This window comes from Micromonospora sp. NPDC049201, from assembly GCF_055586805.1.
The window spans coordinates 394,595-449,799 of sequence record NZ_JBVJHM010000003.1 but is presented as its reverse complement, the minus strand read 5'-3'; the positions used below and the strand labels follow the sequence as shown (position 1 = coordinate 449,799).

General features: G+C 74.2%; 52 protein-coding genes and 1 pseudogene (2 of these 53 running past the window's edge). 23 read left to right on the top strand and 30 right to left on the bottom strand.

The annotated features are described in order from the left end of the window. Positions 1-605: the 5' portion of an ABC transporter permease gene (locus ACZ6O5_RS09220; RefSeq protein ID WP_465975700.1), read on the bottom strand. Its footprint begins 250 nt before the window's first position; the window shows 605 of its 855 coding nt (coding positions 1-605); it begins with the start codon at positions 603-605; its stop codon lies off the left edge, out of view. Beyond that, the gene (locus ACZ6O5_RS09215) at positions 602-1,615 is read right to left on the bottom strand and encodes an ATP-binding cassette domain-containing protein (protein ID WP_465975698.1); all 1,014 of its coding nucleotides are present in this window, start codon (positions 1,613-1,615) and stop codon (positions 602-604) included. Before ACZ6O5_RS09215 ends, ACZ6O5_RS09220 begins: the two co-directional genes overlap by 4 nt. A gap of 314 nt (positions 1,616-1,929) precedes the next feature. On the opposite strand from ACZ6O5_RS09215, the gene ACZ6O5_RS09210 reads away from it, so the two are divergent. Then, positions 1,930-2,430: a GNAT family N-acetyltransferase gene (locus ACZ6O5_RS09210; RefSeq protein ID WP_465975696.1), complete on the top strand. Its 501-nt coding sequence runs from the start codon at positions 1,930-1,932 to the stop codon at positions 2,428-2,430. A 13-nt stretch (positions 2,431-2,443) separates the two neighbouring features. Here ACZ6O5_RS09210 and ACZ6O5_RS09205 read toward each other — a convergent pair whose 3' ends face one another. From ACZ6O5_RS09205 to ACZ6O5_RS09190, 4 genes are all read right to left on the bottom strand, one after another. Next, complete coding sequence (locus ACZ6O5_RS09205) at positions 2,444-3,427, bottom strand: aldo/keto reductase (RefSeq protein WP_465975694.1); 984 nt, start codon at positions 3,425-3,427, stop codon at positions 2,444-2,446. A gap of 148 nt (positions 3,428-3,575) precedes the next feature. Beyond that, positions 3,576-4,430 carry an aldo/keto reductase gene (locus ACZ6O5_RS09200; protein WP_465975913.1) on the bottom strand — a complete coding sequence of 285 codons (855 nt, stop codon included), beginning with the start codon at positions 4,428-4,430 and terminating at the stop codon, positions 3,576-3,578. 132 nt (positions 4,431-4,562) lie between these two features. Then, positions 4,563-5,732, bottom strand: coding sequence for an endonuclease (locus tag ACZ6O5_RS09195; RefSeq protein ID WP_465975692.1), 1,170 nt, complete (start codon positions 5,730-5,732; stop codon positions 4,563-4,565). Between the two features lie 40 nt (positions 5,733-5,772). Continuing rightward, a complete protein-coding gene (locus ACZ6O5_RS09190; RefSeq protein WP_465975690.1) occupies positions 5,773-6,750 on the bottom strand; it encodes a LysR family transcriptional regulator in 978 nt (325 codons plus the stop codon). A gap of 38 nt (positions 6,751-6,788) precedes the next feature. Here ACZ6O5_RS09190 and ACZ6O5_RS09185 point away from each other — a divergent pair, with 38 nt between their 5' ends. Continuing rightward, positions 6,789-7,667 carry a serine hydrolase gene (locus tag ACZ6O5_RS09185; RefSeq protein WP_465975688.1) on the top strand — a complete coding sequence of 293 codons (879 nt, stop codon included), beginning with the start codon at positions 6,789-6,791 and terminating at the stop codon, positions 7,665-7,667. A gap of 155 nt (positions 7,668-7,822) precedes the next feature. Continuing rightward, positions 7,823-8,803, top strand: a complete 981-nt coding sequence (locus ACZ6O5_RS09180) for an MBL fold metallo-hydrolase (protein ID WP_465975686.1) — start codon at positions 7,823-7,825, stop codon at positions 8,801-8,803. Between the two features lie 10 nt (positions 8,804-8,813). Here the strand turns inward: ACZ6O5_RS09180 and ACZ6O5_RS09175 are convergent, their stop codons facing one another. The 8 genes and pseudogenes from ACZ6O5_RS09175 to ACZ6O5_RS09140 all read right to left on the bottom strand — a co-directional run bounded on the left by ACZ6O5_RS09175 (position 8,814) and on the right by ACZ6O5_RS09140 (position 17,332). Beyond that, complete coding sequence (locus ACZ6O5_RS09175; RefSeq protein WP_465975684.1) at positions 8,814-9,353, bottom strand: DUF1697 domain-containing protein; 540 nt, start codon at positions 9,351-9,353, stop codon at positions 8,814-8,816. Between the two features lie 15 nt (positions 9,354-9,368). Then, the gene (locus tag ACZ6O5_RS09170) at positions 9,369-10,124 is read right to left on the bottom strand and encodes an FkbM family methyltransferase (protein WP_465975682.1); all 756 of its coding nucleotides are present in this window, start codon (positions 10,122-10,124) and stop codon (positions 9,369-9,371) included. Positions 10,125-10,137: 13 nt separating this feature from the next. After that, positions 10,138-12,602 (bottom strand): annotated as a pseudogene (locus ACZ6O5_RS09165) (CDP-alcohol phosphatidyltransferase family protein). A gap of 184 nt (positions 12,603-12,786) precedes the next feature. After that, complete coding sequence (locus ACZ6O5_RS09160) at positions 12,787-14,211, bottom strand: amino acid permease (RefSeq protein WP_465975680.1); 1,425 nt, start codon at positions 14,209-14,211, stop codon at positions 12,787-12,789. 116 nt (positions 14,212-14,327) lie between these two features. Continuing rightward, a complete protein-coding gene (locus tag ACZ6O5_RS09155) occupies positions 14,328-14,837 on the bottom strand; it encodes a hypothetical protein (RefSeq protein WP_465975678.1) in 510 nt (169 codons plus the stop codon). 85 nt (positions 14,838-14,922) lie between these two features. Next, positions 14,923-15,642, bottom strand: a complete 720-nt coding sequence (locus ACZ6O5_RS09150; RefSeq protein WP_465975676.1) for a YqeB family protein — start codon at positions 15,640-15,642, stop codon at positions 14,923-14,925. 2 nt (positions 15,643-15,644) lie between these two features. Continuing rightward, entirely contained in the window at positions 15,645-16,436 is a 792-nt protein-coding gene (locus ACZ6O5_RS09145) for an ABC transporter permease (protein ID WP_465975674.1), read from the bottom strand. After that, the gene (locus tag ACZ6O5_RS09140; RefSeq protein WP_465975672.1) at positions 16,433-17,332 is read right to left on the bottom strand and encodes an ABC transporter ATP-binding protein; all 900 of its coding nucleotides are present in this window, start codon (positions 17,330-17,332) and stop codon (positions 16,433-16,435) included. The genes ACZ6O5_RS09145 and ACZ6O5_RS09140 overlap by 4 nt, the downstream gene beginning before the upstream one ends. 133 nt (positions 17,333-17,465) lie before the next feature. Here ACZ6O5_RS09140 and ACZ6O5_RS09135 point away from each other — a divergent pair, with 133 nt between their 5' ends. The 3 genes from ACZ6O5_RS09135 (at position 17,466) to ACZ6O5_RS09125 (ending at position 20,084) form a co-directional block, all read left to right on the top strand. After that, positions 17,466-18,701, top strand: a complete 1,236-nt coding sequence (locus ACZ6O5_RS09135; protein ID WP_465975670.1) for a sensor histidine kinase — start codon at positions 17,466-17,468, stop codon at positions 18,699-18,701. A gap of 35 nt (positions 18,702-18,736) precedes the next feature. After that, complete coding sequence (locus ACZ6O5_RS09130) at positions 18,737-19,429, top strand: response regulator (RefSeq protein ID WP_465975911.1); 693 nt, start codon at positions 18,737-18,739, stop codon at positions 19,427-19,429. A gap of 121 nt (positions 19,430-19,550) precedes the next feature. Next, the gene (locus ACZ6O5_RS09125) at positions 19,551-20,084 is read left to right on the top strand and encodes a hypothetical protein (RefSeq protein ID WP_465975668.1); all 534 of its coding nucleotides are present in this window, start codon (positions 19,551-19,553) and stop codon (positions 20,082-20,084) included. Between the two features lie 155 nt (positions 20,085-20,239). On the opposite strand, the gene ACZ6O5_RS09120 is transcribed toward ACZ6O5_RS09125, so the two are convergent. Continuing rightward, entirely contained in the window at positions 20,240-21,016 is a 777-nt protein-coding gene (locus tag ACZ6O5_RS09120) for a D-Ala-D-Ala carboxypeptidase family metallohydrolase (protein WP_465975666.1), read from the bottom strand. Between the two features lie 214 nt (positions 21,017-21,230). On the opposite strand from ACZ6O5_RS09120, the gene ACZ6O5_RS09115 reads away from it, so the two are divergent. Together ACZ6O5_RS09115 and ACZ6O5_RS09110 are read left to right on the top strand one after the other, a co-directional pair. Then, on the top strand, positions 21,231-21,872 hold the full coding sequence (locus ACZ6O5_RS09115; RefSeq protein WP_281936164.1) for a DUF6642 family protein: 642 nt from the start codon (positions 21,231-21,233) through the stop codon (positions 21,870-21,872). Positions 21,873-21,903: 31 nt separating this feature from the next. Next, a complete protein-coding gene (locus ACZ6O5_RS09110; RefSeq protein WP_465975664.1) occupies positions 21,904-22,368 on the top strand; it encodes a PPOX class F420-dependent oxidoreductase in 465 nt (154 codons plus the stop codon). On the opposite strand, the gene ACZ6O5_RS09105 is transcribed toward ACZ6O5_RS09110, so the two are convergent. Beyond that, on the bottom strand, positions 22,369-23,010 hold the full coding sequence (locus ACZ6O5_RS09105) for an NAD(P)-dependent oxidoreductase (RefSeq protein ID WP_281936161.1): 642 nt from the start codon (positions 23,008-23,010) through the stop codon (positions 22,369-22,371). 54 nt (positions 23,011-23,064) lie between these two features. Beyond that, positions 23,065-24,297, bottom strand: a complete 1,233-nt coding sequence (locus ACZ6O5_RS09100; protein WP_465975662.1) for a serine hydrolase domain-containing protein — start codon at positions 24,295-24,297, stop codon at positions 23,065-23,067. A 66-nt stretch (positions 24,298-24,363) separates the two neighbouring features. Here ACZ6O5_RS09100 and ACZ6O5_RS09095 point away from each other — a divergent pair, with 66 nt between their 5' ends. The 4 genes from ACZ6O5_RS09095 (at position 24,364) to ACZ6O5_RS09080 (ending at position 28,508) form a co-directional block, all read left to right on the top strand. Continuing rightward, positions 24,364-24,957 carry a pentapeptide repeat-containing protein gene (locus ACZ6O5_RS09095; RefSeq protein ID WP_465975660.1) on the top strand — a complete coding sequence of 198 codons (594 nt, stop codon included), beginning with the start codon at positions 24,364-24,366 and terminating at the stop codon, positions 24,955-24,957. A 993-nt stretch (positions 24,958-25,950) separates the two neighbouring features. Next, positions 25,951-27,021, top strand: a complete 1,071-nt coding sequence (locus ACZ6O5_RS09090) for a hypothetical protein (RefSeq protein ID WP_465975658.1) — start codon at positions 25,951-25,953, stop codon at positions 27,019-27,021. Between the two features lie 166 nt (positions 27,022-27,187). Further along, positions 27,188-28,066, top strand: coding sequence for a hypothetical protein (locus ACZ6O5_RS09085; protein ID WP_465975656.1), 879 nt, complete (start codon positions 27,188-27,190; stop codon positions 28,064-28,066). A gap of 130 nt (positions 28,067-28,196) precedes the next feature. Beyond that, positions 28,197-28,508 (top strand): hypothetical protein, encoded by a 312-nt coding sequence (locus ACZ6O5_RS09080; protein WP_107162369.1) that lies wholly within the window; start codon positions 28,197-28,199, stop codon positions 28,506-28,508. A 22-nt stretch (positions 28,509-28,530) separates the two neighbouring features. Here the strand turns inward: ACZ6O5_RS09080 and dacB are convergent, their stop codons facing one another. Then, on the bottom strand, positions 28,531-30,114 hold the full coding sequence (gene dacB, locus ACZ6O5_RS09075) for a D-alanyl-D-alanine carboxypeptidase/D-alanyl-D-alanine endopeptidase (protein WP_465975654.1): 1,584 nt from the start codon (positions 30,112-30,114) through the stop codon (positions 28,531-28,533). Between the two features lie 64 nt (positions 30,115-30,178). Next, positions 30,179-30,895 carry an MIP/aquaporin family protein gene (locus ACZ6O5_RS09070; RefSeq protein ID WP_465975652.1) on the bottom strand — a complete coding sequence of 239 codons (717 nt, stop codon included), beginning with the start codon at positions 30,893-30,895 and terminating at the stop codon, positions 30,179-30,181. A gap of 234 nt (positions 30,896-31,129) precedes the next feature. Here ACZ6O5_RS09070 and ACZ6O5_RS09065 point away from each other — a divergent pair, with 234 nt between their 5' ends. Further along, on the top strand, positions 31,130-31,411 hold the full coding sequence (locus tag ACZ6O5_RS09065; protein WP_465975650.1) for an adhesin: 282 nt from the start codon (positions 31,130-31,132) through the stop codon (positions 31,409-31,411). 1 nt (position 31,412) lies between these two features. On the opposite strand, the gene ACZ6O5_RS09060 is transcribed toward ACZ6O5_RS09065, so the two are convergent. After that, a complete protein-coding gene (locus ACZ6O5_RS09060; RefSeq protein WP_465975648.1) occupies positions 31,413-32,516 on the bottom strand; it encodes a beta family protein in 1,104 nt (367 codons plus the stop codon). Positions 32,517-32,700: 184 nt separating this feature from the next. Here ACZ6O5_RS09060 and ACZ6O5_RS09055 point away from each other — a divergent pair, with 184 nt between their 5' ends. Continuing rightward, positions 32,701-33,999, top strand: coding sequence for a cellulose binding domain-containing protein (locus tag ACZ6O5_RS09055; protein WP_465975646.1), 1,299 nt, complete (start codon positions 32,701-32,703; stop codon positions 33,997-33,999). Between the two features lie 52 nt (positions 34,000-34,051). Here the strand turns inward: ACZ6O5_RS09055 and ACZ6O5_RS09050 are convergent, their stop codons facing one another. Next, on the bottom strand, positions 34,052-34,786 hold the full coding sequence (locus ACZ6O5_RS09050; protein WP_465975644.1) for a PepSY domain-containing protein: 735 nt from the start codon (positions 34,784-34,786) through the stop codon (positions 34,052-34,054). A 153-nt stretch (positions 34,787-34,939) separates the two neighbouring features. Here ACZ6O5_RS09050 and ACZ6O5_RS09045 point away from each other — a divergent pair, with 153 nt between their 5' ends. Then, positions 34,940-35,710, top strand: coding sequence for a maleylpyruvate isomerase N-terminal domain-containing protein (locus tag ACZ6O5_RS09045; protein ID WP_465975642.1), 771 nt, complete (start codon positions 34,940-34,942; stop codon positions 35,708-35,710). 12 nt (positions 35,711-35,722) lie between these two features. Here ACZ6O5_RS09045 and ACZ6O5_RS09040 read toward each other — a convergent pair whose 3' ends face one another. Together ACZ6O5_RS09040 and ACZ6O5_RS09035 are read right to left on the bottom strand one after the other, a co-directional pair. Further along, positions 35,723-37,003, bottom strand: coding sequence for a sensor histidine kinase (locus tag ACZ6O5_RS09040; protein ID WP_465975640.1), 1,281 nt, complete (start codon positions 37,001-37,003; stop codon positions 35,723-35,725). Next, positions 37,000-37,692 carry a response regulator transcription factor gene (locus ACZ6O5_RS09035; RefSeq protein WP_405092669.1) on the bottom strand — a complete coding sequence of 231 codons (693 nt, stop codon included), beginning with the start codon at positions 37,690-37,692 and terminating at the stop codon, positions 37,000-37,002. The genes ACZ6O5_RS09040 and ACZ6O5_RS09035 overlap by 4 nt, the downstream gene beginning before the upstream one ends. 103 nt (positions 37,693-37,795) lie before the next feature. On the opposite strand from ACZ6O5_RS09035, the gene ACZ6O5_RS09030 reads away from it, so the two are divergent. The 3 genes from ACZ6O5_RS09030 (at position 37,796) to ACZ6O5_RS09020 (ending at position 39,478) form a co-directional block, all read left to right on the top strand. Next, entirely contained in the window at positions 37,796-38,263 is a 468-nt protein-coding gene (locus ACZ6O5_RS09030) for a septum formation initiator (RefSeq protein ID WP_465975638.1), read from the top strand. 166 nt (positions 38,264-38,429) lie between these two features. After that, positions 38,430-38,834: a hypothetical protein gene (locus ACZ6O5_RS09025; protein WP_431930821.1), complete on the top strand. Its 405-nt coding sequence runs from the start codon at positions 38,430-38,432 to the stop codon at positions 38,832-38,834. Positions 38,835-39,085: 251 nt separating this feature from the next. Continuing rightward, positions 39,086-39,478: a cupin domain-containing protein gene (locus ACZ6O5_RS09020; RefSeq protein ID WP_281936127.1), complete on the top strand. Its 393-nt coding sequence runs from the start codon at positions 39,086-39,088 to the stop codon at positions 39,476-39,478. A gap of 34 nt (positions 39,479-39,512) precedes the next feature. Here the strand turns inward: ACZ6O5_RS09020 and ACZ6O5_RS09015 are convergent, their stop codons facing one another. Together ACZ6O5_RS09015 and ACZ6O5_RS09010 are read right to left on the bottom strand one after the other, a co-directional pair. After that, the gene (locus tag ACZ6O5_RS09015) at positions 39,513-40,694 is read right to left on the bottom strand and encodes a threonine synthase (protein ID WP_465975636.1); all 1,182 of its coding nucleotides are present in this window, start codon (positions 40,692-40,694) and stop codon (positions 39,513-39,515) included. An 8-nt stretch (positions 40,695-40,702) separates the two neighbouring features. After that, entirely contained in the window at positions 40,703-41,737 is a 1,035-nt protein-coding gene (locus tag ACZ6O5_RS09010) for a DNA polymerase ligase N-terminal domain-containing protein (RefSeq protein ID WP_465975634.1), read from the bottom strand. Between the two features lie 70 nt (positions 41,738-41,807). Here ACZ6O5_RS09010 and ACZ6O5_RS09005 point away from each other — a divergent pair, with 70 nt between their 5' ends. Then, the gene (locus ACZ6O5_RS09005) at positions 41,808-42,590 is read left to right on the top strand and encodes an aldo/keto reductase (RefSeq protein WP_465975632.1); all 783 of its coding nucleotides are present in this window, start codon (positions 41,808-41,810) and stop codon (positions 42,588-42,590) included. A gap of 59 nt (positions 42,591-42,649) precedes the next feature. On the opposite strand, the gene ACZ6O5_RS09000 is transcribed toward ACZ6O5_RS09005, so the two are convergent. After that, positions 42,650-43,774, bottom strand: coding sequence for a glycoside hydrolase family 12 protein (locus tag ACZ6O5_RS09000; RefSeq protein WP_465975630.1), 1,125 nt, complete (start codon positions 43,772-43,774; stop codon positions 42,650-42,652). Positions 43,775-43,995: 221 nt separating this feature from the next. Here ACZ6O5_RS09000 and ACZ6O5_RS08995 point away from each other — a divergent pair, with 221 nt between their 5' ends. After that, positions 43,996-45,102, top strand: a complete 1,107-nt coding sequence (locus tag ACZ6O5_RS08995; protein ID WP_405092677.1) for an FAD-dependent monooxygenase — start codon at positions 43,996-43,998, stop codon at positions 45,100-45,102. Between the two features lie 129 nt (positions 45,103-45,231). Beyond that, on the top strand, positions 45,232-46,989 hold the full coding sequence (ctaD, locus tag ACZ6O5_RS08990; protein WP_465975628.1) for an aa3-type cytochrome oxidase subunit I: 1,758 nt from the start codon (positions 45,232-45,234) through the stop codon (positions 46,987-46,989). A gap of 334 nt (positions 46,990-47,323) precedes the next feature. Here the strand turns inward: ctaD and ACZ6O5_RS08985 are convergent, their stop codons facing one another. The 4 genes from ACZ6O5_RS08985 to ACZ6O5_RS08970 all read right to left on the bottom strand — a co-directional run bounded on the left by ACZ6O5_RS08985 (position 47,324) and on the right by ACZ6O5_RS08970 (position 53,176). Next, a complete protein-coding gene (locus ACZ6O5_RS08985; protein WP_465975626.1) occupies positions 47,324-48,541 on the bottom strand; it encodes an MFS transporter in 1,218 nt (405 codons plus the stop codon). A 62-nt stretch (positions 48,542-48,603) separates the two neighbouring features. Next, a complete protein-coding gene (locus tag ACZ6O5_RS08980; RefSeq protein ID WP_465975624.1) occupies positions 48,604-49,185 on the bottom strand; it encodes an isochorismatase family protein in 582 nt (193 codons plus the stop codon). A gap of 15 nt (positions 49,186-49,200) precedes the next feature. Beyond that, a complete protein-coding gene (locus tag ACZ6O5_RS08975; RefSeq protein WP_396776320.1) occupies positions 49,201-50,487 on the bottom strand; it encodes a nicotinate phosphoribosyltransferase in 1,287 nt (428 codons plus the stop codon). Positions 50,488-50,503: 16 nt separating this feature from the next. Further along, positions 50,504-53,176: a LuxR C-terminal-related transcriptional regulator gene (locus ACZ6O5_RS08970; protein ID WP_465975622.1), complete on the bottom strand. Its 2,673-nt coding sequence runs from the start codon at positions 53,174-53,176 to the stop codon at positions 50,504-50,506. 193 nt (positions 53,177-53,369) lie between these two features. Here ACZ6O5_RS08970 and ACZ6O5_RS08965 point away from each other — a divergent pair, with 193 nt between their 5' ends. After that, entirely contained in the window at positions 53,370-54,932 is a 1,563-nt protein-coding gene (locus ACZ6O5_RS08965; RefSeq protein WP_465975620.1) for a P-loop NTPase family protein, read from the top strand. A gap of 103 nt (positions 54,933-55,035) precedes the next feature. Next, positions 55,036-55,205: the 5' portion of an ATP-dependent Clp protease adapter ClpS gene (clpS, locus tag ACZ6O5_RS08960; RefSeq protein WP_107162392.1), read on the top strand. 121 nt of this gene lie beyond the right edge of the window; only the first 170 of its 291 coding nucleotides appear in the window; its start codon is at positions 55,036-55,038; its stop codon lies beyond the right edge, outside the window.

Below are 55,205 nucleotides of genomic sequence, written 5' to 3'. Positions count from 1 at the left end.
ACCGACTTCTCGCTGCGCAGCACCAGGCCGAAGAACGTCCACACCCAGGAGAACGCGAACGAGAAGACCACCAGCAGGCCGATGCCGGCCAGCACGCCGAGCAGCCCGCCGTCGGGACGGAAACCGAGCACCAGCCCGACGGCCAGGATGACCACCGCGGCCAGGATGTACCGCAGCACGTCGCCGAAGATCATGCCGACCAGCGCCGCCGGCCGCCACACCGGCAGCGTCCGGATCCGGTCGAAGACGCCCTTCTCGATGTCGTTGTTCAACCCGACCCCGGTGTACATGGTGATCATCACGACGCTGGTGACCATGATGCCGGGCAGGAAGAACTGGAGGTACGCCCGTGGGCTGTCGGCGAGCGCGCCGCCGAACAGGTACGTGAACATCAGCACCATGATGATCGGGAACGCGGTCACGTCGAACAACTGCTCCGGCACGTGCTTGATCTTCAGCACGGCCCGCCAGCCGAACGTCAGCGACGCCGACAGCGGCCCCGGTGGCGCCGGCCGCTGCCCGGGGGCGAGCACGGTGGCCAACGCCTCGGTGGAGGGCACGTAGACGGACGGGGCCCGCCCGGTGGTGGTCGCGGTGTCGCTCATCGGGCCGCCTCCAGCTCGTCGTGCCGGTCGTCCGCCGCGCCGGCCGGGTGGTCGGTCAGGGCCAGGAACACCTCGTCCAGGCTGGGCTGGCCGAGGGAGAAGTCGTCCACCACGATGCCGGCCCGGGCCAGCTCGCCGAGCGCCCGGGCGGCCTGCTCACCGGCCTCCAGGTCGGTGCCGTCCTCGCCGACCCGGGCGGTCAACGCCACCGGGTCGGCGGCGAGCTGCACCGGCACGTTCAACGTCGTCCGCAGCACCCGCTCGGCCCGGGGCCGCTGCCCGGCGTCGCGCAGTCGCACGTGGACGGTGCCCGACCCGACCGACGACTTCAGCTCGCCCGGGGTGCCCTCCGCGATCACCCGGCCGTGGTCGACCACCGCGATCCGGCCGGCGAGCTGGTCCGCCTCGTCCAGGTACTGCGTGGTCAGCAGGACCGTGGTGCCGTGCGCCACCACCGCCCGGACGATCTCCCACACCTGGTTGCGGCTGCGCGGGTCCAGCCCGGTGGTCGGCTCGTCCAGGAACAGCAGGTCCGGCGTGTTCAGGATGCTCGCCGCGATGTCGATGCGTCGCCGCATCCCGCCGGAGTACTTCTTCACCTGCCGGCCGGCGGCCTCGGTCAGCCCGAACGCGGCGAGCAGCGCCTCGGCCCGCTCCCGCGCCGCCGGGCGGCCCAGCCCGAGCAGCCGGCCCAGCAGGACCAGGTTCTCCGCGCCGGTGAGGTCCTCGTCGAGCGAGGCGTACTGGCCGGTCAGGCTCATCCGGGCGCGGACCGCGTCGGCCTCGGTGACCACGTCGTGGCCGAAGACCCGGGCGGTGCCGCCGTCCGGACGCAGCAGCGTCGCCAGCACGCGTACGGCGGTGGTCTTGCCGGCGCCGTTGGGCCCGAGCATCCCGTAGACGGCGCCGGCGGGGACCCGCAGGTCCAGACCGTCGAGCGCCCGGGTCGAGCCGAACGACCGGGTCAGGCCGTCGGCCTCGACGGCCAGCCCGGTGTTCCGGTTACTCATGATCACTACCTCTCTCCAAGGATGGTTCCCCGCAGGCGTACGGGCGGACCGTCCGACCCTCGCGCACGCCGGACGCCACCCCGCACGTCCTGCCCGACCCCGCGTGCCGGCCGACTCCCACTCGTCGTACGCGAAGTCGATCGCCTGTTCAACGAGGCCGGCGAGCAGCGGTTGTACTTCGGCGTGACCACGACGAACGTGTCCGCCACCGGCCGCCCTCCCCACACTGCCGGCCTCGACCGGTAGGCGCCAGACGGCCCGCCAGATCGGATCTGGCGGGCCGTCTCGTCGGGGGTGTCTGGTCGAATCGGTGGATGACCGAGGTACGCATCCTCCGCTGGAGCACCGAAGACCTGGCGTTGCTGCGGGCGCTGAACAGCCCCGAGGTGCGGGCGCACACCGGCGGCCCGGAGACCGACGAGCAGGTGCGCGCCCGTCACGAGCGCTACGTGCGCGGGCCGGGCCCGCGCAGCGGGACCATGTTCGCGGTGGTCACGCCGGACGGGACGAAGGTGGGCAGCGTCGGCTTCTGGCCGCGTGACTGGCGCGACGAGCCGGTGTACGAGATGGGTTGGGCGGTGCTCCCGGCCCACCAGGGGCGAGGGCTGGCGACGGCGGCGGTGCGTGCGGTGGTGGCGGCCGCCTCGGCGGTGGGCGACCGGCGCTTCGCGCACGCGTACCCGTCGGTGGACAACCCGGCGTCGAACGCGGTGTGCCGCCGGGCCGGGTTCACGCTGCTCGGCCCGACGGAGTTCGAATACCCGCCGGGGCACCTGATGCGCTCGAACGACTGGCGCATCGACCTGACGCGCTGACCCGGCCGGCCGGTCAGTACGCCGCGTCCAGGCGCGTCCGCTGCTCGGCGGTCAGCTCCAGGTCCACCGCGGCCAGGGCCTCCTCCAACTGGGCCACCGAGGAGAAACCAACAAGCGGGATCGCCGGCACGTCGCCGCCCATCAGCCAGGCCAGCACCACCTGGTTGACGGTGGCACCGGTCTCGGCGGCCACCGCGCGCAGCGCCGCCAGCCGGGCCGGCGTGCCGGGCAGCGCGTACGCCTCGTCGAGCCGCTCCGGCTTCGCGTACGCGCCCTTGAGCAGCGGGGAGTACGCGACCAGGGTGAGCCGCGGCTCGGCCCGCAGGTAGCTGACCAGGTCGGGGCCGGCCCAGCCGATCTGGCCGTCCGGGTCCAGTTCGCTCGGCAGGTCCACCCGGGGCGGCAGGTAGCTGCGGTGGTACTGGAGCACGTCGTAGCCGGGCAGCCCGGCCGCCGCCGCGAGGGCCCGGGCCCGCTCGACCCGCCAGGCGCGGTGGTTGCTCACGCCCAGCAGCCCGACCGTGCCCTCGGCGACCAGCTCCGCGAAGCCCTCCACCGTCTCGCGCAGCGGCACGGTCCGGTCCTCGATGTGGGCGTAGAGCAGGTCGATCCGGTCGACCCCGAGCCGTTCCCGGCTGCGTTCGGCGGACTCGCGGATCACCTTGGCGGACAGTCCCTCCCGGTTGTCCCGGTAGCTGGTGCCGGGCGCGAGCGGGCGGGCGCCGAGCTTGGTGGCGAACACGATCTCGGCGCCGATCCCGCGGCTGCGCCGCCAGCGGCCGAGGAGCGTCTCGCTCTCGCCGCCCTGGCCGCCGTTCTGCCAGAAGGCGTAGTTGTTCGAGGTGTCGACGAACGTTCCGCCGGCCTCGACGTACCGGTCGAGGATGGCGTAGGAGGTGGCCTCGTCGGTGGCGGTGCCGAACAGCATCGCGCCGAGGCTGAGCACGCTGACCTCGCGGTGGGTGGCCGGATCGGTGCCGATGGTGCGGTGACGCATGTCTGGGTCCTCCCCGTCGGAGCGTTTCCGCCACCCTGCCCCTTCGAGTGCGCGCGAAGTCAAACCCCGGCTGACGAGCCCGTCGGGGAGCCGGTCGGCCCGCCGCGCGGGCGGAGGAGGGGCCGCGTCGGCCCCTCCTCCGGCCGGTTCAGTCCGGTACGTAGTCGAACGTGTCCGGGTTGGGGCCCTGCCGACCGGCCTCGCCCTGGTCCAGGCTGCCGAGCCGGTCCATGGTGGCGTCGTCGAGCGTGAAGTCGAAGATGGCGAAGTTCTCCTCGATCCGCTTCGGCGTGGTCGACTTCGGGAAGACGATGTCGCCGCGCTGCACGTGCCAGCGCAGCACCACCTGGGCCGGGGTCCGCCCGACCTGCTCGGCGACGTCGACCACGGTCGGGTCGTCGAGCACCTTGCCCTGCGCGATCGGCGACCACGCCTCGGTGCCGATCTGGTGCGCCCGGTCGTACGACCGCACCTCCTCGTTGCCGAAGTACGGGTGCGCCTCGACCTGGTTCACCGCCGGCACCACGTCCGCCTCGGCGGCCAGCCGCTCCAGGTGCGCCACCTGGAAGTTGGACACGCCGATCGACCGCACCCGGCCGTCACGTTGGAACTCCTCCAGCACCTTCCAGGTGGAGACGAAGTCGCCGTCGTAGAGCGTGGGCAGCGGCCAGTGGATCAGGAACAGGTCGAGGTAGTCGAACTCCATCGCCCGCAGCGACCGCTCGAACGCCTTGCGGGCGTCGTCCGGGCGGTGGAAGCCGTTGTTCAGCTTGCTGGTGACGAAGACGTCGCCCCGGTCCAGGCCGGAGGCGCGCACCGCCTGCCCGACCTCGGCCTCGTTGCCGTACATCTGGGCGGTGTCGATGTGCCGGTAGCCGATCTCCAACGCCGTGCCGACCGCCCGGGCGGTCTCCCCGGGGTCGATCTGGTACACGCCGAAGCCGAGCTGCGGGATGGAGTTGCCGTCGTTGAGCGAGATGTCCGGAACGCTGTGGGCGGCCATGTCGTGTCTCATCTCCGATCGTCCGGGATGCCCGGAAGCGCTTCCACGCGGCTCCCGGGCCGTGCCACCCGGGGTTCCTACCCGCTCGGCGGGCGTCCTCACGGCCGGCGGTGGGTGATCTGGGACAAGCCGTCAGCCCCAGATGGACCGCGCCCACTCGGGGTGGTCGACGAACGGATTGCGGTTGCCCTGCCAACGCTCGTAGATGCGTTGGTTGCGGCGCTGCTCGAACGCGTCCGGCGGGTCCTGCTCGTTCCAGGCGAGCAACTTCGACAGCCGGCCGAGCCGGGGCGTGGTCCCGTTGGCCACCGAGTCGTTCGGCTCCAGGTCCGGCCAGCCGTCGTCGCCCTCGTACCGGATCGCCATGTAGAGGATCATCCGGGCGACGTCGCCCTTCACCGCGTTGCGCGGCTCGAACGAGTCGGCGTCGGTGTAGCAGCCGGGCGCCTCGGCCACCGCGCTGCCGCCGGCGTCGAAGTCCTTGTTGCCGCGCAGCGAGTTGACCGACACGTCCTCCGGTCGCAGGTGGTGCACGTCGGTGCCGGGGCCGGTGGCGGTGCCGAAGTCGCCGTGCGACTTGGCCCAGACGTGCTCGCGGTTCCAGTCGTCGACGCCGCCGCCGTTGCTGGCCTTGCTCTGCGAGCGCCCGCTGTAGAGCAGGATGACGTTGGCCGGGTTCGCCGGGTCCTGGTCGGTGTCCTTGAGCGCGTCCCACACCTGGTCGTACGTCAGCTTGGTCTGGGTCCTGATGATGGTGTGCAGGGCGGTGCGCAGCGCCGGCCCGGTCCTGCCGGTCGCGGCGGCGTAGTAGTCGGTGGGCGAGGCGGTGCCGGTCGGGCTCGGGGTCGGGCTCGGGGTGGTCCCGCCGCCGAGGCTCATCGCGGTCGGGTTCTTCAGGCCGCCGTGGCTGAAGTACGCGGTCAGGGTGCCGGTCGCGGTCACCTGCCGGCCCCGCAGGGAGGGGTTGGCGAGCAGCCCGAAGGTGCTCCGCCAGGCGGCGGTGACCTGCACGTACAGCATCCGGCTGGTGCCGGTCTCGGTGGCCTGGTCGGCGATCGCGATCGCGGTGTCCGCGGTGAAGCCGGACGTGATCACCGTATTCGTCGCGGTCGGTTGGCCGATGACGTAGCCGGTGACGGTGGCCGCGCGGCCGTCCTGGGCGGCCAGCGCCTGCGCCACGGTCAGCGTGGTGGCCGCCGAGGCCGCGCCGGTCACCGCGAGTGGGGTCGCGACGGTGACGGTCAGCACGACCGCCGCGATCAGCCGCCCGGATCGCGAGCGGGTGACGCTCTTCATATTCATGCCCAGCGATGCTATTCGGTGGCGGGTGAACTCCGGGAGATCACGGCGACAACTTTCCGTCCCGACCGGCCTCGAACAGCACCGGCCACGGGCGGGCCGACGGGACGACGGACGCCGACCCGGCCGGCGTCTCCGCCGCGGCCAGCACTTCGGCGGCGAGCCGGCCGAACATCGGCGCTGCCGGGTGCGCCGTCCGGTCCGGCCAGACGGCGGAGATCCGCCGGGCCAGCGGCGCGCCGACGAGCGGTCGCCAGGCGATGCGCGGTTCACGCCGCGCCAGGGCCGCCGGCTCGACGGCCACCGCCCCACCGGCCAGGAGCAACCCGAACAGGAACTCGGGGTTGCGCGCCGGGCGGACCCGGGGCGGGACGAAACCGTGCTGCCGGCACACCGTCAGCAGGTGCTCGTGCCAGCCGGGGGCGGTGGCCGGTGGCGCGGTGACCAGATCCAGGCCGGACAGGTCGGCCAGCGCGACCTCACGGACCCGGGCCAGCGGCGAGGTCCGGGGCAGCAACGCCCCGACCGGCACGTCCACCGGCTTCCCGAACCGCAGTCCGGCCTCCTCGACCGGATGGTGCAGCAGGCCGACGTCCAGCCGTCCCTCCGCCAGCATCCGCCGCTGCTCGGCGCTGGTCAGCTCGTGCAGGTCGAGGTCGAGCCCGGCTGCGCGGGCGGCCAGCCCGTCGAGCAACGCGCGCACCGTCACCGCCGGCGTCTCCGGGGGTACGCCGACGCGCAGCACACCGAGCGTGCCCCGGCGTACCTGGTCGGCGAGGTGGCGCAGTCGGCGTTCGCCGGCGAGCAGGTCGTCCGCCTCGCCGAGCAGCAACTGGCCGGCGGTGGTGAGGCGGACCTGCCGTTGCGACCGGTCGAAGAGCGCGGTGCCCAGCTCCCGCTCCAGTCGCCGGATCGACTGGCTCAGCGGCGGCTGCGCCATGCCCAACGTGTCGGCGGCCCGGCCGAAGTGCAGCTCCCGGGCGACCACCACGAAGTGCCGCAGGTGTCGCAGCAGGTCCACCCGCGCACCCTAGCGTCCGCGCTGGTTACCGTGTCGGCGTGGATGCGGCGCAACGGGTCGGGGAGATCTTCGGACGGGCCGGGCTGAGCGGGTGCCTGCACGTCGCCGACGTGGACGACCCGGCGCGCGAGGTGGCGCTGCGCGCCGACGAGCAGATCGTCATCGCGTCCGTCTTCAAGATCCTGCTGGTGCTGGAGTTCGCCCGGCAGGTCGCCGCCGGCCAGCTCGACCCGACCGAGCGGGTGCTGGTCGGCGCCGCCGACCGGCTCGGCGGCTGGGGGGTGGCCGGCTGCGCCGACGACGTGGAGATGTCCCTGCGTGACCTCGCGTACCTCGCCATGTCGGTGAGCGACAACGCGGCGGCCGAACTGCTGCTGCGCCGGGTCGGTCCGGACGTGCCGTCGATGCTGGCCGCGGAGCTGGACCTGCCGCGTACCCGGATCGTCGGCGGCCCCCGACAACTGGTCGAGACGATGCTCGCCGACGTCGGCGCGCGTACCGAGGCGGACTTCGCGCGGATCTTCCCGACCCTGTCGCCGGAGCGGATCCGGGCCATGCGGGTCTTCGACCCGGAACACACCTCCTCCAGCACGGTCCGGGAGCTGACCCGGCTGCTGCGCCTGGTCTGGCGGGACGAGGCCGGCCCGGCGGAGGCCTGCGCGACGGTCCGGGAGTTGATGGGGCGGCAGCTCTTCTGGACCCGGCTCACGGCGGGCTTCCCACCCGGCGTCCGGGTCGCCGGCAAGACCGGCACGCTGCCCGGCCTGCACCTGGAGGCCGGTGTCGCGGAGTATCCCGACGGCGCCCGGTACGCCATCGCGGTCCTGGTGCGCACCGATCAGCTCGGGACCCGCCGGATCGACGTGGACCTGGCGATGGGGGAGGCCGCCCGGGCCGCGGTCGAGTCGCTGCGCTGATTTCCGGGCCGCTGGCCCTCGGGCGTACCGGCTCCGACCTGCGGTCATATCGAAACGGATATCGATCCTTCAGCCGTTCGATCTTGGACGACGTCGCCGGTGCGGTGGTGGGGTGGAGCTACCGATCCACCGATCCCGAACGGGGAGGACCACCCATGCCCGAGAACCGACCGGCCGGCTACGCCCGCCGCCGCCTCCTGCGTGACACCGCCGTCGGCGCCGCCGCCGTCTCGACCGCCGGGCTCGTCGCCGGCACTCCGGCCCAGGCCGCTCCGAGCGCCCCGCCCGCCCGCCGGCACCGGGCCGGCGCGGTGAGCTTCCGCTGGTGGGGCACGGCCGGCTGGCGGATCGACATCGGCGACCGGACCGTGCTTGTCGACCCGTACCTCAGCCGGTTCGACACCGGCCTCTTCCGGGGGGCGTTCCACCCGGACACCGCGCTGACCGTGGCCGCCGACGTGGTGGACCGGCTCGCCGACCGCGCCGAGAACATCCTGGTCACGCACACCCACTGGGACCACTTCAACGACGTGCCGCACATCGCCGCCCGGACCGGCGCCCGGGTCCTTGGCACCCTCACCGCTTACCACCTCGGCGTGGCGTACGGGCTGCCCACCGGGCAGCTCGCCCCGGTCAAGGGCGGCGAGGTGCTCGACTTCGACGGGTACACGGTGGAAGTGGTCGGCTCGCTGCACAGCCGCAACGCGGCCTTCTCGATGGCCTTCCCCGGGGTGCGGGTCAGCCCGCCGCCGCAGCCGACGAAGGTCTCCGACCTGCCCGAAGGGGACACCCTTGCCTACCAGATCCGGGTCGACGGCGGGCCGTCGGTGTTCTTCATGGGCGCCAGCGACCTGGACGAGCGCCGATACGCCGGCCTGGCTCCGGACGTGGCGATGATCGCCTCCGCCGCCACCGCGTCCGTGGCCGACTACGTGCCCCGGCTGATGGCGGCGCTGGACCACCCGAGGACCGTGGTGCCGGTGCACTGGGACAACTTCGAGACCCCGCTGGTCAACCCGCCGACGGTCGCCCCGACCGACCGGGACCGGCTCGACGCGCTGATCGCCGAGGTGCGCCGGGTCTCGCCGCGCAGCCGCGTGGTGGTGCCCGAGTACCACACCGCGTACCGGTTCTGACCGGTCGCGCTCAACCGGCGGTCAGGTCGCGCAGCGCCAGCACCGACTTCCAGTTACGCGCCGTCGCCACCACGCCCAACGTCTTCTCCAGGTACGCGGTGGTGAACTTCGTCCGCCCGTAGTTGCCGGCCGGGTAGTGCAGGTGCAGCTCCCGGCCGACCACCGTGTACGCCATCTCCTCGCCGGCCGGCACGGCCAGCTCGCGGACCCGGGCCGGGTCCGGCGCGGCGGACAGGAACACCACGAGCACCCGGGTCGGGTCGTCCTGACGCCCGGCGTACGGGCTCGCGCCGACCAGCGCGGCCAACTCGTCGCCGTCGCGGACCAGCACCGGCACCCGCAGGCCCAACTCGTCGGCGAGCCGCCCGGCGATGCCCTCGGCGAGCACCTCGTCGCGGGCGGGAGGCGCGGTGAACACCACGTTGCCGCTCTGGAGATAGGTCTTGACGTCGGTGTGCCCGAGGTCGGCGACGACGCGGCGCAGGTCCGCCATCGCGAGCCGGGTGGCGCCGACGTTGACGCCCCGCAGCAGGGCGGCGTAGCGGGTCATGACCCGCAGCCTAGGTCAGGCGGACGCCAACCGGGCGTAGACGTCGCCGGAGCGACCCGCCGGCCGGTACGTCTCCAGCAGCCGGACCAGGCCGGCCGCGTCGAGCCACTCGTCGGCGGCGAAGCGCATCGTCTCCACCGGGGAGTAGTTGTAGCGGTAGCCGCCCGCCGACGCGCCCAGCCGCTCCACCTGGTCGAGCACCGCGAGCGCGGCGTCGTGCGCCGGTGGGAGGTACTCGAAGGAGAGCGCGCGCACCGGCCGGCTCAGCCCGGCCAGCACGTCACCCTCGAAGCCCTCCACGTCGACCTTGCAGAACGCCGGTACGCCGTGCTTGGCGACCAGGTCGTCGAGCGTCACCACCGGCACCTCGACCGAGCGGTCCCACCGCACCCCGGCGAAGCTCGGGTCCGCCGTCACCGAGTCGATCCAGGACGACGACATGGTGGACACCGTCGGCGTCGCGGACGACAGCTCCAACCGCGCCCGGCCGGCGCGGGCACCGACCGCGGTGGGTTCGATGGCCACGCCGTCGTCGCGCCCGAATGCCAGGCGCAGCACCCGCAGGCAGTCCGGCTGCGGCTCGACCGCGACCACCCGCGCGCCCAGCCGACGCCAGGTGCGGACCCGGCCACCGACGTGGGCGCCGATGTCGAAGCCGAGGTCGCCGGGGCCGAGGAACTGGCTGTAGAGCCGGCGGGCCCGGCGGTGCTTGGCCGGCTGGCCGTGGTAGATGGCCAGGGACCGGGTGATCCCCCAGGTCCGTGCGAGCATCGTCACGCCGTTCCTAACTGTGAGTCCTGGACTGCGGGCCGAACGCCCGCAGGAACCGGTCGCGGAACTCCTCCATCGGCCAGACGGGGGCGTTCGGGTCCGGGTTGAGGCCGGCCCGCCAGCCCCACCCGGCGACCCGGTCGAGCACGGCCGGGTCCTTCGCCACGATGGTGATCGGCACGTCCCTGCCGGCCCCCTCGCCGGTGACCGCCCGGGCCGGCTGGTGGTCGCCGAGGAAGACCAGCACGAGGTTCTCGTCGCCGTAGCGTTCCACGTAGGAGACCAGGGTGCGCAGCGTGTAGACGATCGAGTTCCGGTAGGCCTTCCGGGTGCCCTCGTCCGCCCGGTCGGCGCGGTTGGTGCCGGCGAAGACCGATCCGTCGCCCAGGTCGTCCCAGTCGAACAGGGGCGGCACCGGCGACCACGGGAGATGGCTGGAGAGCAGCGGGATCTCGGCCATCACCGGGTCGTGCCCGGGGGCCCGCTCGGCGCGCTGGAAGGCCTCCAGGGTGAACTGGTCCGGCGGCGAGGAGAAACTGAACGTCGGCCCCCGGTAGCCGAGGTCACCGGCGCCGTAGACCTTGTCCGGGGCGAAGAAGTCGGCCTCCGGCCAGGCCCGGGTGAGGGCCGGCATGACGAGCGACGTCCGCCATCCGGCGCGCTTGAACGCGCCGTTGAGCGTCAGGCGGTCGCTGCGTACCAGGTTCGTGTAGCGGAGCTGGTTGTCAGCCCGGATGCCGGACATCAGCGTGGCGTGCGCCAGCCAACTCCCGCCGCCGGTGGTGGACGAGGTGAGGAACGCGGTGCGGCTGCCGTAGCCGGCCGCGGTCAGCCGGCGCGTCCCCTCGTCCAGGACGGCATCCACCTCCGGGGCCAGCTCCGGGTCCTCCACCGCCACCCGGCCGTAGCTCTCCACGAACGTGACCAGGACGTCCTTGCCGCGCAACCCGGTCAGCAACTGGTCGCCGGGGGTGTCCTGGAACGGGTCGCCGGCGAGCTGGGAGCGCAGCCGCTCCTGGTCGTGCAGCCCGGCGTTGACCTGCCGGGTGCGGTCGTACACGCCGGCCGCGACCGTGCCGGCGGCGATCGGCAGCCCGGGCACGAGCTGCGCGCCGAGCACCGCGCAGGCGACCCAGGCCGCGCCGAACGCGGTGGCGACCCGGGCGCTGACCCCCCGGTGGCCGGCGACCAGCCGGGCCAGTCGCCGCACCGACAACGTCACCAGCACCGGTACCGCGACGACCGCGGTCACCGCGGCGACCACGGCCACCACCTGGGCGGCCCGCCCGTACGACTCGGCGAGGAACTCCGCGCCGGCGGCCAGGAACGCCCAGTCCGCGATCAGGTCGAAGCGGCGGTCCAGCACGGTGGAGAAGCCGAGGTCGGCGATCTTCAGGACGAGCACCAGGCCGAGCAGCGCGCCGAGCACCGTGGCCACGATCCGGCGGGGCCTCGGCGGCAGCGCCAGCAGCAGGGCGACCGCGATCAGCCCCTCCACCGGGATGCGGAGGAACGCGGCCGGGGTGAGGTCGTTGACGTCGGTCGGCAGGATCAGGGCGACAAGCGCCAACGCGGCGGCCAGCACGGTGACGGCCTTGCGCCGGAGACCGTCCGTCGGGGTCGGGTCGTGCCCGGCGGTCGGGGTCGGGTCGTCGTCGGTCACGGCCGCCGACCGCCGACCTCGGCGCGTCCGGCGAGCACCGGAGCGGCGGGCTCCCAGCCGGCCCGGCGAGCCGCCGGCACGGGGGAACGCACCGCCGCCGGACGGGCCGGCTCGGTGCGGACGGCCGGCGCGCGGTGCCGCCACCGCCAGCGCACGTCCCGGCCGAACGACTCGACGAGCAGCGCCAACGCGCCGGCGAGCACCGCGACGGCCAGCGCCGTCGGCAGCACCTCCGCCGCCACCACGGCCAGCGCGATGCCCTGGACCGCGGCGACCGTCTTGCGCCAGTAGCGCGGCGGCAACGGACCGTTCAGCCAGGGCAGCAGCCAACCGGCCGCGACGAAGGCGTACCGCATCGCGCCGATCACCAGCACCCACGGGCCCACCTGGTCGGCGACGTGGAGGCAGAGCACCAGGACGAGGAAGGAGTCGACCTCCATGTCGAACCGGGCCCCGAGCGCGCTCACCGTGCCGGTGCGCCGGGCCACCTGCCCGTCCACCCAGTCGAGCGCGAGCGCCACGGTGGTGAGCCCGACCAGCACCGCGACCGGGGTGGGCCGGCTGAACGAGTCCACCACCAGGGCGGTCACGCCGCCGGTCAGCGTCGCCCGGGTCAGCGTGACCCAGTCGGCCGGGCCGAGCCGGCGCGCGCCCGCGCGGCGCAGCCCGTGCCCGAGCGCGGTGAGCAGCACCGCCCCGTAGACGAGACCGGCCAGCCAGCCGGCCCGGCCCAGGCCGACGGTGCCGGCGATTCCCGCCAGCACACCGAGCTGGAGGATCGTCCCCGCGAATGGATCAGTCCGAACCACTGACACTGTGCCTCCGAATTGCGCGCGTACGACCCACCGGTGTGTACGCAGAACATGCCCGAACGGTTCGCTCTGATACCGAAAACGCACGATCAAGAGCGCACGTCACATCGGGGCGCCCGCCCGGCCGGGCGGGCCGAGGGCATTCGTGTCCGGGCGGGTCAGCGGCTCGGCGGGGCGGGTCAGCGGGTCAGCGGGGCGGCGCGTCGGCCGGGTCGTCGTCGCGGCCGGCCAGCGCCGAGCGGCGGTAGCCGTACAGCGCGTAGACGACGGCACCGAGCAGGAACCAGACGCCGAAGCGCAGCCAGGTCACCGGGTCGAGGAACGTGATCAGCCAGATCGAGAACACCACGCCGACCGCCGGCACCACCGGCATGCCGGGCAGCCGGAACGCCCGGGGCGCGTCCGGTCGGCGGTAGCGGAGCACGATCACCGCCACGCAGACCACCACGAACGCCAACAGGATGCCGATGTTGGTCAGCTCGGCGGCCTGCCGGATCGGCAGGAAGCCGGCGATCAGCGCCGAGGCGACGCCGACGATCCAGGTGACCCGGCTGGGCACCCGGCGCACCGGGTGCACCTTGGCGAACCAGGCCGGCAGCAGCCCGTCCCGGCTCATCGAGAACCACACCCGGGTCACGCCGAGCATGAACGTGAACATCACCGTGAGGATGCCGATGATCGCCCCGACCGCGATCACGCTGGCCAGACCGGAGAGCCCGACCGAGGCGAACGCCGAGGAGAAGCCGCTCTCCGGGTCGATTTCCCGGTAGTTCTGCATGCCGGTGAGCACCAGCGTGGCCAACACGTAGAGCACCATGGAGATGGCCAGCGACCAGATGATCGCCTTCGGCATGTGCCGGCGGGCGTCCCGCGACTCCTCGGCGGCGGTGCTCATCGCGTCGTACCCGAAGACCGCGAAGAACACGGTGGCCGCCCCGGTGATCGCGCCGCCCACGCCGAACGGGAAGAACGGCGAGTAGTTGCCGGTCTTGACGTGGAAGAAGCCGACCACGATCACCAGCAGCACCACGACGACCTTCAGCCCGACCACGAACGTCTCGAACCGCGCCGCGGCCTTGATGCCCCGGTTGAGCAGGTACGCGATGAGCAGGCAGAGCGCCGCCGCGAACAGGTCGACGCGGTGCCCGTCGCCGGTGCCCGGCGCGCCGAGCATCCAGGCCGGCAGGTCGGCGCCCAACTGGGTGACCAGGAAGCCGAAGTAGCCGGAGATGCCGATCGCCACCACCGCCACGATGGCGGTGTACTCCAGCAGCAGGTCCCAGCCGATGAACCAGCCGACCGCCTCGCCCAGCACGGCGTAGCCGTAGGTGTAGGCCGAGCCGGCCTTCGGGATCATGCCGGCGAACTCCGCGTACGACAGCGCGGCGGCGGCGCTGGCCAGGCCCGCGATCAGGAACGACACCAGCACGGCCGGCCCGGCGGTCTCGTTGGCCACCGCGCCGGCGAGTGCGAAGATGCCGGCGCCGATGATGCCGCCGACCCCGATCGCGGTGAGCTGCCACAGGCCCAGCTCGCGGGCGAGCCCCTCCTCGGTCTCGTCGGCGATCTGCTCCACCGGCTTACGCCGGAAGATGCCCCGTCCAACGGTCATGGTGACCCCTCCCGCCGCGCCGCCACGCTCCCGAGTCGTGGTCACGCCGCGACACGCCGCGGTCACGCCACGGCACGACGGTAAGTCCTCGCGCCGAAGATCGCAGCCCGTGGCGGTCAGGTGGCGCGCAGTGGCGGCAGGCCCAGCGCGGCGCGTACCCGGGCCGCCTGCCGGACGCCGTCGTGCGCGGCGGCGGCCCGGGTCGCCCGGCGCAGCTCGGCGGCGTCGGCGGCCCCGGCCGCGAGCCGCCACTGCCGCAGCGCCACCTCGTGTTCGGTGAGCAGCGCCGCCATCGGCGCCCGCGCGGCAGCCGGCCAGCGCACCGCGCGCAGCTCACCGGCGCAGGCGAGGTTGGCGTCCACGGCCGCCCCGGCCCGCTCCCGCACCGTCCGCCACGGCCGGCCCGCCTTCTCGGCCTCGGCCACCTCGTCCCGGGCGATGTCGTACGCCGCCACCGCGGCCAGGTAGCGCCCTTTCGCCTCCTTGACCGTCAGCGGCACCACCGGGCTCGGTGTGGGACTCGCCGGCGGGGGAAGGGCGACCTGCTTCGTCTCGCCGCCGCAACCGGCCAACAGCAGGACCACCACCAGAACCGACGCGAGCCGCCAACGCGCAGAACCTCCCATCGCCCGAGTGTAGAGCCCCTCCCCCCGCCCCCTGTTTCACGGAAAGAGTGGCTATTCCGCGTCCGATAGCCACTCTTTCCGTGAATCAGCGCGGGGGTGGGGTGAAAGGGGTGGGTGGGGGAGGGACGAGCCGCCAGTACTGGCGGCTTCCCTCGTCCCGCACCACGACGCCGAGCCGGGCCAGCTCCCCGTGCAGCTCCCGGACCTCGGCGCCGCGGCTGTCCCTCAGCGCCCGCTCCCGGGCCCGCAGCAACGCGTCCGCGCCGGCCGGCAGCCCGGGCAGCTCGGGCACCCAGCGCCGGTACGCGTCCCGGTGCGGGTCCTGGTCGACCCAGGGCCAGCCCTGGCCGGTGAACGCCTCCCGCAGCCGGCCGGCGCTCAGGTCGGACCGCTCCCGGGCCAGCTCGCCGCCGGCCCGGTCCAGCAGCACGAGCGCCCTGCCGTCGACGAACACGCCGGCCACCTCGGTCCGGGCGAGGTCCCGGCCGTGCCCGTCCCGGTGCAGTCGCACCGACCGGCGCCCGACCGTGACCCGCAGCCGCTCCCGTACGCCCACCACGGCCAGGGCCAGGCCCGCCACCGCCGCCACTCCCGCGCCGAGCGGGTACGACCGCTGGTCCGGCCACCTGTCGAGCAGCGCGAACACGTCCTGGAACGGGAACCAGGCCAGCCCGGCGAGCCAGCCGGACAGGGCGGTCAGCCCGGCGCCCAGTCCCGCGCCGAGCAGCGGGAACCCGGCCCACATCACCACCAGCTCGCCGACCCCGCCGTCGACCACGACGTCGCCGGGTTCCCGGTCGGCCACGGTCAGGACACCTCCCGCCGCATCGTGCGGATCAGGCCGGCGACCAGCGGCACGACCATCCAGACGGCCAGCGAGACACCGAGCCGACCCCACTGCCCGGCGGTCACGTCCGGGGTGAGCAGCGGCGCCATGGTGACCGAGGTGTCCAGCCAGCCGGCCGGCTCCCGCAGCGCCTCGATCATCGCCGACAGCACGCTCCACACGGTCGGCAGCAGCAGGTAGGTGACGATGGCCAGCGGCGTGTTCAGCAGCAGCAGGCCGAACCCGGCGCCCATCAGCACGTTCGCCACCTGGAACACCGCCGCGTACGGCAGCAGTTGCCAGTCGAACGTCCACGCGCCCGCCCCGCCGGTCGCCTTGGCGGCGAGCGTGCCGGCGGCGGCGACGGCGAGGCTGACCAGTACCGAGGCGAGCGCGGCCAGCACCACCGCGGCCAGCTTGGCGACGATCACCCGCTCCCGGCGGGGCACCAGCGCGAACGTGGTCAACGCGGTGCGCTGCGACCACTCGCCGGTGATGGAGAGGATGCCCAGCACCGGCAGCAGCAGCCCGACCGGCAGCAGCGACGGCGCGAAGAACGCGGTGAACGTCTGCTCCGGGCCGTCGGCGACGAAGAGCTGCACCACCACGATGGCGACCGCGATCAGCCCGATGCTGATCAGCAGCCAGCGGCCGGCCCGGGTGTCGGTGAGCTTGCGCAGCTCCACTCCGGTCAGCCGGGCCAGCGAGGGGCCGGCGGCCGGCTCGTGCCGCGTCGGGGCGGCGGTGGGAACGGGCGTGGTGGCGGTGGTCATCGGACGGCCTCCCTGGTCGACGCGCCGGCGGTGAGGGTGAGGAAGAGCTGCTCCAGGCCGCCGCTGCCGGCCGGACGCAGTTCGGTGAGCACCAGTCCGGCGTCGGCCGCGGCCTGGCCGACGGCCTCCGGCTCGGCCCGGACCACGAAGCCGCCGTCGGTGCCGACGGTGGCCGGCAGCGCGGCGCGGTCCAGGGTGAGGCGCAGGGCGTGCTGGTCGCGGGCGCGGACCAGCGTGCCGGCGCCGGCCAGCAGCTCGTCCTTGCCGCCCTGGGCGACCACCCGGCCGCCGCCGATCACCACCAGCCGGTCGGCCACCGCCTCGACCTCGCGCAGCAGGTGCGAGGAGAGCAGCACGGTGCCGCCCCGGTCGGCGTAGTCGCGCAGCAGGCCGCGCATCCAGTAGATGCCCTCCGGGTCGAGGCCGTTGGCCGGCTCGTCGAGGATCAGCACCCGGGGGTCGCCCAGCAGCGCCAGCGCCAGGCCGAGCCGCTGCCGCATGCCCAGGGAGTACGCGCCGACCCGGCGCCGCGCGGCGGTGTCGTTCAGCCCGACCAGGTCCAGCTTCGCGGCCACCTGCCCCCGCTCCACGCCCATGGTGCGGGCGGCCAGGGTGAGCGTCTCCCGCCCGGTGCGCCCGGCGTGCTGGGCCGAGGCGTCGAGCAGGACGCCGATCTCCCGGCCCGGGTTGGGCAGCGCCCGGTAGGGCCGGCCGGTGACCGTGGCCGCGCCGGAGCTGGGCGGCGTCATCCCGCAGATCATGCGCATCGTGGTGGACTTGCCGGCGCCGTTCGGGCCGAGGAATCCGGTCACCGTGCCCGGCTCGCACCGGAACGTCACGTCCTCGACGGCCGTGTGCGGTCCGTACCGCTTGGTCAGATGGTCGACTTCGATCATGCCGAGAAGCCTGCCGGGGCCACCCGGCGCTCCGCTGCGGCCGACGGTCGTCGCCGGCACCGACCGAGGTTCACCGCAGGCGTCGACTTTGGTAGCTGGCAGCCGGTCCGGACGGCTCCCTAGCATGGGGTGGGTGAGCAGCGCTGTCGTCCCCGATCATCCCTGGCTCCTGCCGGGCTCCCTGGTGCCCGCGCGGGCCGCCCGCCGGACCCCGCGGGACTGGTTCGTCGACGGCCTGTTGTTCCTGATCGCGCTGGGCTGGGTGCTCCTCGCGCACGACGACGCGGTGAGCGGGCGACCGGAGTTCGCGCTCAACGCCGGGCCGAGCTGGCTCGCCGAGATCGACCTGTTCGTCGGTCTGCTCGCCGCCGGCGCGCTCTGGCTGCGCCGCCGCTGGCCGGTGGGGCTGGCGGTGGCCACCGCGCCGCTGACGCTGTTCTCGGTCACCTCCGGGGCCGTGCTGCTGGTCGTCCTGTTCACCGTGCTGGTCCACCGACCGCTGGTGGTGGGGCTGACGCTGGTCGGCTGGCATCTGGCCACCGCGCTGCCGTTCATCGCGGTCCGCCCCGACCCGGCCATGCCGTTCTGGGCCGCCGTGGCGTGGACCGTGCTCTTCATCGGCATCGTGGTGGCCTGGGCGCTGTTCGTCCGGGCCCGCCGGCAGCTCGTGCTGTCGCTGCGCGACCGCGCCGAACGGGCCGAGGCCGAGCAGCAGCTCCGGCTGGAGCAGGCCCGGAACCTCGAACGCGGCCGGATCGCCCGGGAGATGCACGACGTGCTCGCCCACCGGATCTCGCTGCTCAGCCTGCACGCCGGGGCCTTGGAGTTCCGCCCGGACGCGCCGCCGGAGGAGGTCGCCCGGGCCGCCGGGGTGATCCGGGCCAGCGCGCACGCCGCGTTGCAGGACCTGCGCGAGGTGATCGGCGTGCTGCGGGCCGAGACCGGCTCCGAGGCCACGCCGGAACGACCCCAGCCGACGCTCGGCGACGTGCCGGCGCTGGTGGTCGAGAGCCGCGACGCCGGGGTACGCGTCAGCGTGGTGAATGAGGTGACCGAGCCGGCCGGGGTGCCGGCGGCGATCGGGCGCAGCGCGTACCGGATCGTGCAGGAGGGGCTGACCAACGCGCGCAAGCACGCGCCCGGGGCGGTGGTGACCGTCCGGCTGGCCGGCGGCCCCGGCGAGGGGCTGGCGGTGGACATCCGCAACCCCTGGCCGGTGGGCGGGCCGGCCGCCGCGATCCCCGGCACCGGCACCGGCCTGGTGGGCGTCGTCGAGCGCGTCACGCTGGCCGGCGGACGCGTCGACCACGGGCGGGACGCCGACGGCGACTTCCGGCTGGCCGCCTGGCTGCCCTGGGCCTCCGCATGAGCGAACGCACCGAGCGGAGCGAGGGCCGTGAGGGCATGCCCGGTCGGCCCCGCCCGGTGAGGGGGCCGGTGCGGGTGCTGATCGTCGACGACGACCCGCTGGTCCGGGGCGCGCTGTCGATGATCCTCGGCGGCGTACCCGACCTGGCGGTGGTGGGTGAGGCGACCGACGGCGTCGAGGTGCCGGCCGCCGTCGCCGCGTACGCCCCGGACGTGGTGCTGATGGACATCCGGATGCCCCGGGTGGACGGGCTGGCCGCCACCGAGGCGCTGCGGGCGACGGCGGAGCCGCCCGAGGTGCTGGTGCTGACCACGTTCGACGCCGACGAGCAGGTGCTGCGCGCGTTGCGGGCCGGGGCGAGCGGCTTCCTGCTGAAGGACACCCCGCCGGCCGAGATCGTGGCGGCGGTACGCCGGGTCGCGGCGGGCGAGGCGACGCTCTCCCCGGCGGTGACCCGCAGGCTGATCGCGCACGTGACCGCCGCCGTGCCGGCGCCCGCCCGGGATCCCCGCCGCGAGCGGGCGGTACGGCTGCTCGGCGAGCTGTCCGAGCGGGAGCGGGAGGTCGCGCTGCTGCTCGGTCGGGGCCGGACCAACGCGGAGATCTCCGCCGAGCTGTTCATGAGCGTGGCGACCGTGAAGGCGTACGTGTCGCGGCTGCTCACCAAGCTCGACCTGAACAACCGGGTGCAGGTGGCGCTGCTGGTCCAGGACGCCGACCTGGTCTGACGCGGTGTCGGGCAGGCCCGGCCGGTGGGATTGAACTGTCGCCGGTGTCCGGCCGTACCAGTGGGCGAGGATGTGGTGCGGCCGGTCCGCCGCACCGCTGCCGAGCTGCGGGAGGCCTGCCGTGCGTGTTGGTGAGCAGTCGACGGATCCCATCGACAAGGTCCTGGGCGAGGTGCCGATGCCGGCGCCGTTGACACCCGAGGACGTCCGCCTCGCGGTCCGGGCGGTGGTGGTGCACGCCGCCGAGGAGTGGCCCGCGGGGCCGAAGTGCCGCAACGACGGGTCGGCGTTCCCGTGCCGGTTGCACCGTTGGGGGCGCCGGGTGCTGGCGACACACGGCCTCAACGAGCGCCAGATCGACGCGCTGATCCGGCACGGCAACCCGTTCGTGCACGTGCCCTTCCCGTTCGTGCTGACCGGCCCGTCGGCGGCCCGACCGGCCGTCCAGGCGGCCCGCCCGGGCGCGACGCAGACTGCCCGGCCGGGCGCGGGTCAGGCGGCCCGGCCGGGCGCGGCCCCGGCCGCCCGTCCGGTCGCCGGCCAGGCGCGTGGGCCGGTCCCGCGGGTCGTCGCGCCGCCGGTGCGGCCCGGCCTGCGGCCCGGCGCCGCGCGGCCGGCCCCCACGGCCCGGCCGCGCTGGCCCCGGGCGAGCTGACCCGGGTACGGGTCGCGGCCGGCGCGCCGTCGGCCGTGCCGGTCACCCGGGCGGCGGCCCGACGCGGAGCACCCCCGGCCTCCGCGCGGGCCCATCGGCCGGCGGCCCGACGCGGGGCGCCCCCACCCCCCGCGTCGGGCCGTCGTGCGTCCGGATCAGTTGATGCCGCAGTCCGGGGCCGACCAGTCGGTGGTGTTCGCCGACTTGTCCCGGGTGTTCTCCCGGCGCGAGTCCACGTGCGTGTGGTCGTCGTGATCCGGGTAGCCGGGGCCGTAGATGCCACTGAAGCCCTGGTCCCGGGCCGACCGGGCGATCTCGCAGAGGGTCCGGTCCCGCGAGGTCAGGTCGGCCGCGTTGCCGTACAGGTGCTGGCTGTCGGCGGCGCCGCCGACCTGCCGGTTGCAGGCGATGCTGCGGAATCCGCTGGTGACGTAGAGCGGCTTGTCGCCGAGGCTGCGCCGCAGCGCCTCCAGCTTCCACATGGTGCGTATCGCGTTCTCCCGGGTCGCGGACGACGAGAGCGGACCACCGCCCCACCCGCCCTTGCCGCAGCCGTTGTCCAGCTCGGCGTAACTGAAGTGCTTCGGGGTGCAGTCGTTGTCCTGGAGGTCGTAGATCTTGGCGAAGGTCCGCGGCCCGGCGACGCCGTCGGCCCGCAGTCCGTACGCGGACTGGAAACGCTTGACTGCGGCGGTCGTCTCCGGGCCGTACCGGCCGTCGACCCGGACGATGCCGGCGTACCCGGCCCAGCCGGCCACCCGGATCTGGAGCTGCCGGACGTCCTCGCCCGAGCGCCCCTGCGACAGGGTGCGGGGCCAGGTGTAGCAGCCGTCGGCGTGGGCCGCCGGTGCGGCGACGACCGTCGCGACCGCGGCCCCGGGCAGGGCCAGCGCGAACGCGACGGCCGCCCGCTTCAGGGTGTTGACGCGCACAGGAGTCCTCCCGATCAGAGTGGAAATGGGGTCGGGACGGCACATCGACCACCGCGTCCCGTCCTTCTCACCGTGACATTCGACGGGGCTCTTCGTGGTGATTAGCGGAAATTGTTCTCACATTCGGTCATGGTCGGAGGGGAGCGGTAACGTCTGCTCCGGGCCCGGATCGACCCCCGGGCGGGCGAGCCTCGCGGGCAGGGGAGGTGGGGCGATGGCGCGTGGCGGCGTGTTCTGCGTCGAGGGGCAGTGGCACCGCGACCTCAACGAGCGCGGCTCCGTCCTGCCCACGCTCGAACTGCTCGAACGACTGAACCGGATCCGCTACATCCACAAGGACGCCGCCACCCGGGACGAGCTGTTCTACTTCCTCGACCGCTGGCTGCTCAAGCAGTACGCGGACCACCGCGTCGGGTTCTTCGCCATGCACGGCGAGCCGAGCCGGCTCTGCCTCACCGACTGGGACTCGGTCGAGCTGTCCGACGTGGCGGAGCGGATGGCCGGCCGCGCCGACGGGCGTCGCCTCTACTTCGGCAGCTGCTCGGTGCTGCGTGCCTCCGACGCCACGCTGCGCGGCTTCCTCGAGGTCACCGGCGCGGCGCTGATCTGCGGCTTCACCCGCGACGTGGACTGGGTCGAGTCGGCCGCGTTCGAGACCGTGCTGCTCGACGTGCTGGCCAACGGGCAGCGGCACAACGCCGCCGAGCTGCGGATGGGCTCGGCGCACTGGGCGCCGCTCGCCGCGTACCTCGGTTTCCGGGTGATCTACGCCAACGGCCGCGCCTGGCGGCCCACCGCGCGCCCGCGCGTGCCCGAGCAGGTCGCCCCGCGCCGGGCCGCCGGCCGCCCGCGCTGAGATCCGGCCGCCGGCCTGGTAGAACCGAGGCATGCCACGCAGCATCGCGCGCAACACCCGGGTCGACCGGGACGCCCTGACCGAGTTCCTCCGCCCCCGGCACCGCGTCGTGCTGATGACCACCCGGGCGGACGGCCGCCCGCAGTCGTCCCCGGTCTCCTGCGGCGTCGACGTCGAGGGCCGGCTGGTCATCTCCACCTATCCGGAGCGGGCCAAGGTGACGAACATCCGCCGCGACCCGCGCGTCTCCGCCTGCGTGCTCTCCGACGACTGGAACGGCCCGTGGGTGCAGGTCGACGGCGTGGCCGAGGTGCTCGACCTGCCCGAGGCGCTGGAGCCGCTGGTGGACTACTTCCGCAGCATCTCCGGCGAGCACCCGGACTGGGACGAGTACCGGGCGGCCATGGTCGCGCAGGGCAAGTCGCTGATCCGCGTCACGATCGAGTCCTGGGGGCCGATCGCCACCGGCGGGTTCCCGGCCCGGCTCGCCGACTGATCAGTACGCGGCGGTGAACCGCGCGTTGCCGAACCTCGGGTTCTCGATCTCGTCGACGATCGCGACCGCGAGATCCTCGTAGGTGAGCACCGAGCGGCCCTGCGCGTCGGTCACCGGGTGGTCCGTGCCGGTGCGGTAGTGCCCGGTCCGCTCGCCGGGGTGGAACTCCAACGGCGGCGGGGAGACGTACGTCCAGGTCACCCCGTCGGCCGAAGAACGGTAGAACGCCAGCGCGTCCGCCTGCCCCTGCGCCGAGTCGCGGTACTCGGCGGGGAAGTCCGGCTCGTCCAGGAACCGGGTGCCGCTCGGGGTGAGCAGCGTCGCGCCGCCACCGACGTGGATCACCCGCGGCGGGTCGGGCATGCCCCGCAGCGTGTCCACGAGCGTCCGCGCGGCGTCCCGCCAGAGGTCACGCTCGCCTCCGCCGATGGCCACCACCAGCACGTCCGCGTCCTCCGCCAGCTCGCGTACGCTCCGCGCCGAGGTGGCGTCGCCGGTCACCGTGCGTACGCCCGGGGGCAGGTAGCCGACCGCCTCCGGCCGGCGTACCGCGGCGGTGACCCGGTGCCCCCGCTCGGCCGCCTCGGCGGCGATCCGGGAGCCCGCCGTCCCGCCGGCGCCGAACACGACGATGTCGCTCATGCCTCACAGGCTAGGCAGCCGGCCGCCGGGCGGGTGCCGTTCCGCCGAACCCGGTCAGTCGACCAGCGCGGAGTAGACGAGCTGGCGCAACTGGCTGCGCAGCGGGTACGTGCTCGACGGCATGAGCTGCGTGAACAGCAGCGCGGTGACCTCCTCCACCGGGTCCACCCAGAACGCCGTGCTGGCCATGCCGCCCCAGTAGAACTCGCCGACGCTGCTGGGCACCCGCGCCGGCACCGGGTCGAGCACCACGGCGAAGCCCAGTCCGAAGCCGATCCCGTCCAGCACCGTCTCGGAGAACCCCTCCGGGGAGAACGAGGCGAGGTCCCGGCCGCCCGGCAGGTGGTTGCGGGTCATGAAGCGGACCGTGCGGGGGCCGAGCAGGCGCACCCCGTCCAGCTCGCCGCCGCGCAGCAGGAACTGGGTGAAGCGGTGGTAGTCGGCGGCGGTGGAGACCAGCCCGCCGCCGCCGGAGTGCCAGCCCGGCGCCGCCAGCGCGGCCCGGCCGATGCCGTCGGCGCGTACCGCCTGACCGGTGGCCGGGTGCGGGGCGTAGAGCGCGGCGAGCCGCTTGGCGTCCGCCGCGTCCACCCACCAGCGGGTGTCGGTCATCCCGAGCGGGCGCAGGATCCGCTCGGCGAAGAACGCGTCCAGGGACTGCCCGGAGACCACCTCGACCAGACGGCCCAGCACGTCGGTGGAGACGCCGTAGTTCCAGCTCGTCCCGGGCTGGAACAGCAGCGGCAGCGTGGCCAGGCCGGCCGAGGCCGTGGCCAGGTCCGCGCCGGCCGGCACGCCCAGGTCGAAGCCGGCCGCCCGGTAGAGGCCGTCGACCACCGAGACCTGGGCGAAGCCGTACGTCAGGCCGGCGGTGTGGGTGAGCAGGTGCCAGATCCGGATCGGCTCGGCGGCCGGCACGGTGTACGGCTTGAGCACCGACCCCCGGTCGTAGACCCGGACGTCGGCGAACTCCGGCAGCCAGCGGCTGACCGGGTCGGTCAGCTCGAACCGGCCCTGCTCCCAGAGCATCATCGCGGCAACCGAGGTGATCGGCTTGGTCATCGAGTAGATGCGCCAGAGCGTGTCCGCCTCGACCGGCGTGCCGGCCTCCCGGTCGCGCAGCCCGTACGTCGACGAGTGGGCGATCTCGCCCCGGCGGGTGACGACGACCTGCCAGCCGGCGAGCCGGCCGTCGTCGACGTAGCGGGCGAAGTGTTCGTCGATCCGCGCCAGCCGGGCGGGATCGAAGCCGACACGGCCGGGATCGGTGCTGACTGCGACGCTCATCCCCGCGAACCTACCCGCCGGTACGGCGGGCCGGAAGTGTCGGCCGGCCACACTAGTGTCGGCGGCATGCCGGAGCCCGTCGAGGACGTCACCTACCGCCAGCAGGACTGGTACGCGGAAGAGTTGGTCGACCGGCACTTCGTGCGCTGCGAGTTCTTCGACGTCGACCTCACCGAGGCGGTCAGCCGGGGCGCCGTGTTCACGGAGTGCGTCTTCGGCACCGTGGCGTTCAACGCCTCCCGGCACGTTGACTCGGCGTTCACCCGCTGCACGTTCACCCGCTGCAACCTGTTCGAGGCGGAGTTCACCGGCTGCAAGCTGGTCGGCAGCAGCTTCGACCGGTGCGACCTGCGCCCGCTCCGGGTCGACCGCGGCGACTGGTCGTTCGTCGCGCTGCCCGGCGCCGACCTGCGCGGCGCCCGGATCACCGACGTACGCATGCGCGAGGCCGACCTGACCGGCGCCGACCTGACCGGCGCGGTGCTCACTGGCGTCGACCTGTCCGGAGCCCAGTTGCACGCCGCCAAGCTGACCCGCGCCGACCTGCGCGGCAGCGACCTGTCCGCGCTCGACCCGACCGCGGTGGAACGGGTCGGGGCGCGGGTCGACGTGGAGCAGGCCGTGACACTGGTCCAGGCGCTCGGCTTCCAGGTCGGCTGACCCGGCCGCCCCTCCCGCCTCCGTCGCCGCCCGGCCGCCCCGCCCGACCGCCCCGCCCTGCCGACCTGCCCCGCCGGTGCCGTCGCGCTCTCGGCCGGCGTCACGCGCCCGGCCCGGCTGGTTAGAGTCCGGGCTTCGGTCCTCACGGTGCGTTACACCTCGTCGAGGACGACTCCTCTGAAGCGATATACCGCTGTGTCATATTTATGACCTACGGGTATATCGCGTCTCACGGAATCCTTTCTCCCGGCCGACACGCCCGAGGTGGGAGCGGCGAAATTGGTTCGTGTCGCCTGCTTCTCGGAGATCGAAGCATGTGTCATCCTGCCCTGCGGCGAGCCGCGGTGACGGTCGCCGACTCCGGCGGCCGAGGGAGGGGCGGTGGCTGAGGAGGAACTCACGCAGTCCGGAATGCGGGTCGGAGGTTGGCTGCCCGCCGTGCCGGTCGAGCCCGTCGCCACGCCGCAACCGCAGGCCGCCCCGCGTCGCCTCGCCGGCGAGCCGGACGACGGCGCGTGGGAACCGGCCGTCCCGGACGTCTCCCCGATCGACGATGCGGCACCGGCACCGGCACCGACCGGGCCCGCGCTGCTCGGCCCCGCGTCCGTCGGGCCCGCGCCTGGGCCGGCCCCGCTGGTCGGGCATGCCCCGGCTGGGCACTGGCCGAGCGGGCCCCAGCCGGCTGGACTCGGTCCGGTTGGGCCGGGACAAGGCGGGCCAGGACCGGGCGGGCTCGACACGGGTGGACCTGGCCCGGGGCCGGCTGGGCCCGGTCCGGTTGGACCCGGCTTGGGGCCAGGCGGGCTCGGCACGGGTGGACCGGGGCCGGGAGCGGGCGGGCTCGGGCCAGGTGGGCCAGGGCCGGCCGGTCCGGTGCCGGCTCAGACGGCGGCTCGGCCGGACCGTGCCGCCCGGCGGGCGCGGACCGGCCTACGGGCGCGGACCGGCCTACGGGCGCGGCCCGGCCTGCGGGCGCGGACCGGCCTGCGGGCGGTGGACGGGGACCCGTTCGGGGACGGGACGCCGGCCTTGGCCGGCCGGCACACCGCGCCGGAGAGCCTCCGCACCCGGCTCGCCGGCCTGGCCGGCGCGCTCGCGATCCGGCTGCGCGGGGCGTTGGCTCGACTGCGCGGGGCGTCGGTCCCACGGGAAGGGATGTCGGTCCGGCTGGGATCAACGTCCGCTCGGCTGCGCGGGGAGTCGCTCCGGCTGGGGCCGGTGTCGGTTCGGGGCGTGTCCGCCCGGCTGCGGCACGCTCTCCGCCCGGATGCGGCGCGGGCCGTGAGCGAGGCCGGGGCCACCCGGGTCGCTGCCGCCCGGGCCCGCCGCCAGCGTCGCCGAGCCGTGCTGGCCACCGCCGCGCTGACCGCGTCGGTGGTGGCGCTGGCGTACTCCGCCCGGTCACCGACGCCGCCCGAGCGTGGCCGGGCCGTGCCGGCAGCCGGGCCGACCACGCCGGTACCGGCGCCGCCGGGGGCGCCCCCGACGGTCGTGCCGGTGACCGGCGACCCGGCGCTGCCCGGCGACCCGCTGCTCGGGGTGGATCAGGAGCCGGTGCCGCCGGCGGTGTCGCTCACCCTGCTCGGCACGCGGGACTGGCGGCACTGGGGCGGCGCGGGCGCGGACAGCGTCCAGCGTAAGCAGCGCGGCACCGGCGAGATCGAGGACCCGGGCGGCGACCGGCTGGAGCACAACGCCGGGGTGTCCGGCCTGAGCTGGACGGACGGCACGCCGACGGTGCGGCAGGAGAGCACCCGGACGGGCGTCTTCCAGCGCGGTGCCGGCAAGTCCTTCAGGCTCGGTGTGGCCGGCAGCGGGGACCTGCGGACCGTCCGGCTGTTCGTCGGTGCGTTCTCGGCCGGGGCCCGGCTCGACGTCTCGCTCTCCGGCGGCGGTGATCCGGCCGTCCGGGAGGTGGCCATGGCCCAGGGCGACCGCTTCTACCAGTACGTCGTCCACTTCCGGGCACCTCGCGGCCAGCGGCTGCTGATCACCTGGCGGGCGCTCGCCGTGACCGGCGGGCAGAACGACGGGGTGTCGCTGGAAGCGATCACGGTAAGCTGACCCGCCGCTTGGCTGGACGGCGACGGGTCCGTTCTGCTACCTCTTGGTAACGAACGGGAAACGCCCGTCGGCTCACATATGGCGCAAACGGCCGGGCGGTGACACCGTGAAGCCCGTCGCGCTCCGGCCGCTCCGGCGGCGCCGCGTGAGACGAAGCGGAGGTGTGGTGGGCGAGGAGGACCGTTCGCGAACCGGCCCCGGCTCGCATCGAGAGGGCCACCCGCGTACCCGGTCCGCGCTGCGCCGGCTGCGGCGCCGGCGGCGGATGGCGTTGGAGGGCCTGGCCGCGTTCCTCTGCCTGGCGGCGCTGGTGGCCTACCTCGGCACCGAGCGGCACGACGCGCCGCGCGAGGAGAGCGCGGTCCTGCCGGTGGCGCCGACCGGCCGGGTCGGGCTGCCGGGCGAAGCCGACGGCGCGGCCGCCACCCCCGGCCTGCGCCCCCGGCAGCGCCCACCGTCCCCGAGCCCCTCACCGTCCCCGAGCCCCGCACCGTCCACGATGGCGCCACCGACGGTCGCGGTCAGCCGGGCCGAGGTGCCCGCCTCGGTCGACCTCACCGCCGTGGGCACTGTCGACTGGGTCCACTGGGGGCTGCTCGGCGGTGACCGGACGGTCCGCAAGCGGGGCGGTTCCGGCGCGATCCGGGACGAGGGCGGCCGGGGCCGGCGGGAGAGCTTCAGCAACAACCCGGAGGCGTACGCCTGGCGGGACGGCGTGCCGGTGGCCTCGGCCAGCGGCACCATGTCCGGGGTCTACACCTGCGAACAGGGCAGCGGTTTCCGTCTCGCGGTGACCGCCGACGGGCAGTCGCGCACGGTGCACCTCTACGCCGGGCTCTGGATGGCCCGTGGCCGGCTCGACGTGCGGATCGCCGGTGGGCCGGTCAGCACGCTCCGGATGGAGGACCCGCACACCGCGCTGACCACCGACTTCACCGTCCGGTTCCGCGCGCCGCGCGGTGCGAAGCTGCTGCTGAGCTGGACCGTGGAGGAGTCCCTCGGGCAGTGCGGCAACGTCAGCCTCCAGGCCGTCGCGCTGCGCTGATCCGCGTACGCCGCCCGGGTGCGGGTCGTGCCCGGCCGAACCATCGGGACAGTTTGTCCGTCGCGCGCCGGGTCGACCGACGTACCTTTCCGGGGTCCCCGTCCGTCCATCCTTTGTGGAGGTTCGACCGATGAGCCGTCCCACGCCTCTCGCCCCTGCCCGCCAGTCCTCCGATCGCGGTGTGTTGCGGGACATCCCGCTGCCGCCGTACGTGACGGTGGAGGACGTCCAGTTCGCGGTGCGGGCGGTGGTGGTGCATGCGCCACGGTCCTGGTCGGGCGGGACCATCTGCCGCAACGACGCCAGCCCGCACCCGTGCCGGTTGCACCGCTGGGGCCGGCGGGTGCTCACGCTGCGCGGGCTGCCGCCGGCCGAGATCGACGCGCTGGTCGAGCGGGGCGACCCCGCCGCCGCGCCGCGCCCGTACCGGCCCGGCGCCTGAACGCCGGGCCGGCGCGGGTCGGTCAGCAGAACGCCGGCTTGACCCAGGAGCACTCCCGCCCCTCCGGCACCCGCGGCGAGTCCGGTGCGGTCGGCACGGTCCGCCGGGCGGTCGCCGTCTCCTTCTCGGTGTACGTGGCCAGCGCGATCGCGATCTGGTCCTCCAGCCCCTTGACCGACGAGGTCAGGTAGTTGTTGAGCACGATCGAGAAGGCCAGCAGCCGGCCGTCGGCGTCGGTGACGTAGCCGGAGAGGCCGGACGCGCCGGTCAGGCTGCCGGTCTTGGCGTGCACGTTGTTCGCGGCGGCGGTGCCCGTCATCCGGCTGCGCAGCGTCCCGCCGACGAGCCGGTCGGTGTTGCCGGCCACCGGCAGCGCGGCGTACCAGGTGTCGAACCAGGGCTCGGCGCGTACCGCGGAGAGCAGCGTCACGAACTGGGCGGGCGGGATCATGTTGCGCCGGGACAGACCGGAGCCGTCACGCTGGCGCAGTGTGCCGGTGTCCATTCCGGCGTCGCCGACGTACTCACCGATCGCGGCCAGGCCGGCGGCCCAGGTGCCGGAGCCGGAGAGCATCCGGCCCAGCTCCTTGGTGAGCACCTCGGCGTGCCCGTTGTTGGAGAGCTTGAGGAACGGCACCATGAGGTCGGCCAGCGGCATCGAGTCGTGCCGCGCCAGCGGCCGGGCGGTGTCCGGGGTGGCCGTGCCGAGCACGGTCCGGCCGAGGACCCGTACGCCGTGCCGGCGCAACGCCGACCGGAAGACGTCGGCGGCGTACCCGGTCGGTTCCCAGACCGTCACCCAGTCGCTCTCGGCGGCCTGGCCGACCGCGATCTGGCCGGTCACCACGACGGTGTTGCTCCCGTGCTCCCGCTCGATGGAGACGGTGGTCTCGCCGCCGGTGACCGTCTCGGCCCGGTTGTCGATGTGCAGCCAGCCGTTGTCCGGGGTCATCGAGACCTTCGGACGGACGCCGGCCCGCGCGCCCGGCGCGACGTCGACGATCACGGTGCCGGCGTCGTAGTCGGTGTCCGGCGCGACGGTCAGCGCGGACACCTGCGCGGCGTAGTAGTAGGGCTCGTCGTCCCAGGTCCAGTCCGGACCGAGCCGGGTGCGGTCGTAGCGGGTGTCGTCGGCGACCAGGTCACCGGTCACCACCCGTACGCCGGCGGCGGCGACCTGCGCGGCGAGCCGGTCGTAGTCCGCGGCGAGCATGGTCGGGTCGCCGCCGCCGCGCAGGTAGAGGTCGCCGGAGAGCAGCCCGGCGCGGCGCGGCCCGGCGGCGCTGACGTCGGTGGTGAAGCGGTGCCCCGGGCCGAGCAGTTCCATCGCCGCCGTCGAGGTGAGCAGCTTGGTGTTGGAGGCGGGGACGAGCCGGCGGGTCCCGTTGCGGTCGTAGAGCGTGCGGCCGGTGGTGGTGTCGACGACGACCACGCCCGCCTGCGCACCGTCGAGCCGACTGTCCGCGAGGATCGCGTCGATGGTCGCGTGCAGCCGGGTCTGCGCCGGGGTGGGCGCGTCGGCCGTGGCGGTGGTGGTGCCGGCGGTGGCCGCGGTGGCGACCAGCACCAGCGCCGCGAGCGCCCGGGGAAAGAGACGACGATGCATGTGCAGATGCTGCCATGGTGCTTTCCTGCGGGAAAGGGCCCGGGGCGAAAGGTTATTGCCGAACTCAGGTCCGCGGCGTGGCCACCCGTTCCGCCGGCCCGGGTTCGCCCGCTCCCGGGCGCAGGATCAGCGGTGCGACCAGGGCGGCGAGTGCGCCGCCCAGCAAGGGGAAGACGATGAAGACCCAGAGTTGGCGCAGCGCGGTGCCGCCCTGGAACAGGGCCGGACCGAACGACCGCGCCGGGTTGACCGAGGTGCCGTCCAGTGTGAGGCCGACCAGGTGCGCGGCGGCCAGGGCGAGACCGATCGGCACCCCGGCGAACGCGGCGTGCTCACCCCGCCCGGTCACCACCAGCACCACCAGGACGAAGAGGAACGTCAGCACCGTCTCCAGCACGGCGGCGCCGCCCAGGTTGATGTGCGCGCCGTAGCCGTTGGTGCCGAGCGCGCCGGTCTGGTCGACCACGTCACCCCATCGGGTGAGCGCCCAGATCACGAACGCGGCGACGATGGCGCCGGCGAACTGCGCGACCCAGTACAGCACCGCGCCCAGCGGGGAGATCTTCCCGGAGAGCAGTACGCCCAGGGTCACCGCCGGGTTGATGTGGCTGCCGGAGAGCGGCCCCATCGTGTACACCAGCGCCAGCATGGTGAAGCCGAAGGCCAGGGCGACCACCACCACGCCACCCTGGACCCGGGCGAAGACGGCGCTGCCCACGCCGAAGAAGATCAGCAGCAGCGAACCGAGGAACTCGGCGACGTACCTGCGCGGGTCGTCCACGCCCTCGAGCATAGGGAGCTGCCGGGCGGTTCGGAGGAGAAACCGCTGCTCACGCCCGATCACCCGGCTCTATTTGACGGATCCACCGGCAGCGGGCACGGTGGGTGGTGAGGGGCCGTCCGACCGCCCCCCTTATTGCGGCGAAACAGCGTTTCGTCCGCTTCCGGGTCGCGAGCCGACCGCGTGGGCCGAGTCGCCCGCGAATCCGAGAGACCAGCCATGAGGAGTTCCGCCATGCTGACCATGACCGACAACGCCGTCCTGGTGATCCGTGACCTCGCCGCCCAGCAGGACGTGGCCGACGCGGGTGGGCTGCGCATCGCCGCCGACACCGAGGCCGGCGCGCTCTCCATCGAGCTGGTCCCGGCGCCCGTGCAGGGCGACCAGGTGGTCGACGACCAGGGGGCGCGGATCTTCCTGGACCTGGACGCCGCCGAGTTGCTCGACGACACCTCGGTCGACGCGGTGGTGGACGAGGAGGGCGTGGTCCAGTTCGGTTTCACCGAGAAGGAGTGACTCAGCCGGCCCGGCGGGCCTCCCCGCCGCGCTGCGGCCGGCCGGCGCGCCCCCACTCCGGGGCGTCCTGGCCGGGCCGCCACGAACCGCCGCGCTGCTCCCGGTCCGGTCGGACCAGCGCGGCCAGCACGTGAGCCAGGTGGTGGGACGTGCTCCAGGCGATCCAGTTGGCCGGCGAACCCGCCCCGGCGCCGCGCCGGGCCCGGCGCAACACCTCGTGGTCGCCCCAGGAGAAACCCGACCCGGCCGCCGGCCAGTGCGGGGCGGCCACCAGCGTGCGGCACAGGTCGGCGAGGCGCTCGTCGCCCCGACCGCCCCGCCGGCACCAGCGGTAGATCCACCACGCGCCGTCGTCCGCCCACCGCAGCGTCGGCAGCCGGTCGCCGGGCGCGTCCGCGTCGCGTACCGCGCAGCCCACCCCGTAGTCGGCGTAACCCAGTCGCAGGTCGGCCAGGCGTTGCCAGAGCAGCCAGTCGTAGCGGTCCAGGCGGACCGGCTCGTCGACCGGGAGCCGGGACAGCGCCGGTGGCATCCCGCCCGCCGCCACGGTAACCGCGCGCCAGGCGTGCCGCCGGGCCCACTCCGCCGCGCGTCGCACCCGTGGCTCGGCCAGCCGGACGTCGGCCAGGCAGCACACGTCACCAGCGTCCAGCAGCAGGTCGCACTGCTCGGGCACCAGCCCGGTGGACCGCCACACCCGTTCCGCCGCCGCGGTGGCGGCGTCCGGGCCGACCCGGTCCGGCCCGATCCGCAGCCGGACCACCGCCCGGCCCGCCCCGGCCCGGGCCGCCGCGCCGTGCGCGCCCAGCCGCCGGTCACTCTCCGCGAGCCCGGTCACCGGCATCAGGGGTACGCCCCAGCGGACCGGGTCGTGTTCCGGGGTGTCCGGCAGCGCCGACACGTCGACGGCCGGCAGGAGCGTGGCGGGCAGCCGTCGCAGCGCCGCCACCGGGACCGGCTCGTCCGCCGGCACGTCGACGATCGGGGCGAGCAGCGCGGCGGCGGTGTCGTCGAGGTGGGCCAGGGCCTCCAACTCGCCCCGACGGCCGGCCAGCACGGGGCGGTAGACCGGGTCCGGCGGCCAGCCGCCGGGTGCGGACACCATACTTCAATGTAGCGACTCAATCGCTCTCCGTCACCGCCCCGTTCGGGTGGCCAGCGCCCTCGTTGACACGGCGGAGGGCACGGTGGTGGCATGGTCTCCGCGGGCGCGGCCGGGCATGGACGGGCAACCATGACCACCTCTGAGCCGGCCCGTGTCCGGGTCGGCCCGCCCGGAAGGCCACCCCATGACCCCGCAGTCCCGCCTCCGGCTCGGCGCGGCCCTGACCGCCGCCGCGGCCGCGCTGCTCGTCGCCGGTCAACTGCCCGCGCTCGCGGTCGACGACCCGCCCGCGCCGGTTACCGGCAACGCCACCCACTTCGACGGCCTCGGCTCCCCGTACGGCGGCTGCGGCCTGCCCCAGTCCGAACTGGACTCGCCGGACGTCGTCGCGCTCAACGTCTACGACCTGCCCGGCGACTACACGTCCTATCCGGTCCGGCCGCTGCCACCGGACCAGGCGGACCGGATCGGGCTGTGGAACAACGGCCTGAACTGCGGCCGGTTCGTCCGGGTGACCATCGGGGACCGGTGTACCGGCACCAACGACGGCGCGCCGGGGCAGCCGTTCTGCCGCAACGGCTCCTGGGTCGCCGACGGCTACAACGGCGCCACCCTGACCATGGTGGTCGCCGACTCCTGCGGCGACGGCAACGCCTGGTGCCGGGACGACCGGAACCATCTGGACCTGTCCACCGCCTCGCTGAACCGCTTCGCACGCGGCGGTGTCCCGGTTGGTGACCTCTATCCGAGCCACTGGAACAACCGGCAGGTCTCCTGGTCGTTCGTGCCGGCGCCCGACTACTCCGGCGACCTCCGGATCGCGTTCCTGCGCGGCGCCCAGCGGTACTGGCCGGCCATCGCGGTGTCCCACCTGCCCAACGGCATCCACGGGGTGGAGTACCTGGCCGACGGGGTGTGGCGGGCCGCCACCATGAACAGCGACATGGGCCAGTCGTACGTGCTCGGCGCGACCACCGCCGGCGGCGTCGACTTCCAGATCCGGGTGCGGGACGTCACCGGCGCGCTGGTGGGCGGCGGCCGGGTGTACCGGTTCGCGCTGCCGGCCTCGTGCGGCGGCACCTGCTCCGCCGCGTACACGCCGGTCAGCTACACCACGTCGGACGGTCCGACGGCCCCGCCGACCGGGTCGCCGAGCCCGACCGCGTCACCGAGCCCGTCCGGCTCGGGGTGCGCGGCGGCCTGGACGGTCACCGGCGCGTGGGCCGGCGGCTTCCAGGCCGAGGTGACGGTCCGCAACACCGGTACGTCCGCCGCCACCGGCTGGCGCACCGAGGTCGCCTTCGCCGGTGGGCAGCGGCTGGTGAACGCCTGGAACGCCGGCGCGACGCAGTCCGGCGCGCGGGTGACCGCGACGAACGCGTCCTGGAACGGTGCGTTGCCGGCCGGCGGCACCACCAGTTGGGGCCTGGTCGTCTCCGGCGACAACCAGCCGCCGACCGAGGTGAGCTGCACGCTGCGGTGAGCACGGCCGGGGCCGGGCGCGGATCCGCTCCGCACCCGGCCCCGGCCGGCGTTCAGTCGTCGTCGCCGTGGCGACCGTGGTCGTCGTCCCGGTCGTGCGAACCGTGGTCGTCGCGCCCACCCCGGTCTTCCGTGCCGGCCCGGTCGTCGCGCCCGCCCCGGTCGTCCGTGCCGGCCCGGTCGTCGCGCCCACCCCGGTCGTCGGTGCCGGCCCGCTGCCGCTCGGCCTCCAGCACGGTGCCGGTCGCCCGGTCGACCTTGACCTCGTGACGCCAGCCGTCACGGGTGACCTTGACACTCCACACCGGACGGCTGTGCTCGGTCTCCGCCTCGATCTCGGTGACCCGGCCGCCACCGGTGCGGACCAACGCCACCTCGGCGGCGCGCTGCCGGCTCACCGTGCCGCCGGCTGCCCGCGCCGGACCCGCGTCGTCGTCCGTACCCCGACGGGCCGGGTTGTCCTCCCGGCCGGTGCCCGCCGGGGCACGGTCGTCGTCGGCCGTGCCCCGGTGGGCCCGGTCGTCCCCGCCGCCGGTCGCCGACCGGGCCGGGTTGTCCGCACCGCCCGTGCCCGTCCGGGCCGGGTTGTCCTCGCCGCCCGTGCCCGTCCGGGCCGGGTTGTCCTCGCCGCCCGTGCCCGTCCGGGCCGGGTTGTCCTCGACGGTCACGGCGGCCGGGGCGGTGCGGCCGGTCGACCGGTCCGCCGCGGTCGTGCCGAGCGCCGCGCCGGTCACCGCCAGCACGGCGACTCCACCGGCCGCCGCCAGCATCAGGGAGGTACGTCGCATGGTTGCCACCTTTCCTCGGTTCGTGTCGTCGAGACTGCGCGCCGGACGGTCGGGGCCGCGCTAGCCGACAGACAACGCCGGGTTAAGGCGCGTGGTCGTGGTCGGCCGGGAAAATCGCTGTCCGTCGCCGGAGCACGGTGGTAGACAGCCGGGGTGTCCGAGACGCTGGAGTTTCCCGAGCTGCTGCGGTTGATCGACGAACGGTCGACCGCGTTCCGGGCGGCGGTCGCCGCCGCGCCCGACCTGGACGTCCAGGTGCCGACCTGTCCGGAGTGGGCGCTGTTCGACCTGGCCCGGCACCTGGGCGAGGGGCGCCGCTCCTGGGCCGCCACGGTGGCCGCCGGGCCGGGCGCCCCGGCCAAGGTGGTGCCGGCCGGCCCGCCCGTGCCCCGGGACCGTGCCGCGCTGCTGGATTGGCTGGCCACGTCGACGCGGCAGCTCCTGGACGCGCTGCGGGCGGCCGGCCCGGAGCGCGGCTGCTGGACCTGGTGGGGGACGTCGCAGTCGCCGTCGACCTGTGGCGCGGTCGCCCGGCACCAGCTCCAGGAGGTCGCGGTGCACACCTACGACGCCAAGCTCACCGTGGGCGCCGCGCAGCCGCTGCCGGTCGAGGTAGCACTCGACGGGGTGGAGGAGTTCCTGTTCACCTGCTGCACCACCACGGCCGGGTGGCCGCACGGGCCCGCCGCCGTCGACTACCACAGCACCGAGGGCCGCTCCTGGCGTCAGTCGCTCTCCGCCGACGGGGTGACCGCCGCCCGCCTGCCCGATCCGGCTGTCGGCGTGGGCCCGGCCGACGCCGCCGCCCACGGTACGGCCGGCGACCTGGTCCTGTCCTTCTACGGCCGCATCCCACTGGACGCGCTGAAGATCGACGGCGACCGGGGCCTGTTCGACAAGCTCGTCGAGTGGGAGCCGGAGTAGGGCGCGGGGTCGTCAGGCAGACGGCGCGGCACCGAGCCGGAGCACCACCCGGGCCCCGCCACCGTTGGCGGCCGACAACTCCAGCCCACCGCCGCTCGCGCGGGCGGCCCGCTCGGCGATGTCCAGACCGAGCCCGGTCGACCCGGCCCGGCTGGCGCCGCGTCGCACCGGGCCGGGCGGCAGCCCCGGGCCGGCGTCCGCCACGGTGAGCGCCACCCGCTCCGGCTCCGTCGCGAGCCGCACCGTGAACGGGGTGCCGTCGGGTGTGTGGGCGAAGACGTTGCCCAGCAACGCGTCCACGGCGGCGGCCAGCTCGTCACCGCTCAGCCGCACCGGCAGCGGGCCGGGGGCGAGGTCGAGCGTCACGGTCCGGCCGGTGTCCTCCGCGAGCACCGACCAGAACGTCACCCGCTCGCCGACCACGGTGGCCGCGTCGCAGCCCCCGCCGGTGGCCGCCGTGCCGCTGCGCCACCGGGCCCGTTGGATCACCCCGGTCACCGCCCGCTCCAGCCCGTCCGCCGCCGCGGTCAGCCGGGCCGCGTCGTCCGGGTCACGCAACGACTCGGCCTCCAGCCGCAGCGCCGTCAACGGGGTACGCAGCCGGTGGGACAGGTCGGCCACCTGTTCGCGCTCCTCGCGCAGCAGGATCTGGATCCGCTCGGCCAGGTGGTTCAACGCGCCCGCCACCTCGCGCAACTCGGCCGGCCCGGCCGGTTCGACACGCGCGTCCAGCTCTGCGTTGGCGAGTCGGTGCGAGACGGCGGACAGCGCCGTGATCGGCCGGACCAGCGTGCCGGCCAGCCGGTCGGCGACCACCAGGCCGACCAGCACGAGCAGCGCGCCGAGCAGCGCCAACACCAGCCAGGCGCGGGTCACCCCGGCGGTCAGCTCGGCGCGGGGGACCAGCGTACGGATCACTCCGGTGCCCTCCGGGCGGCCCTGCACCGCGACCACCACCTCCCGCCCGGCGGCGGACTCGACGGTCAGGCTCTGCCCCCGGGCGGCCAGCGTGACCGCCGGGGTACGCGCCGCCGGCGCGCCGAGCACCGTGCCGTCGGCGAGGAAGACGCTCACCTCACGGCCGGTGTCGACGGCGAGCTGGTCCACGGTCAGCCGGACGGTCTCCGGCGTGGCGGTGCCGACCACGGTGACCAGGAGCTGCACGTCGGCGGTGGCCCGGGCGGTCGCGCGGTCCGCGGCGACGCTGCGCACCAGCACCGCCAACGGCACCAGGAACGCGACCATGACGAGCACCCCGACGGCCGCGACCAGCAGGGTCAACCGGCGCCTCACCGGTCCTGCTCCGGCACGTCGAGCCGTACCCCCACGCCGCGCACCGTGTGCAGGTAGCGGGGTGCCTGGGCGCTCTCGCCGAGCTTGCGGCGCAGCCAGGACAGGTGCACGTCGACCGTCTTGTCGGCGCCGCCGTACGGGATCCGCCAGACCTCGGTCAGCAGCTCCCGCTTGGTGACGACCTGCCCGGGGCGGCCGGCGAGGTGGTGCAGCAGGTCGAACTCGCGTGGGGTCAGCTCCACCGGCGTGCCGTCCAGCGTGACCTGCCGGGACCGCCTGTCGATGCGTAGCCCGCCGAGCACCAGCGCCGCCTCCGTCGCGCCGCCGCCGGCCGAGCGGCGCAGCACCGCGCGGACCCGCGCGTCCAGTTGCGCGGCGGTGAACGGCTTCACCAGGTAGTCGTCCGCGCCGGCGTCGAGCAGGCGCACGATCTCCACCTCGTCGTCGCGGGCGGTCGCCACCACGACCGGCACCGTGCTGACCGCGCGCAGCATCCGCAGCAGCTCGGCGCCGTCCAGATCGGGCAGCCCGAGGTCGAGCACGACCAGGTCGGGCCGGTCGTCCAGGGCGTCACGCAGCCCGCCCAGGGCGGTCGACGCCGCGGCGACGGCGTGCCCGTACTCCCGGAGGGCGCGCAGCAGCGGAGTGCGGATGGTCAGGTCGTCCTCGATGAGCAGCAGGCGCGCCACGCAAGGGAGGGTAGCCGTTCGGCGGGCCGGCGACGGGGTCCGTTAACCGGACCTTAGCGTCGCCCTACGGCCGCCCCGACCCGGCGCGGGGCAGACTCGGGGCATGGATCGCCGTACCCTCCTCGCCGTCACCGGCTGGCTGGCCACGACCGTGGCGGCCACGCTCGTCGGGCTGGCCGCCGTCGACCTGGCCGGCGCGGGCATCACCGGCACCTCGGGCGGGGTGCGGACCGAGCGGGACGTCGCCCGCGCGCTCGCCGTACCCGATCCGGGGGCGGGTGGCGCGACGAGCGTGAGCCCGGTCGCGACGCCGACCGGGACGCGGTCCGGCGCCGCGACGCCGACCGGCGCCCAGCGGGGCTTCGTGACGGACGGCGGCAGCGTGCTCGCCGAGTGCGGACCGGGCGGCGTGCGGGTGGTGGCGTCGTCCCCGGCGCCCGGGTACCTGACGAAGGACGCCGACCGGGGGCCCGACGACCACGTCGAGGTCCGCTTCGTGGGCGGTGGTCGGGAGTACGAGGTGCGGCTGCGCTGCCGGGGCGGAGTGCCGACGCGGGACCCGGAGGACTGAGTATTCGCAGCTCAGAGCCGTCGACTGTCCAAGATCGGACAGTGCTGTCGCTGGTTGGTGAGCGGTGGGCCGGCATAGCTTCGAGAAGCAGGGGAGTGATCGTCGCGGATCGCTCGGCGCACCACGAACGCCTCCTGCCGGCGTACCGGCGGGAGAGAGGACGACCATGTCCAGCCCCAGATCGAGGAGGGGAGCGACCGGCCAGCCCACTCCGAGCGCGCGGGAGGCCGCGCACGTCGACTCGCAGATCGACTCGTGCTCGTCGGCCGGGTTGCCGCCGACCGCCCGGGTGTTGTTCGCCGTCGTCGACGCGAACGGCACGCTGGTCCGCGGCCTGGGCGCCACCTCGGCCACGCGGCTCGCCGCCGGGATGTACCAGGTGGCCTTCGACCAGGACGTCGCCGGGGCGGCCTACGTCGGGACCGTCGGCCCCGCCAACGGGGGCGGGCTCGCCCAGCAGGGCGTCATCACGGTGGCCCCCCGGGCCGGCATCGCCAACGCGGTCTTCGTCGAGACGCACGCCGCGAGCGGGCACGCGGACCGGCCGTTCCACCTGGCCGTGCTCGCCTGAGCGGGCCGGACACGAGCGCGCGGCGCCGCCCGACCCGTCCGGTCGTCACGTCGCCGCGCTCTGGCCGTCTCCCACCGGCGCAGCCGTACGGCGGTACGTCAGCGGGGACCTGGCTCGACCGGCCCAGCTCGCAACCGGTCTTGTGTCCTGCTGATGCCCGTCCGGCGGGGGTCCAAACCTGACCGGCGTGGGGAATTCCACCATCTGCCAGTCCCGGCGTGCTGGGCACGCGAACGGGGTATGAGCGGGCCATGGAGCATTTCACGATCGCGACCGTCGCCGAGAAGAGTCCCGATTTCCGCCGCGTGCTCTGGACCGGGGAGCACACGCAGTTGGTCATCATGACCATCCCGCCGGGCGGCGAGATCGGCGAGGAGGTCCACGAGGGCATCGACCAGATCCTCACGTTCGTCAGCGGCACCGGTGAGGCGCGGGTGGCCGGTGAGAAGAAGGAGGTCGTCGCCGGCGACCTGGTGGTCGTGCCGTCGGGCACGAAGCACAACTTCGTCAACACCGGGCCCAACCCGTTGGTGCTCTACACCGTCTACGGCCCGCCGGAGCACGCCGACGGCGCGGTGCACAAGACGAAGGAGGAGGCGGACGCCGCCGAGGAGGCCGGCGAGGACGAGCCGCCCACGTCCTGACTGTTAAGAAGGGGCCCCTCCTATACCTGAAGCGTTAAGAAGGGGCCCCGCCTTGCACCAGGCCGGGGTATTTGAGGCCGGCGCCGGTGTTGAGGACCACGACGCGTTCACCGGGGCGGATCCAGCCGCCGGCGCGCAGGTGCCGGGCGGCGGTCAGGCAGGCCGCGCCCTCCGGGCAGAGCAGCAACCCCTCCCGGGCGGCGAAGTCGCGCAGGTCGGCGACGATCTCCGCGTCGTCCACCGCGATCGCGGTGCCGGCGCTGTCCCGCAACGCGGTCAGCACCAGCTCGTCGCCGAGCGGGGCCGGCACGGTGATGCCGAACGCGAGCGTGTGCGCGTCCTGCCACGGGGTGGCGCGCGCCTCGCCGGCCGCGAACGCGCGCACGATCGGCGCGCAGCCGGTGGACTGCACGGCCACCAGCCGGGGCAGCTTGTCCTCCACCCAGCCCAGCTCGCGCAGCTCGTGCAGCGCCTTGTGGATGCCGATCAGCCCGACGCCGCCGCCGGTGGGGTAGATGATGACGTCGGGCACCTGCCAGCCGAGCTGCTCGACGATCTCGTACCCCATGGTCTTCTTGCCCTCGAGGCGGTACGGCTCGCGCAGCGTGCCGGCGTCGAAGATCCGCCCGCCCGAGGCGGCGACCAGCGCGGCGATCTCCCGGCCGGCGTCGTTGATCAGCCCGTCGACCAGCCGCAGGTCCGCGCCGGCGGCGAGGCACTCCTGCCGGCAGATGGTCGGCGCGGCCAGCGGCATGGCGATCGTCGCGCCCATCCCGGCCCGGGCCGCGTAGGTCGCCCAGGCCGCGCCCGCGTTGCCGTTGGTCGGCATGGCGATCCGCTCGACGCCCAGCTCCCGGGCCCGGCTCACGCCGACCGCCGCGCCGCGCGCCTTGAACGACCCGGTCGGGGTGAGCCCCTCGTCCTTGACGATCAGCTCCGCCACGCCGATCTCGTGGCCGTACGCCCGGGCGTGCCACATCGGCGTCCAGCCCTCGCCCAGCGTGGTGACGAACCGCGGATCGGCCACCGGCAGCAGTTCCCGGTAACGCCACAGGTCCGCCGGGCGGAGCCCGAACTGCTCCGGTGTCACGGTGGCGGCCACCGCGGCCAGGTCGTAGCGGGCCAGCAGCGGGGACCCGCAGTCGCACAGGTTCTGCAGCTTGTCGGCCGGGTGTTCCAGGCCGCAGCGCGGGCACTCCAGGTGCGTCAGGTGCACGGTGGTCCTCAGCTCGCGTCGATGCTCAGCCAGTGCCGGCTGCGCCGGCCCGGCTCGTACGGGGAGTCGAGGCGCTTCGCCACCACTCCGGGGAGCCGCTGCTCTCGGGCGGCCCGCAGGGCGTCCGCGCCGACCCCCGGGAACCACGGCGGAGTCTGCCAGTGCGGGCCGGCGAGCGCCAGACCGTCGAGCAGGTCGCGGCGTTGCGCGTACGGCACGTCGAGGCTGGACACGCCCTCCAGCCAGAGCAGGTCGACGGCGAGGAACTGACCCTCCCGCTTGCTGGGCGGCTTGACCCGCCCGGCCGGGTCGATGCGCACCAGCACCCCGTCCAGCACCACCTCGGTGGGGGCCAGCTCCTCGGCCATGGCCCGTAGCCAGGGGTGGTCGCCGGTGATCTCCGTGTCGTCGCCGTCGAGCAGCCGGAGCCGGCCGCCGGAGACGTACGCCATCGCCCGCACGCCCGCCCAGCGCGGCTCGTACCCCCAGGCGGCGGCGTCGCGCGGCAGCCGGCCGCCCTCGGTGGCGCGCATCGGGCGGACCAGCTCGGGCATCGGCGTCCAACCCGCCGGCGCCGGGTCGGTGCGGCGGACCATCCAGTCCCGGCCCCGGCCGCCGGTGGCGAACAGGACGTACCGGCCCTTGGTGCGCGCGCCGTCGAGCACCACGATCACCTCGTCGTCGCGCCACTTCTCGGCGCGGTAGGTGCCGGTGTCGTGCACTGTCATCCGCCCGCCGCCGTACTCGCCGGCCGGGATCTCGCCGTGGAACGTCAGGTATTCCATCGGGTGGTCCTCGGTGTGCACGGCGAGGTGGTTGCGGCCCGGGTCGCGGGGCAGGCCGCGCGGCACCGCCCAGGAGGCCAGCACGCCGTCGTGCTCCAGCCGCAGGTCCCAGTGCAGGCTGCGGGCGTGGTGCTGCTGGATGACGAAGCGGGGCGCGCGCCGCGCGGCCCGCTTCCGCGCCGGGGGCCGCTCCGGCACCGGCTCCGGGGTACGCGCCGCGTCCCGCTTCCGCCGGTACTCCTCCAGCCGGTCCGCCACAGCCGTATTCTCCGGCATACCCGGCGCGCGCGCCGGCATGGCGACGGCGTTGCGGGGTAGAACCGTCGACATGGACCTCGACCAGCCCACCCTTCCGCTTCCCGGCGACGTCCGGATCCCGATCCTCGGCTTCGGCACCTGGCAGGCCACCGGCGAGGACGGCTACCAGGCCGTGCTCGCCGCGCTGGACGCCGGCTACCGGCACCTCGACACCGCCACGATGTACGGCAACGAGAAGGAGGTCGGGCGCGCGGTCGCCGAGAGCGGGCTGCGCCGCGAGGACCTGTTCATCACCACGAAGCTGCCGCCGGACCGGGTGGGCCGGGAACGGGAGACTCTCGAGGCGAGCCTGGCGGCGCTGGGCACCGAGTACGTCGACCTGTGGCTGGTGCACTGGCCGCCGTCCGCGCCCGGCGACAGCATCCCGGTCTGGCGGGAGATGCTGGCCGCCCGGGACGAGAACCTGGCCCGCGCCGTCGGGGTGAGCAACTACTCGACCGCGCAGCTCGACGAGCTGATCCAGGCCACCGAGGAGACGCCGGCGGTCAACCAGATCCGGTGGAGCCCGTCGCTGTACGACCGGCAGGCGCACGCCGCGCACCGGGACCGGGGCGTCGTGCTGGAGGGTTACAGCCCGTTCAAGACCAGCGACCTGTCCGACCCGGTGCTGGTGCGCATCGCCCAGGCGCACGACGTCTCGCCGGCCCAGGTGGTGCTGCGCTGGCACATCGACCACGAGATCGTGGTGATCCCGAAGTCGGTCACACCGGAGCGGATCCGGGCCAACGCCGACGTGTTCGGGTTCTCGCTGACCGCCGAGGAGATGCGCGACATCGACGCGCTCGGCGGCTGATCCGGCGTACGGGAAGGGGCGCGGTCCGCACGGACCGCGCCCCTCCTTGTCTCCGGTGGTCAGCCTCGGGCGCAGGCGGTTCCGTTGAGGGTGAAGCTGCTCGGCGCGGAGAAGCTGCCGTTCAGCGTCGCCTGGTAGCCGAAGTTGGTCGACGCGCCGGGGGCCAGCGTGCCGTTGTAGTCGACGTTGCGCGCGGTCACCGCCGAGCCGCTCTGCGACACGGTGGCGTTCCACGCGCTCGTCACGTTCTGCCCGGAGGGCAGGTTGTAGTTGAGCGTCCAGCCGTTGATCGTGCTGTTACCGGTGTTCTTGACCGTCACCTCGGCGGTGAAGCCGTTGTTCCACACGTTCGTCGCCCGGTAGGTCACGGTGCAGGCCGAGTTGCCCGAGGGCGGCGGCGTGGTGGTGGGCGGCGGGTTGTTGCCGCCGGTGTTGACGCTCTGGGAGAACGAGTTCACGGCCAGGCCGACCCCGCCCTGCCACGGCTCGAAGCCGGCCTGGATGCTGGTCAGGTACCAGTCGTTGGTGATCGCGCCCCGGTTCCGGGTGTCGTTGATGAACGCCAGCGCGTCGAAGCTGAAGCTGGGGACGGCGGACGGCGCCACGTACGAGATGACGTTGTTGGAGCCGTTGCTGCCCCGCCAGACCTCCCAGGTCCGGCCCGCGATGTTCGTGTTGCCGACTGGGGAGCCGATGGGCTGGATCGAGCCCTGCCGGTTGAGCCAGATCATGATCTCCATCTGGTTCACGCCGTCCTTCTTGGGCGACGGGTCGAGCCAGATGTCGTACGCGGCGTCGTAGATCGCGCCGCTGACGTAGTTGTAGCTGATGCTGGCCGGCGCGCTGCTGATGTTCTTCACCTGCACCGGCAGGTTGGTGCCGGGGGAGCAGTTGGTGTAGTGGCAGCCCACGAAGATCGACGGGTAGGAGACCGGCGCCCCGTTGGTCGGCGCGGAGCCGTCCGCCCGGGTGATCGAGAAGCCGGTCGAGGTGACGTTGATGCACTGCTGGGCGCTGGTGCCCCAGCGGTTGTTCTGCACCACGTACTTACCACCGATGGTGGTGGAGCCGTACTGGTCGCAGATCTGGGTGTCGGCGGAGGCGGTGCCGCCGAGCGCGACGGCGACGATGCTGCCGGCGGCCAGCAGGCCGGCGACGGCGAGGGCCCTGAGTGAACGCTTCATGATGCTCCTTGGTTCGGCGCGGGGGCGCCGGTGGTGTCGAGGGATACGTGCGGGAGCGCTCCCATGTTCACCGGAATACATTTACATGTTTGAAATCGATACGCAACTGAACCGGTTAAGGAGTGCCGGGAGGGGTCCTTCGGCACTTCCGTGGGCCCGGTCGCAGCGAGTAGTGTCTTGCCTCCAACGCGTTCCGACCCCCTCCGGAGGCGTACCCCACGATGGGTGGTTCTCCCCTGCGCATCCTCGTCGTCGGCGCGGGCGTCGCCGGCCTCGCCGTGGCCCGGGCGCTGCGCCTGGCGGGGTTCCGGCCGGACGTCACCGACCGGCTGCCGCCGGGCGAGCGCACCGAGACCGGCCTCTACCTCCCCGGCAACGCGGCGCGGGCGATGCGCCGACTCGACCTGGACGGGCCGCTGCGACCACTCGGTGAGGTGATCCACCGACAGCGCTTCCTCGACGCCGCCGGCGCGCCGCTGTGCGAGGTCGACCTGGACACGCTCTGGGCCGGGGTGGGGGAGTGCCGGGCCCTGCCCCGCGCCGAACTGCACCGGGTGCTGCTCACCGGCGCCGGCGGCGCGGTCCGCCACGGCGCCGAGGTGAGCACCGTCGACCCCCATCCCGCCGGCGTCACCGTCGGCTTCACCGACGGCACCGGCGGCGAGTACGACCTGGTCGTCGGCGCGGACGGACCCCGCTCCGCGGTCCGCACGCTGGCCGCCCTCGGAGGTCCGCCCCGCCCCGCCGGGCAGGTGGTCTACCGCGCCGTGGTGCGCGACGGCCCGCCGGTCACCGACTGGACCGCCCTGCTCGGCCAGCGGGCCGGCTTCCTGATGGTGCCGCTCGGCGCCGGTCGGCTCTACTGCTACGCCGACGAGGCCGGCACCGCGCTGCCCGCCGACCCGCTCGCCCGGCTGCACGAGCTGTTCGACGGCTACGGCGGCCCGGTGCCCGAGGTGCTCGCCGCGCTGGAGACGGTGCACGTCGAACGCACCGAGGAGGTCGAGCTGGGCCGCTGGTTCCACGGCCGGGTGCTGCTGGTCGGTGACGCCGCTCACGCCGTCGCGCCGACGCTCTCCCAGGGCACCGCCATGGCGTTGGAGGACGCGGTCGTGCTCGCCGAGTCGCTCCAGGCCGCCGGCAGCGTCGACGCCGCGTTGATCGCGTACGAGAGTCGGCGTCGGCCGCGTACCCGCTGGGTGCGGGACCGGACCCGGGACCGCAACCGCACCCGCGACGTGCCGCCGGCGCTGCGCGACCCGTTGCTGCGCGGACGCGGCGGTCGGATCTTCGGCGAGCACTACCGACTTCTCACCGGTCCGCCGTAGAAGCGCCGAAGATCGTAGCCGCCCACCCCACGCGGCGGGGCCACCTACCGGGGACTATCCTCCTTGCGGATGACGGCTGCGCCGATGACCAGCGCGCCGAGCGGGACAACCCAGAACCGGAGGCCACTCGTGACCACCGTCGCACCCAAGCCGGTCGTGACCCGGCCCTGGCCGGTCCGCGAGCCGGTCAAGGGGTCGGCCCTCGCGCGGCTGCTGCGCACCACGGACGCGAAGCAGATCGGGATCATGTACATGGTCACCGCGTTCGCGTTCTTCATGATCGGTGGCCTGATGGCCCTGATCATGCGCGCCGAGCTGGCGCGACCGGGGCTGCAGTTCCTGTCGCCCGAGCAGTACAACCAGCTCTTCACCATGCACGGCACGATCATGCTGCTGTTCTTCGCGACGCCGATCGTGTTCGCCTTCGCGAACTACGTGGTGCCGCTGCAGATCGGCGCGCCCGACGTGTCGTTCCCCCGGCTGAACGCGTTCGCGTACTGGCTCTACCTCTTCGGCGGCACGCTGGCCGTCGCCGGCTTCATCAGCCCCGGCGGCGCGGCCGACTTCGGCTGGACGGCCTACACGCCGCTGAGCAGCGTCGAGCACTCCCCGGGCGTCGGCGCCAACATGTGGGTGGTCGGCCTCGCCATCTCCGGTCTGGGCACCATCCTCGGCGCGGTCAACCTGATCACCACGATCCTGACCCTGCGCGCGCCCGGCATGACCATGTTCCGGATGCCGATCTTCACCTGGAACATGCTGGTCACCAGCCTGCTGGCCATCCTGGTCTTCCCGCTGCTGGCCGCCGCGCTGTTCGCGCTCGCCGCGGACCGCCTGCTCGGCGCCCACGTGTACGACCCGGCGACCGGTGGGCCGATGCTCTGGCAGCACCTGTTCTGGTTCTTCGGGCACCCCGAGGTCTACATCGTGGCGCTGCCGTTCTTCGGCATCATCACCGAGATCATCCCGGTCTTCTCCCGAAAGCCGATCTTCGGTTACAAGGGCCTGGTGGCCGCCACCGTGGCCATCGCCGCGCTGTCGATGAGCGTCTGGGCGCACCACATGTTCGCCACCGGCCAAGTGCTGCTGCCGTTCTTCAGCTTCCTGAGCTACCTGATCGCGGTGCCCACCGGCATGAAGTTCTTCAACTGGATCGGCACCATGTGGCGGGGGCAGGTCACGTTCGAGACCCCGATGCTCTGGGCGATCGGCTTCCTGGTGACGTTCCTCTTCGGTGGCCTGACCGGCGTGCTGCTGGCCAGCCCGCCGATCGACTTCCACCTGCACGACTCGTACTTCGTGGTGGCGCACTTCCACTACGTGCTGTTCGGCACCATCGTGTTCGCGGTCTTCGCCGGCATCTACTTCTGGTTCCCGAAGATGTTCGGCCGGATGCTCGACGAGCGGCTCGGCAAGATCCACTTCTGGCTCACCATGATCGGTTTCCACACCACGTTCCTGGTGCAGCACTGGCTCGGCGCCGAGGGCATGCCCCGCCGGTACGCCGACTACCAGGCCGACGACGGCTTCACCACGCTGAACATGGTCTCCACCATCGGCGCGTTCATCACCGGCATCTCGACCCTGCCGTTCATCTGGAACTGCTGGAAGTCGTACAAGACCGGCCCGGTGGTCGAGGTCGACGACCCGTGGGGCCACGGCAACTCGCTGGAGTGGGCCACCACCTGCCCGCCGCCGCTGCGGAACTTCGACCGGATGCCGCGGATCCGCTCCGAGCGGCCCGCGTTCGACGTGAAGTTCCCCGAGCTGGCCGCCGGGCAGAGCGTCGCCGGCCCGCCGGAGGGCGGTGCCAAGCCGCTGACCAGCGAGGTCAACGGTGGCGCCAGCTACCAGGAGGACACCGCCGGGAACCTCGACCAGCGCTGACCCGATCAGCCCACGACGGGCGCCGCACCCCTCCCGGGGCGCGGCGCCCGTCGCCTTTCCCCCCGCCCCGGGCGCCCCCCCGTTGATCAAGGAGTTTGCGTCGGCGATGGCCACCGACCCGACGCAAACTCCTTGATCAACGGGTCCGGCCGAGCCGACGAAGCGGTCGGGCAGTTCGCCGGGGTCCGGCACCGCGTGGCGGAGGTCGGACGTCGAGAAGTGGGTGCGGGAGCACCGACCCGATCTGTCGGCTGACTGAGAGGTCACCGGCGGTGTGGGTGCGTCTGGTGTCGCTGTGGCGACGGCAACCGCACCCGACGCTTCGGGGGTGCGGTCAGCGGAGGGCGGTGACCGGTTCCGGCTGTGCGGTGGGGGCGGACGGCGGGGTGCGGCGGTGGCGCAGCTCGACCGGGAGCACGACCAGCGCCACCAGGAGGCCGACCGCGCCGGTGACCGCGAAGCCCCAGGCCGGGGCGGAGGCGTCGATCACCGCGCCGGCCAGCGGCGCGCCCAGGGCGATGCCGACCGTGACGGCGGAGCCGTGCAGACCCATCGCCAGGCCGCGCACGTCGGGCGGAGCCAGCCGGCTGACCGCGTCCGCGGTGGCCGCGATGGTGGGCGCGCAGAGCGCGCCGGTCGGGATCAGCGCCAGAGCGAGCAGCCACCAGTGCGAGCCGCCCAGCCCGACCGGGATGGTGGTGAGGCTGAGCACCGCCACCAGCGCCAGCGGGGAGAACGAGCGGCGTACCGCGCCGTAGGCGAAGCCGCCCACCAGCGAGGCGACCGCCCACACGGCCAGCACAACGCCGGTCCACCCGACCTCGCCGCCGGCCCGGAGCACCGCCACCACGGCGACGTCGGTGCCACCCAGCACCAGCGTGGCGGCCAGGCTGACCGCCAGCACGGAGAGCAGGCGCGGGGTGAGCCACTCCCGACGCGGCACCGCGCGCCGTGGGCCGGCCGGCTCGTCGACGCCCCGGGTCGGCGGGTTCAGCAGCCAGAAACAGATGCCGGAGGCGACGATGCCGGCGCCGACCGCCCAGAGCGTGAGGCGCGGCGTGACGGTGGTCGCCAACGCCACCGCGGCCGCGGGGCCCACCATGAACGACAGCTCGACCGACATCGAGTCCAGCGCGTACGCCGGGCGTCGTTGCTCCGCCGGGACCAGCGCGGCGATGGACTGGCGGACCACCGAGAAGACCGGCAGCGCGAGCAGCCCGGCCAGGAACGCGGCGGGCAGCAGCACCGGGTAGGAGAGGGTGGGCGCGGCGGCCCAGAACACACCCTCGACGACCGTGCAGAGCAGCAGCACCGGCCGCAGGCCGTGGCGGTCGACGAGCCGGCCGAGCAGCGGCGCGCCGATCGCCGTGCCGACGGTGGCCGCGGCGCCGACCAGGCCGGCGGCACCGTAGCCCCGCCCCAGGTCGAGCACCACGTAGAAGGTGAGCGTCACCCCGACCGCGGTCAGCGGGATGCGGGCCAGCACGGACACCAGCAGCAGCGAGCGCAGACCGGGCAGGGCCAGCGCCTCCCGGTAGGGCTTCAGGTTCACGACGGCCGCACCTCCCGCGCCATCCTGGGCCGGAGGTACGACAGTCGCAAGCGATTACCTGGTCAAGCGGCCTTGATCACAGGGTCACCGACCATGGCGACACCGGCGCCGTCGAGCGCGCGCAACGCCACGTCGAGCGTCGCCGGCGCGACGGCGGCGGTCAGCTCCAGCAGCACGGTGGTCCGGAAGCCCTCCCGGGCGGCGTCCAGCGCGGTCGCGCGGACGCAGTGGTCGGTGGCGATGCCGACCACGTCGACCCGGTCCACGTCGTGCCGGCGCAGCCAGTCGGCCAGGCACTCGCCGTCGGGCGCGTGCCCCTCGAAACCGGAGTACGCGGCCGCGTGCTCGCCCTTGTGGAAGACCGCCTCCACCCGGCCGGTCTCCAGCTCGGGGTGGAACTCGGAGCCGGACGTGCCGACCACGCAGTGCCGGGGCCAGGAGTCGACGAAGTCCGGCGGGTCACCGAAGTGCGCGCCCGGGTCGACGTGGTAGTCCTTGGTCGCGACCACGTGGTCCCAGCGGTCCGGTTCGGCGGCGAGCAGCCGGGAGATGCCGCCGGCCACCCCGGCCCCGCCACCGACCGCGAGGGAGCCGCCCTCGCAGAAGTCGTTCTGCACGTCCACGATGATCAACGCGTTCGCCATCTGGTCGGTCCCTTCTCAGGTCGCGGGTACGACGGTCACCGGCACGGCCGGGTCGCCGCCGGAGAGCTTGAGCCCCTCCCACGGGATGGAAATCAGGCACTCTCGCAGGTGTTCCCGGGACTCGTCCAGCGTCGGCAGCGTCACCGGCTCGCCGGACACCACGTACGAGTGCTGGAGCAGCCGGTCGTTGGGCTGCCGGTCCGGCACGCCCTGCGGCACGATGACCTCCTCGGTGGCGGTGCCGGTCGGCTTGTGCCGGCGGACGGCGACCTTCCGGCCGCCGATGGTGGACTTGTGCTCGGAGCGCTTGACCACCGGCCGCCCCTCCACCTCGACCAGCTTGTAGACCAGGCCGGCGGTGGGCGCGCCCGAGCCGGTCACCACCGCGGTGCCGGCGCCGTACATGTCGACCGGCTCGGCGGCGAGCGAGGCGATCGCGTACTCGTCCAGGTCGCCGGAGACGATGATCTTCGTCTCGGTGGCGCCGAGCGAGTCGAGCAGCTCACGGGACTGCTGGGCGATCACCGCGAGGTCACCCGAGTCGATCCGGACCGCCCGCAGTTCCGGCCCGGCCACCGCGATGGCGTTGCGGATGCCCTGTGCGATGTCGTACGTGTCGACCAGCAGCGTGGTGTCCTTGCCCAGCGTGGCGACCTGGGACGCGAACGCGGTCCGCTCGTCGTCGTGCAGCAGGGTGAACGCGTGCGCGGCGGTGCCGGCGGTCGGGATGCCGTAACGCTGCCCGGCGGCCAGGTTGGAGGTGAACCGGAACCCGGCCAGGTACGCCGACCGCGCGGCGGCCACCGCGGCCTCCTCGTGCGCCCGGCGGGAGCCCATCTCGATCAGCGCCCGGCCCCGGGCGGCGGTGACCATCCGGGCCGCCGCCGCGGCGATCGCGCAGTCGTGGTTGAGCACGGAGAGCACCAGCGTCTCCAGCACCACGCACTCGGCGAACGAGCCGGACACGGTGAGGATCGGTGAGCCGGGGAAGAACAGCTCACCCTCGGCGTAGCCGTCGACGTCGCCGGTGAACCGGTAGTCGGCCAGCCACTGCGCGGCCCGGTCGTCGACCACGCCGGTCCGGCGCAGGAAGTCGATCTCCGTCGGGTCGAACCGGAAGTCGCGGATCATCTCGATCAGCCGGCCGGTGCCGGCGACCACCCCGTAGCGTCGGCCGGCCGGCAGCCGCCGGCTGAACACCTCGAAGACGCAGCGTCGGTCGGCCGTGCCGTCCTGAAGCGCGGCGCTGACCATGGTCAGCTCGTAGTGGTCGGTCAGCAGCGCGGGGCGAAGGGTGCTCACCGCCCCAGCCTAGAGTTCAGGCCGGATCCGTGCCGTCGTGCCCCGGCATCGAACCCAGCGCGGCCCGCAGCTCGCTACGGCGGGTGACGCCGAGCTTGCTGTAGACGCGTTGCAGGTGGTTCTCCACCGTGCGGGTGGAGAGGAACAGCCGTTCCGCGATCACGCGGCTGGTCAGCCCGGTGGCGGCGAGGCGGGCGATCTCCCACTCGCGGTCGCTGAGCGCCGGCCGGAGCAGCCGCAACGCCGGGGTGGAGATCTCGTCGCAGCGGCGCAGCAGGTCGGCGAGGCGTTCCCGGGCCGCCCCCGGAACGCCGGCCCGGGCGTCCCGCATCCGGTGCAGCGCCATCGCGGTCGCCTCGGCGGCGTAGACGACCAGCTCCCGGTCGGCGAAGCCGTCGGCGACCGTGAGCAGGTCGTCCGGGGAGCCGTCGAGCGCGGCCCGCGCGAACCGGGCGACCAGCGGCGGCAGCACGCCGTCGATCTGTTCGGAGAGCTCCGCCAGGCGCTGCGCCACCGAGCGCCGGCCGCCGTCGGTGCAGGTGGGACCGACCGGGGCGGCGGCCTGGTCGAGCCGGACCAGGTCGAGCAGGACGAGCAGCTCGTGGCCGGCGAGACCGTCCTCGCGCAGCCGGTCGGCCAGCGCGCAGAGGTGCTTGACGGCGCCCGGCAGGTCACCGGCCACCGCCTGGGCGGCGCCCCGGGCCTGCTCCAGCCACGGGTAGAGGATCGCCATCCCGGGCGCGTGCGTGCGGTCCGCCTCGGCCATCGCCTCGGCGGCGTGCGCCGCGTCCCCGCGCAGTGCCGCGGCCTGGGCGCGCTCGGCGTGGGCCAGGCCGGCGTAGACCCGGCTGGTGGTGAGCACCGCGCAGGCGCCCAGGCTGGTCCGGAGCGCGTCGCCGCCGCGCCCGCGCAGCCGTGCCGCGTACGCCTGGAGGATGGCCAGGTAGCCGCTGCCGAGCCGGAAGTCGCCGGCGCCGGCCAGATCGGCGAACTCGTCGGCGACGATCGCGTCGATGCCGGCCAGGTCGCCGGAGAGCGCCAGCCGGGTGCCCCGGGCCAGTTCCATGGCGAGCTGGAGGTAGGGCATGTCGGAGCGCCAGCACGCCGCTTCGGCCTGCACCCGGGCGATCGCGGTGGCGCTGCGACGGTACTGCCCCTGCGCGGCCTGGAGGTGGGCCAGCGTGCAGCGGGCCAGCTCCCGGGCCGCCATCGGCGCGGCGGGGCGGTCCAGCACCTCCTGGGCCAGCCGCACCGCGACGTCGACGTCCAGCCGGTGCAGCCGCATGATGGCCTCGAAGGCGCGGACCCGGGCCCGGTCGGCGGGATCGGCCAGTTCCGCGCCGCGAGCGGCGATCTCCTCCACGGTGGACTCCCGGTTGAGCCCCCAGTAGCTCACCATGCCCCGGACGGTCAGCCAGCGGCTGCGCCGGCGGTCGTCGTGGATCTCGCCGGCGACCTGGTCGAGCACCCGGATCGCCTCCTCCGGCCGGTCGCCGAACATGAGGATGGTGGCGAGCAGTTCCGCGGCGTCCGTGCCGCCGCCGGCCTCCAACGCGGCCCGGGCCAGCCGGGTGGCCAGCGGCACGTCGTACCGGCCGAAGGCCTGCACCGCGGCGTCGAGCAGCAGCGTCACGTTCTGCGCCGTACCCGAGTCGAGCCGCCACACCGCGACCCGCAGCAGGTCGTCGCGACGGCGCTTGCCGACCTGTTCCAGCAGCTCGGCGAGGGTGGCCTGGAGTCGGCGGGTGCGGCTGACCGGGCAGTGCCGGCGCATCACCTCGCCGTAGAGCGGGTGGGCCAGCCGGACGTTGAGCCGCCGGTCGTCGCGGACCATGGCGATGAGCCCGCGTTCCTCGGCGGCCTCCACGTCCGCCGGCTCGACCGCCCGTTCCAGCAGGTGCAGGCCCAGCGGCTCGCCGAAGGCGACCAGCTCCACCACCGCCCGGACGCCCGGGGTCAGCCGCCCGATCCGGGTGTCGATCAGGTCGGTGAGGCTGGGCGCCAGCTCCAGCCGGCCGGTCCACCGCCAGATCCCGTACCTGCGGTCGAGCTCGTCGCCGGCGGCCAGCACCAGCTCGCGCAGCAGCAGCGGGTTGCCGGCGGAGAGCCGGAACAGCCGGTCGGAGGAGCCGGCGTCGACCGGGCCGCCGAGGATCGCGGCGAGCAGGCCGGTGGTCTCGCTACGGCCGAGCGGGCCCAGCTCGACCAGGTCGACCAGGTCGTCGGTCCACAGCGCGCGGATCGGCAACGGGATCTGCTCGCCGTTGCGCAGCGTCCCGATCACGGTGGCGTTCTCCGAGCGGGCGACCAGGTGCACCAGCGCCGCCGAGGGCGGGTCGAGCAGGTGCGCGTCGTCGATGGCCAGCACGATGGGCCGGCCCGCGGCCTGTTCCTGAAGCAGATCCACCGCCCAGCGCAGGATGCCGGCGGGGGAGAGGCCCTGCGGTTGCGCGGCGGGGAGCACCTGGACCAGCCCGCCGAACGGCAGCGCGGCGGTGGTGGCGCTGGCCGCGACCGACCAGATGGCGAAGCGCTCGGGGGAGAGCGCGGCCACCCCCTCCCGCAGCAGGCGGCTCTTGCCCACCCCGGCGTCGCCGCTGAAGAGCAGGCCGTGCCCGTCCGGACCGCCGATCGTGGATGACAGCCTGTGGAGTTCATCCGCTCGGCCGACGAACTCCCACCTGGTCATCGAGGCAGCATATCGATGGAATGCCCTCCGCGCGCACGCCGTCACGCAGTGAAGTTGAGTAATCTGGCAATTACTCGTGAGTACCGGATGTGTTCGGTGTCGGATGGCCGACACCCGTACTCTTCCGACATCCCCGCCGGGGACAGTTCCCGCGACCGGGCCGCGCCCGGCCGCCTCACCGGGAGGCCGTCTGATGAAGCCGGGTCCACTCCCTTCGGTCGACGTGCCCGATCCGGGCGAGCGGGCCGAGCCGCCGCGATGCGCCGCGCTCCCGACCCGCCTCGGCGTGACCGCACCGGGCCCGGACGAGCCGCTCGCCGTGGTCGCGGCCGGCCCGGCCGGCGCCGGGCGGCGCGAGCTGGTCGCCGGTCTGCTCGGGGTGCCGGCCGGGACGCTGGCCGTGCCCGTCGGCAGCCACCTGCTCGTCAACCACGCCAAGGTCGCCACCCGGGCGGCCGGTGTCCCGGGCTACCGCCACCCGCTCGCGTACGGCGCCGACCCGCTCGCCACCGGTCCCGCGTTGGCCCGGCCGCCGCGCCGGGTCGAGCTCAGCCTGCCCGACCCGCTGCTGCGGCACTTCGCGGTGCTCGACACGCCGGACACCGCCGCGCTGGGGGTGGCCGGTGGCCGGGTGCTGCGGGACGCCGTGGGCCGGGCCGGCGCGCTGCTTTTCGTGATCGCCGCCGACCAGGCGTTCAGCGCCGCCGAGCTGCACCTGCTGACCGAGGTGGCGCGGGCGTCGGTCGAGGTGTTCTTCGTCGTCACTCCCGGCGGGACCGGCTGGGCGGTGCCGGCGGACGGCGCGACGGCGGAGGGCACGGGGGCGTCCGTGCCGTCGCCCGGCCCCGCCGGCCCGCCCGGCCCCGCCAGCCCGCTCGACCCGGTGGCGGTCTCCATCGCGGCCCACCGGGCGGTGCTGCTGGCCGCGGTGCCCGCGCTCGCCCGGGCCCGGTGGTTCCCGGCCCGCCGCACCGAGCTGCCGAACCTGCGCCGGGCGTTGGTCGGGTGGGCCGCCGGTGAGGGGCTGCGACGGGCCAGCGCCCGGCCGCCCGAACCACCCGGCGCGCACGGCCGGGTGCCGGTACTGACCGGCGTCGAGCCGGCCGAGCTGGCCGACCGGCTCGACCGCCAGGCCCGCTCCTGCACCCAGCGGATCCGCCAGCACCTCGCGCTGGAACTGGCCAACATCCACCTCCGGGTGGTCCAGGAGATCGTCTTCGGGGTCGGCTGCGCCGGCCTGCCGCCGTTGCTCGACCGTGAGCTGGAGGCGCTGTCCCTGCTCGCCACCGCGCAGTGCGACGAGGCGGTGCGCGGCATGGTCGACGACGCCGCCGCCCGGGTCTTCGGCGCGCCGCTCGCCGAAGGCGTACGCCGGCGGATCACCCGCGCCGTGCGCTGGGGCCTCGCCGACCATCCCGACGGCCGGGAGCTGGACCGGGTGCTCCTGGTCACCAGCACCGCCGGGGTCGCCTCGCTGGCCGGCGTCGGCGCCCTGGACGCGCTGGCCGGGCTGCCCGGCGCGGCACGCGACGAGGCGCTCCCGCCGGTCGGCGTGGCGCTCAACGGCGGCTGCTGGCAGCACTGGCGCGCGCCGGGCAACGACGATCCGAACGCCGCCCGGTCCTGGGCCCAGCGCGCCCTGCGCGAGGTGGAACTCGAACTGTCCCGCGAGGTGTCCCGTCGCTTCGAGGTGATCCGTCTCTCGCTGGGTGGGGTGCTCGCCGATGCTGTCGACCACGGCATCCTGCTCGCCTGAGGCCGGGGTCGCCGGGCGCGCGCCCGCCGTCCGGGCGGGCGATCCCGACCGCCGCGCCGTTCCGGTTCATCGGTTCGGCGGATCCGGTGGCACGATGGGGGGCATGGCGGCTCCACAGGTTGCGCCGGTCGAGACGCCGGACACCACAGAGGTGCCGGTCTCCGACCGGCCATGGGTGACCATCGTCTGGGACGATCCGGTCAACCTGATGACGTACGTGACCTGGGTGTTCCAGAAGCTGTTCGGGTACAGCAGGGAGAAGGCGGAGCAGCT

Excerpts from the sequence above, each read along its gene's own strand:
- ACZ6O5_RS09020 (WP_281936127.1), top strand. The coding sequence starts at position 39,086 with ATGGAGCATTTCACGATCGCGACCGTCGCCGAGAAGAGTCCCGATTTC.
- ACZ6O5_RS09155 (WP_465975678.1), bottom strand. The coding sequence starts at position 14,837 with ATGGGAGGTTCTGCGCGTTGGCGGCTCGCGTCGGTTCTGGTGGTGGTC.
- ACZ6O5_RS09095 (WP_465975660.1), top strand. The coding sequence starts at position 24,364 with ATGCCGGAGCCCGTCGAGGACGTCACCTACCGCCAGCAGGACTGGTAC.
- ACZ6O5_RS09110 (WP_465975664.1), top strand. The coding sequence starts at position 21,904 with ATGCCACGCAGCATCGCGCGCAACACCCGGGTCGACCGGGACGCCCTG.
- ACZ6O5_RS08980 (WP_465975624.1), bottom strand. The coding sequence starts at position 49,185 with ATGGCGAACGCGTTGATCATCGTGGACGTGCAGAACGACTTCTGCGAG.
- ACZ6O5_RS09005 (WP_465975632.1), top strand. The coding sequence starts at position 41,808 with ATGGACCTCGACCAGCCCACCCTTCCGCTTCCCGGCGACGTCCGGATC.
- ACZ6O5_RS08970 (WP_465975622.1), bottom strand. The coding sequence starts at position 53,176 with ATGACCAGGTGGGAGTTCGTCGGCCGAGCGGATGAACTCCACAGGCTG.
- ACZ6O5_RS09115 (WP_281936164.1), top strand. The coding sequence starts at position 21,231 with ATGGCGCGTGGCGGCGTGTTCTGCGTCGAGGGGCAGTGGCACCGCGAC.
- ACZ6O5_RS09175 (WP_465975684.1), bottom strand. The coding sequence starts at position 9,353 with ATGACCCGCTACGCCGCCCTGCTGCGGGGCGTCAACGTCGGCGCCACC.
- ACZ6O5_RS09205 (WP_465975694.1), bottom strand. The coding sequence starts at position 3,427 with ATGCGTCACCGCACCATCGGCACCGATCCGGCCACCCACCGCGAGGTC.
- ACZ6O5_RS09195 (WP_465975692.1), bottom strand. The coding sequence starts at position 5,732 with ATGAATATGAAGAGCGTCACCCGCTCGCGATCCGGGCGGCTGATCGCG.
- ACZ6O5_RS09065 (WP_465975650.1), top strand. The coding sequence starts at position 31,130 with ATGCTGACCATGACCGACAACGCCGTCCTGGTGATCCGTGACCTCGCC.
- ACZ6O5_RS09210 (WP_465975696.1), top strand. The coding sequence starts at position 1,930 with ATGACCGAGGTACGCATCCTCCGCTGGAGCACCGAAGACCTGGCGTTG.
- dacB (WP_465975654.1), bottom strand. The coding sequence starts at position 30,114 with ATGCATCGTCGTCTCTTTCCCCGGGCGCTCGCGGCGCTGGTGCTGGTC.
- ACZ6O5_RS09050 (WP_465975644.1), bottom strand. The coding sequence starts at position 34,786 with ATGCGACGTACCTCCCTGATGCTGGCGGCGGCCGGTGGAGTCGCCGTG.
- ACZ6O5_RS09130 (WP_465975911.1), top strand. The coding sequence starts at position 18,737 with ATGCCCGGTCGGCCCCGCCCGGTGAGGGGGCCGGTGCGGGTGCTGATC.
- ACZ6O5_RS09025 (WP_431930821.1), top strand. The coding sequence starts at position 38,430 with ATGTCCAGCCCCAGATCGAGGAGGGGAGCGACCGGCCAGCCCACTCCG.
- ACZ6O5_RS09000 (WP_465975630.1), bottom strand. The coding sequence starts at position 43,774 with ATGAAGCGTTCACTCAGGGCCCTCGCCGTCGCCGGCCTGCTGGCCGCC.
- ACZ6O5_RS09055 (WP_465975646.1), top strand. The coding sequence starts at position 32,701 with ATGACCCCGCAGTCCCGCCTCCGGCTCGGCGCGGCCCTGACCGCCGCC.
- ACZ6O5_RS09140 (WP_465975672.1), bottom strand. The coding sequence starts at position 17,332 with ATGATCGAAGTCGACCATCTGACCAAGCGGTACGGACCGCACACGGCC.
- ACZ6O5_RS09170 (WP_465975682.1), bottom strand. The coding sequence starts at position 10,124 with ATGCTCGCACGGACCTGGGGGATCACCCGGTCCCTGGCCATCTACCAC.
- ACZ6O5_RS09200 (WP_465975913.1), bottom strand. The coding sequence starts at position 4,430 with ATGGCCGCCCACAGCGTTCCGGACATCTCGCTCAACGACGGCAACTCC.
- ACZ6O5_RS08995 (WP_405092677.1), top strand. The coding sequence starts at position 43,996 with ATGGGTGGTTCTCCCCTGCGCATCCTCGTCGTCGGCGCGGGCGTCGCC.
- ACZ6O5_RS08965 (WP_465975620.1), top strand. The coding sequence starts at position 53,370 with ATGAAGCCGGGTCCACTCCCTTCGGTCGACGTGCCCGATCCGGGCGAG.
- ACZ6O5_RS09100 (WP_465975662.1), bottom strand. The coding sequence starts at position 24,297 with ATGAGCGTCGCAGTCAGCACCGATCCCGGCCGTGTCGGCTTCGATCCC.
- ACZ6O5_RS09080 (WP_107162369.1), top strand. The coding sequence starts at position 28,197 with ATGAGCCGTCCCACGCCTCTCGCCCCTGCCCGCCAGTCCTCCGATCGC.
- ACZ6O5_RS09030 (WP_465975638.1), top strand. The coding sequence starts at position 37,796 with ATGGATCGCCGTACCCTCCTCGCCGTCACCGGCTGGCTGGCCACGACC.
- ACZ6O5_RS09060 (WP_465975648.1), bottom strand. The coding sequence starts at position 32,516 with ATGGTGTCCGCACCCGGCGGCTGGCCGCCGGACCCGGTCTACCGCCCC.
- ACZ6O5_RS09160 (WP_465975680.1), bottom strand. The coding sequence starts at position 14,211 with ATGACCGTTGGACGGGGCATCTTCCGGCGTAAGCCGGTGGAGCAGATC.
- ACZ6O5_RS09105 (WP_281936161.1), bottom strand. The coding sequence starts at position 23,010 with ATGAGCGACATCGTCGTGTTCGGCGCCGGCGGGACGGCGGGCTCCCGG.
- ACZ6O5_RS09215 (WP_465975698.1), bottom strand. The coding sequence starts at position 1,615 with ATGAGTAACCGGAACACCGGGCTGGCCGTCGAGGCCGACGGCCTGACC.
- ACZ6O5_RS09145 (WP_465975674.1), bottom strand. The coding sequence starts at position 16,436 with ATGACCACCGCCACCACGCCCGTTCCCACCGCCGCCCCGACGCGGCAC.
- ACZ6O5_RS09180 (WP_465975686.1), top strand. The coding sequence starts at position 7,823 with ATGCCCGAGAACCGACCGGCCGGCTACGCCCGCCGCCGCCTCCTGCGT.